Source organism: Frisingicoccus sp., assembly GCF_048388605.1.
In the GTDB taxonomy this organism is placed as follows: domain Bacteria; phylum Bacillota; class Clostridia; order Lachnospirales; family Lachnospiraceae; genus Frisingicoccus.
Map to the genome: position 1 here is coordinate 1 of NZ_DBGCTU010000019.1, position 57,671 is coordinate 57,671.

Annotated in this window: 54 protein-coding genes and 2 pseudogenes; 9 read left to right on the forward strand and 47 right to left on the reverse strand. The window is 44.8% G+C overall.

What is annotated here, in order from left to right; translation table 11 throughout:
* Window positions 1-39: 39 nt before the first annotated feature.
* On the forward strand, window positions 40-1,338 hold the full coding sequence (locus ACMN7X_RS03540) for a tyrosine-type recombinase/integrase (RefSeq protein ID WP_418746123.1): 1,299 nt from the start codon (window positions 40-42) through the stop codon (window positions 1,336-1,338).
* Between the two features lie 137 nt (window positions 1,339-1,475).
* Here ACMN7X_RS03540 and ACMN7X_RS03545 read toward each other — a convergent pair whose 3' ends face one another.
* The 30 genes and pseudogenes from ACMN7X_RS03545 to rho all read right to left on the reverse strand — a co-directional run bounded on the left by ACMN7X_RS03545 (window position 1,476) and on the right by rho (window position 32,811).
* Entirely contained in the window at window positions 1,476-1,793 is a 318-nt protein-coding gene (locus ACMN7X_RS03545) for a hypothetical protein (RefSeq protein ID WP_418746124.1), read from the reverse strand.
* A 23-nt stretch (window positions 1,794-1,816) separates the two neighbouring features.
* Window positions 1,817-2,050, reverse strand: coding sequence for a hypothetical protein (locus ACMN7X_RS03550; RefSeq protein ID WP_418746125.1), 234 nt, complete (start codon window positions 2,048-2,050; stop codon window positions 1,817-1,819).
* Window positions 2,051-2,731: 681 nt separating this feature from the next.
* Window positions 2,732-2,932: pseudogene (locus ACMN7X_RS03555) on the reverse strand (helix-turn-helix domain-containing protein); the annotation flags it as partial.
* Window positions 2,933-3,185: 253 nt separating this feature from the next.
* The gene (locus tag ACMN7X_RS03560) at window positions 3,186-4,259 is read right to left on the reverse strand and encodes an ABC transporter permease (protein WP_418746126.1); all 1,074 of its coding nucleotides are present in this window, start codon (window positions 4,257-4,259) and stop codon (window positions 3,186-3,188) included.
* Window positions 4,256-5,128 carry an ABC transporter ATP-binding protein gene (locus tag ACMN7X_RS03565; protein ID WP_418746127.1) on the reverse strand — a complete coding sequence of 291 codons (873 nt, stop codon included), beginning with the start codon at window positions 5,126-5,128 and terminating at the stop codon, window positions 4,256-4,258. The genes ACMN7X_RS03560 and ACMN7X_RS03565 overlap by 4 nt, the downstream gene beginning before the upstream one ends.
* Window positions 5,129-5,183: 55 nt before the next feature.
* Window positions 5,184-6,368, reverse strand: coding sequence for an ATP-binding protein (locus ACMN7X_RS03570; RefSeq protein WP_418746128.1), 1,185 nt, complete (start codon window positions 6,366-6,368; stop codon window positions 5,184-5,186).
* On the reverse strand, window positions 6,356-7,030 hold the full coding sequence (locus ACMN7X_RS03575; RefSeq protein ID WP_418746129.1) for a response regulator transcription factor: 675 nt from the start codon (window positions 7,028-7,030) through the stop codon (window positions 6,356-6,358). Before ACMN7X_RS03575 ends, ACMN7X_RS03570 begins: the two co-directional genes overlap by 13 nt.
* A gap of 84 nt (window positions 7,031-7,114) precedes the next feature.
* Window positions 7,115-7,483 (reverse strand): zinc ribbon domain-containing protein, encoded by a 369-nt coding sequence (locus ACMN7X_RS03580; protein ID WP_418746130.1) that lies wholly within the window; start codon window positions 7,481-7,483, stop codon window positions 7,115-7,117.
* A gap of 30 nt (window positions 7,484-7,513) precedes the next feature.
* Entirely contained in the window at window positions 7,514-8,050 is a 537-nt protein-coding gene (locus ACMN7X_RS03585; protein WP_418746131.1) for a DUF3877 family protein, read from the reverse strand.
* Between the two features lie 103 nt (window positions 8,051-8,153).
* A pseudogene (locus ACMN7X_RS03590) lies at window positions 8,154-8,507 on the reverse strand (AAA family ATPase); the annotation flags it as partial.
* An 87-nt stretch (window positions 8,508-8,594) separates the two neighbouring features.
* Window positions 8,595-10,019, reverse strand: a complete 1,425-nt coding sequence (locus ACMN7X_RS03595; protein ID WP_418746132.1) for an MATE family efflux transporter — start codon at window positions 10,017-10,019, stop codon at window positions 8,595-8,597.
* Between the two features lie 147 nt (window positions 10,020-10,166).
* Window positions 10,167-10,934 (reverse strand): helix-turn-helix domain-containing protein, encoded by a 768-nt coding sequence (locus ACMN7X_RS03600; protein WP_418746133.1) that lies wholly within the window; start codon window positions 10,932-10,934, stop codon window positions 10,167-10,169.
* Between the two features lie 72 nt (window positions 10,935-11,006).
* Window positions 11,007-13,331, reverse strand: a complete 2,325-nt coding sequence (locus ACMN7X_RS03605) for an HAD-IC family P-type ATPase (protein ID WP_418746134.1) — start codon at window positions 13,329-13,331, stop codon at window positions 11,007-11,009.
* A gap of 3 nt (window positions 13,332-13,334) precedes the next feature.
* The gene (gene metA / locus ACMN7X_RS03610) at window positions 13,335-14,273 is read right to left on the reverse strand and encodes a homoserine O-acetyltransferase MetA (protein ID WP_418746135.1); all 939 of its coding nucleotides are present in this window, start codon (window positions 14,271-14,273) and stop codon (window positions 13,335-13,337) included.
* 237 nt (window positions 14,274-14,510) lie between these two features.
* Window positions 14,511-16,022 (reverse strand): sortase B protein-sorting domain-containing protein, encoded by a 1,512-nt coding sequence (locus ACMN7X_RS03615; protein ID WP_418746136.1) that lies wholly within the window; start codon window positions 16,020-16,022, stop codon window positions 14,511-14,513.
* Window positions 16,023-16,264: 242 nt separating this feature from the next.
* On the reverse strand, window positions 16,265-16,807 hold the full coding sequence (locus ACMN7X_RS03620) for an NADH peroxidase (RefSeq protein WP_418746137.1): 543 nt from the start codon (window positions 16,805-16,807) through the stop codon (window positions 16,265-16,267).
* 112 nt (window positions 16,808-16,919) lie between these two features.
* Entirely contained in the window at window positions 16,920-17,315 is a 396-nt protein-coding gene (locus tag ACMN7X_RS03625) for a Fur family transcriptional regulator (RefSeq protein ID WP_418746138.1), read from the reverse strand.
* Window positions 17,316-17,427: 112 nt separating this feature from the next.
* Complete coding sequence (locus ACMN7X_RS03630) at window positions 17,428-18,885, reverse strand: 4Fe-4S dicluster domain-containing protein (RefSeq protein WP_418746139.1); 1,458 nt, start codon at window positions 18,883-18,885, stop codon at window positions 17,428-17,430.
* A gap of 26 nt (window positions 18,886-18,911) precedes the next feature.
* Window positions 18,912-20,084 carry a SpoIIE family protein phosphatase gene (locus ACMN7X_RS03635; RefSeq protein WP_418746140.1) on the reverse strand — a complete coding sequence of 391 codons (1,173 nt, stop codon included), beginning with the start codon at window positions 20,082-20,084 and terminating at the stop codon, window positions 18,912-18,914.
* On the reverse strand, window positions 20,081-21,808 hold the full coding sequence (locus tag ACMN7X_RS03640) for a [Fe-Fe] hydrogenase large subunit C-terminal domain-containing protein (RefSeq protein ID WP_418746141.1): 1,728 nt from the start codon (window positions 21,806-21,808) through the stop codon (window positions 20,081-20,083). Before ACMN7X_RS03640 ends, ACMN7X_RS03635 begins: the two co-directional genes overlap by 4 nt.
* Window positions 21,808-22,050 (reverse strand): (2Fe-2S) ferredoxin domain-containing protein, encoded by a 243-nt coding sequence (locus ACMN7X_RS03645; RefSeq protein ID WP_418746142.1) that lies wholly within the window; start codon window positions 22,048-22,050, stop codon window positions 21,808-21,810. The genes ACMN7X_RS03640 and ACMN7X_RS03645 overlap by 1 nt, the downstream gene beginning before the upstream one ends.
* 33 nt (window positions 22,051-22,083) lie before the next feature.
* On the reverse strand, window positions 22,084-24,474 hold the full coding sequence (locus ACMN7X_RS03650; RefSeq protein WP_418746143.1) for an ATP-dependent DNA helicase: 2,391 nt from the start codon (window positions 24,472-24,474) through the stop codon (window positions 22,084-22,086).
* A gap of 99 nt (window positions 24,475-24,573) precedes the next feature.
* On the reverse strand, window positions 24,574-25,629 hold the full coding sequence (gene hisC, locus ACMN7X_RS03655; protein WP_418746144.1) for a histidinol-phosphate transaminase: 1,056 nt from the start codon (window positions 25,627-25,629) through the stop codon (window positions 24,574-24,576).
* Window positions 25,630-25,645: 16 nt separating this feature from the next.
* A complete protein-coding gene (locus ACMN7X_RS03660) occupies window positions 25,646-26,851 on the reverse strand; it encodes a pyridoxal phosphate-dependent aminotransferase (RefSeq protein ID WP_418746145.1) in 1,206 nt (401 codons plus the stop codon).
* A gap of 5 nt (window positions 26,852-26,856) precedes the next feature.
* Window positions 26,857-27,933 carry a peptide chain release factor 1 gene (gene prfA, locus ACMN7X_RS03665; RefSeq protein ID WP_178042324.1) on the reverse strand — a complete coding sequence of 359 codons (1,077 nt, stop codon included), beginning with the start codon at window positions 27,931-27,933 and terminating at the stop codon, window positions 26,857-26,859.
* Window positions 27,934-27,970: 37 nt separating this feature from the next.
* Window positions 27,971-28,834, reverse strand: a complete 864-nt coding sequence (gene prmC, locus ACMN7X_RS03670) for a peptide chain release factor N(5)-glutamine methyltransferase (protein WP_418746146.1) — start codon at window positions 28,832-28,834, stop codon at window positions 27,971-27,973.
* Window positions 28,831-29,787, reverse strand: a complete 957-nt coding sequence (locus ACMN7X_RS03675) for a DUF1385 domain-containing protein (RefSeq protein WP_418746147.1) — start codon at window positions 29,785-29,787, stop codon at window positions 28,831-28,833. Before ACMN7X_RS03675 ends, prmC begins: the two co-directional genes overlap by 4 nt.
* A gap of 72 nt (window positions 29,788-29,859) precedes the next feature.
* Window positions 29,860-30,066 carry a 50S ribosomal protein L31 gene (rpmE, locus tag ACMN7X_RS03680; RefSeq protein WP_132092916.1) on the reverse strand — a complete coding sequence of 69 codons (207 nt, stop codon included), beginning with the start codon at window positions 30,064-30,066 and terminating at the stop codon, window positions 29,860-29,862.
* A gap of 143 nt (window positions 30,067-30,209) precedes the next feature.
* Window positions 30,210-31,289: a DUF2804 domain-containing protein gene (locus ACMN7X_RS03685; RefSeq protein ID WP_418746148.1), complete on the reverse strand. Its 1,080-nt coding sequence runs from the start codon at window positions 31,287-31,289 to the stop codon at window positions 30,210-30,212.
* A 16-nt stretch (window positions 31,290-31,305) separates the two neighbouring features.
* Window positions 31,306-32,811 carry a transcription termination factor Rho gene (gene rho, locus ACMN7X_RS03690; protein WP_418746149.1) on the reverse strand — a complete coding sequence of 502 codons (1,506 nt, stop codon included), beginning with the start codon at window positions 32,809-32,811 and terminating at the stop codon, window positions 31,306-31,308.
* Between the two features lie 283 nt (window positions 32,812-33,094).
* On the opposite strand from rho, the gene gdhA reads away from it, so the two are divergent.
* Window positions 33,095-34,426, forward strand: coding sequence for an NADP-specific glutamate dehydrogenase (gene gdhA / locus ACMN7X_RS03695; RefSeq protein ID WP_418746150.1), 1,332 nt, complete (start codon window positions 33,095-33,097; stop codon window positions 34,424-34,426).
* 81 nt (window positions 34,427-34,507) lie between these two features.
* Here the strand turns inward: gdhA and ACMN7X_RS03700 are convergent, their stop codons facing one another.
* The 3 genes from ACMN7X_RS03700 to ACMN7X_RS03710 form a co-directional block, all read right to left on the reverse strand.
* Window positions 34,508-34,852 (reverse strand): type II toxin-antitoxin system HicB family antitoxin, encoded by a 345-nt coding sequence (locus tag ACMN7X_RS03700; RefSeq protein WP_418746151.1) that lies wholly within the window; start codon window positions 34,850-34,852, stop codon window positions 34,508-34,510.
* Between the two features lie 40 nt (window positions 34,853-34,892).
* Entirely contained in the window at window positions 34,893-35,120 is a 228-nt protein-coding gene (locus ACMN7X_RS03705; RefSeq protein ID WP_418746152.1) for a type II toxin-antitoxin system HicA family toxin, read from the reverse strand.
* 233 nt (window positions 35,121-35,353) lie between these two features.
* A complete protein-coding gene (locus ACMN7X_RS03710) occupies window positions 35,354-35,869 on the reverse strand; it encodes a DJ-1/PfpI family protein (RefSeq protein ID WP_418746153.1) in 516 nt (171 codons plus the stop codon).
* 189 nt (window positions 35,870-36,058) lie between these two features.
* Here ACMN7X_RS03710 and ACMN7X_RS03715 point away from each other — a divergent pair, with 189 nt between their 5' ends.
* Entirely contained in the window at window positions 36,059-36,901 is an 843-nt protein-coding gene (locus ACMN7X_RS03715) for an aldo/keto reductase (RefSeq protein WP_418746154.1), read from the forward strand.
* A gap of 147 nt (window positions 36,902-37,048) precedes the next feature.
* On the opposite strand, the gene ACMN7X_RS03720 is transcribed toward ACMN7X_RS03715, so the two are convergent.
* Entirely contained in the window at window positions 37,049-37,903 is an 855-nt protein-coding gene (locus ACMN7X_RS03720) for an Rpn family recombination-promoting nuclease/putative transposase (protein ID WP_418746155.1), read from the reverse strand.
* Between the two features lie 166 nt (window positions 37,904-38,069).
* Here ACMN7X_RS03720 and ACMN7X_RS03725 point away from each other — a divergent pair, with 166 nt between their 5' ends.
* Window positions 38,070-38,951, forward strand: coding sequence for a helix-turn-helix domain-containing protein (locus ACMN7X_RS03725; protein ID WP_418746156.1), 882 nt, complete (start codon window positions 38,070-38,072; stop codon window positions 38,949-38,951).
* Between the two features lie 295 nt (window positions 38,952-39,246).
* A complete protein-coding gene (locus ACMN7X_RS03730; protein ID WP_418746157.1) occupies window positions 39,247-39,444 on the forward strand; it encodes a hypothetical protein in 198 nt (65 codons plus the stop codon).
* 98 nt (window positions 39,445-39,542) lie between these two features.
* Here ACMN7X_RS03730 and ACMN7X_RS03735 read toward each other — a convergent pair whose 3' ends face one another.
* From ACMN7X_RS03735 to ACMN7X_RS03745, 3 genes are read right to left on the reverse strand one after another with little or no spacing between them, the layout of a single operon-like run.
* Window positions 39,543-39,941, reverse strand: a complete 399-nt coding sequence (locus ACMN7X_RS03735; RefSeq protein WP_418746158.1) for a thioesterase family protein — start codon at window positions 39,939-39,941, stop codon at window positions 39,543-39,545.
* Between the two features lie 43 nt (window positions 39,942-39,984).
* Complete coding sequence (locus tag ACMN7X_RS03740) at window positions 39,985-40,212, reverse strand: HPr family phosphocarrier protein (protein ID WP_418746159.1); 228 nt, start codon at window positions 40,210-40,212, stop codon at window positions 39,985-39,987.
* A gap of 16 nt (window positions 40,213-40,228) precedes the next feature.
* Window positions 40,229-41,335 (reverse strand): DUF362 domain-containing protein, encoded by a 1,107-nt coding sequence (locus ACMN7X_RS03745; RefSeq protein ID WP_418746160.1) that lies wholly within the window; start codon window positions 41,333-41,335, stop codon window positions 40,229-40,231.
* 145 nt (window positions 41,336-41,480) lie between these two features.
* Between ACMN7X_RS03745 and ACMN7X_RS03750 the strand changes: the two genes are divergently transcribed.
* From ACMN7X_RS03750 to ACMN7X_RS03760, 3 genes are read left to right on the forward strand one after another with little or no spacing between them, the layout of a single operon-like run.
* A complete protein-coding gene (locus tag ACMN7X_RS03750; RefSeq protein ID WP_418746161.1) occupies window positions 41,481-42,635 on the forward strand; it encodes an NAD(P)-dependent malic enzyme in 1,155 nt (384 codons plus the stop codon).
* A 1-nt stretch (window position 42,636) separates the two neighbouring features.
* Entirely contained in the window at window positions 42,637-43,623 is a 987-nt protein-coding gene (locus ACMN7X_RS03755) for a TIGR01212 family radical SAM protein (RefSeq protein ID WP_418746162.1), read from the forward strand.
* 30 nt (window positions 43,624-43,653) lie between these two features.
* Entirely contained in the window at window positions 43,654-44,184 is a 531-nt protein-coding gene (locus ACMN7X_RS03760) for a DUF4364 family protein (protein WP_418746163.1), read from the forward strand.
* A gap of 74 nt (window positions 44,185-44,258) precedes the next feature.
* Here the strand turns inward: ACMN7X_RS03760 and ACMN7X_RS03765 are convergent, their stop codons facing one another.
* The 8 genes from ACMN7X_RS03765 to ACMN7X_RS03800 form a co-directional block, all read right to left on the reverse strand.
* The gene (locus ACMN7X_RS03765; RefSeq protein WP_418746164.1) at window positions 44,259-45,416 is read right to left on the reverse strand and encodes an MFS transporter; all 1,158 of its coding nucleotides are present in this window, start codon (window positions 45,414-45,416) and stop codon (window positions 44,259-44,261) included.
* An 18-nt stretch (window positions 45,417-45,434) separates the two neighbouring features.
* Window positions 45,435-47,036, reverse strand: a complete 1,602-nt coding sequence (locus tag ACMN7X_RS03770) for an MBL fold metallo-hydrolase RNA specificity domain-containing protein (RefSeq protein ID WP_418746165.1) — start codon at window positions 47,034-47,036, stop codon at window positions 45,435-45,437.
* Window positions 47,037-47,102: 66 nt separating this feature from the next.
* The gene (yihA, locus tag ACMN7X_RS03775; RefSeq protein WP_418746166.1) at window positions 47,103-47,702 is read right to left on the reverse strand and encodes a ribosome biogenesis GTP-binding protein YihA/YsxC; all 600 of its coding nucleotides are present in this window, start codon (window positions 47,700-47,702) and stop codon (window positions 47,103-47,105) included.
* Window positions 47,703-47,713: 11 nt separating this feature from the next.
* Window positions 47,714-50,122: an endopeptidase La gene (lon, locus tag ACMN7X_RS03780; RefSeq protein WP_418746167.1), complete on the reverse strand. Its 2,409-nt coding sequence runs from the start codon at window positions 50,120-50,122 to the stop codon at window positions 47,714-47,716.
* Window positions 50,123-50,200: 78 nt separating this feature from the next.
* Window positions 50,201-51,502, reverse strand: coding sequence for an ATP-dependent Clp protease ATP-binding subunit ClpX (gene clpX / locus ACMN7X_RS03785; RefSeq protein ID WP_418746168.1), 1,302 nt, complete (start codon window positions 51,500-51,502; stop codon window positions 50,201-50,203).
* Between the two features lie 53 nt (window positions 51,503-51,555).
* A complete protein-coding gene (gene clpP, locus ACMN7X_RS03790) occupies window positions 51,556-52,137 on the reverse strand; it encodes an ATP-dependent Clp endopeptidase proteolytic subunit ClpP (RefSeq protein WP_418746173.1) in 582 nt (193 codons plus the stop codon).
* 30 nt (window positions 52,138-52,167) lie between these two features.
* Window positions 52,168-53,442, reverse strand: coding sequence for a trigger factor (gene tig, locus ACMN7X_RS03795; protein ID WP_418746169.1), 1,275 nt, complete (start codon window positions 53,440-53,442; stop codon window positions 52,168-52,170).
* A gap of 203 nt (window positions 53,443-53,645) precedes the next feature.
* Entirely contained in the window at window positions 53,646-53,870 is a 225-nt protein-coding gene (locus tag ACMN7X_RS03800) for an alpha/beta-type small acid-soluble spore protein (RefSeq protein WP_132092868.1), read from the reverse strand.
* Between the two features lie 893 nt (window positions 53,871-54,763).
* On the opposite strand from ACMN7X_RS03800, the gene ACMN7X_RS03805 reads away from it, so the two are divergent.
* On the forward strand, window positions 54,764-55,219 hold the full coding sequence (locus ACMN7X_RS03805; protein WP_418746170.1) for a CYTH domain-containing protein: 456 nt from the start codon (window positions 54,764-54,766) through the stop codon (window positions 55,217-55,219).
* 61 nt (window positions 55,220-55,280) lie between these two features.
* Here the strand turns inward: ACMN7X_RS03805 and ACMN7X_RS03810 are convergent, their stop codons facing one another.
* Together ACMN7X_RS03810 and ACMN7X_RS03815 are read right to left on the reverse strand one after the other, a co-directional pair.
* On the reverse strand, window positions 55,281-56,627 hold the full coding sequence (locus ACMN7X_RS03810) for an MATE family efflux transporter (protein ID WP_418746171.1): 1,347 nt from the start codon (window positions 56,625-56,627) through the stop codon (window positions 55,281-55,283).
* A gap of 116 nt (window positions 56,628-56,743) precedes the next feature.
* Window positions 56,744-57,610: a DUF6612 family protein gene (locus tag ACMN7X_RS03815; protein WP_418746172.1), complete on the reverse strand. Its 867-nt coding sequence runs from the start codon at window positions 57,608-57,610 to the stop codon at window positions 56,744-56,746.
* Window positions 57,611-57,671 lie beyond the last annotated feature (61 nt).

A 57,671-nucleotide genomic window follows, 5' to 3' on the forward strand; every position in this document is an offset into this window, starting at 1 on the left:
ACAGTCCCGATTGCCACGGATAGAAAGGAGTTTTTATCTATGGCAAAAGGTTCTGTAAGAAAGAAAGGCAAAAAGTGGTACTACCGCTTCTATATCGAAGATGAAAGCGGCAATCTGGTGCAGCGTGAGTTCGTGGGAACAGAAAGCAAATCCGAAACGGAAGCCCTGCTCCGCAAGGCAATGGAGGACTACGAGGAAAAGAAGTTCGTTGCAAAGTCCGAAAACGCTACGGTGGGAATGCTGCTGGATATGTGGGTGGAAGAAGAACTGAAACCCGGCAGTCTCAGCAACGGTACGGTAATGGCGTATCAGGGTACGGTAAACCGTATCAAGCAACACCCTATCGGCAACCGAAAGCTGAAAACCGTCACCGCCGACCATTTGCAGGCGTATATAGATTTTCTCAGCTTCGGCGGGACAAATCCCGACGGTACAACGGCAAAGGCACTCAGCAAAGGGTATCTGCGATTGTTCTCAGCCGTCCTGCAAGGAGCATTCCGCTTTGCGGTATTCCCCAAACGGCTGATTACCTTCAACCCGATGCAGTATGTGGTATGGCGGGGCAAGAAAGAGGACTATGACCTGTTTTCGGACGAGGACGGCGATACTGCTTCCACACCCACGCTCAGCCATGAGCAGTATCTGAAGCTGGAGGAATTTCTGAAAAAGAAAGACAATCCTGCTTTACTGCCCATTCAGATTGCCTACTACACGGGGCTTCGCATTGGCGAGGTCTGCGGCTTGACTTGGCAGGACATCAACCTTGACAAGCAGTACCTTACGGTGCGCCGCAGTATGCGCTACAACGGGGCAAGGCACAAAACCGAGATAGGAGCGACCAAGCGGAAGAAAGTCCGCACCGTGGACTTCTGCGACACGCTGGCGGCAATCCTCAAAGCGGCGAAAACTGAACAGCACAAAAACCGCTTCCAGTATGGCGAACTTTACCACCTCAACTACTACACCGAGGTGAAAGAAAACGACCGTACTTACTACGAGGTTTACAGCCTGCCGAGAACAGAAGAAATCCCAGAGGGGTACAAGGAAATATCCTTTGTCTGCCTCAGACCTGACGGCGCATACGAATCACCGAGTACAGTGGGGATTATGTGCAGGACGGCAAGCAAGAAGGTCGAGGGCTTGGAAGGCTTTCATTTCCACCAGCTTCGCCACACATTCACGAGTAATCTGCTTTCAAACGGGGCAGCGCCGAAGGATGTGCAGGAGCTTCTCGGACACGCCGATGTCAGTACCACAATGAACATCTATGCTCACGCTACAAGGGAAGCGAAGCGTACTTCCGCAAGGCTGCTGGATAAAGTAGTCGGCGGGGACTAAAAAACTTTCCCTTGTTTCAGCTCGTAAGGGCAAAAACAAAGGAAAATACATAAGGCTGGAACACAAAACAGGCGAAACGCCTTGAAAATACAGCGTTTTCAGAGGGGTTAACAGATAAATTGGAATTGGGTTAATTATTATAAACCTCCGTTCCACGTGATATGCTTTATAAAATCTTTTTCATAAATATCAAGTTCATTTATACTATGAAATTCAATGCCTGCTCTTTGAAATATAATATCATAATCGTAATTTCCACCTTCAAAATCAACCCAATAATAGCCATTACTTTCATATAAAACAATATTTCCTAAACCATTATTAGAATGTAATTTTATCCAGTACTGATGACCAAATTCACTTAATCCGGCTTCATCAACAACTATGCCATTTCTTTTCCAAGTGTCCTTTTTGCTCAAAAACCAATTTTGAAATTGTTTGAATATTTCATCCATGCGAATGCCTCATCAACTTAAATTTAACTTTTTCGTAATTTGTTCCGAATAATCATTTTTATAAGAACAGCCGCAACTAAAACAACGACTGTAACAATACCCTGAACTAAAATACTCATGTACCAGGGAGCAGACTGCATAGCATATAAATCAGGGTGTGCCTTGTAATCCAAAAGTTTGTATATGCTAAATCCTATAAAAACTCCAACAAATGAACCAATTACAATATTCAAAAAGCCATTTATCTTCTTCAACATTATAATTACCTCCTCAACTACCGATTGAACAAAATCGCTGTGCGATGGCCTGCCAAGGCTGTGATATAGCGATTTTGTTCAACAGGAATTTTTCAAGAAACAAGATATAGACAATAACCTACCACTAAAAAGATGGAAACGAAACATATTATACTTAAAATCAGGCATATAAGGCCAAAACCATACCCGGTGCATTCTCCATATGTTGCCTTTCTTCCAAAATTGGGGATTATATAAATTAAAATTTTCTTACTTCTCCTTCAAATCCTTCTTCTCTATCAGCAGGGTTATAAGCGTCACTGTCATCAGATAAATTGCAAGTATCACACATTTTAATACTATCGAACTATATGGACGAGGGTAAAAATATGCCAATTTTTTCACTACAAACCTGATAGGGAAGTATGTTCCTAACCAAGCTGAAATCTTATAAAACCTTTTGCGAAATGACTTCGTTCTTTCGTTTGCCTCTTGTATTTTTTTCTGATGCGCATATTCAAATCCACCTATAACCGCAACAAATGGCAAAAAACTAAGTACACCAAAGAACTCATTTTGAAGAATAATGGTCGTCATGAACTGAATAATCAATACCATGACTTCAAGTGTAACCATAAAAATCATAATCTGATGAAAACCATCACTTTTTATTTCTTTAACTCTGGGCAAGTCGTTATCGCTTTCGAATTCGTCATTTAGAAGATAGTCTGTTGTAACTCCAAACAACTTGCTAAGTTGCAGAATATTTGTAGCGTCTGGCTGTGCAGTTGCTCCTTCCCAACGGGAAATAGCTTGTCTGGATACATTTAATTTTTCTGCTAATTCCTCCTGCGACCAACCATTCGTTTTCCTAAGTTTTACTATCTTATCTGATAACCTCATAATGAAATCCTCCTTTGATTTGGTGATTTCATTGTAGCCAAAAGCTTCTTTTGATGACACCACATCGACTTTACATTTCCGCAACATGACTTTACATCGCCGTAAAATTCCAATTTGCTTCCCATATTTGAAATAATTGTATCATAACTATTTAAAAAAAGATACCCTATCGGGCACCCCGCATGTCAGATGCTTCGCATGGCGCGCTCCGTCAGGCTGCGCGCGATAAGGTATACCCTATCGGGCACCTATACTACTCCCGCACCTGATGTCCGGCAAAGATTTTTCGCGAAAAAACGACGCTGATTGCTGCTGCCCCAAGGGCAACCGGCACAGCCCATACGGCATAAAGCAGACCGCCTTTCATTTGCTCCACGGACATCAGTGACACAAAAGTCGATTGGTACAGCGGGCAAAGTCCTATCACCCGGAACAGCGGACTGGTTTCAGGGACAGGAAGAAGGAGCGGAAATAAATAAGCAGCAGCGGAAACAACCAGCGCTGCCATCTGATTTTTAGCAAGGGATGAAAAAAGCAGCGTCAGCGCCGCCACACAAACTGCGCTGCTCATCATCAGGCAAAACTGATATTGGAGCAATGTGCCGCAGGTAATGTTAAAAGGAATATAGTATTCCGTGAAAACCCGCGGGGCAAAAAGGATACTGCAGTCCAGCCCCTCCGCACCGTACAGCATAAAAGCGGCCGCCATATAGACTGCAAAAAGGGTCAGGGCGGCCAGCGCTGCCGCCAGAAAACCGGCAATAACCTTTGCCGCAGCTCCTTTTGTCTTTCCATATTTGCTTGACAAAATAAGATGGTCCACACCGCTGTATTCTCCCGAAAAAACCGGGGCAAGTATAAGAATGATCACGAGGCAGAGGACGACAGTCAGCCGGATAAAATCCTGACTCACGCCCAGCCATCCATCCACGTAGCCGATTTTGATTTCCTCTGATCCGAATACATCGGAAACTGTCTGTCCATTCCAATCGCCTTTAATATCAGAAAACCGAGCGGCCACCGCCGACTGGACAGCGTTTTGATAAATATATTTAACATTTATCTCCGACTCCACCCTGAAATCCTGCAGCATTTGAATGACCTTTTCATCTGTCAACGGGCCTGCATATTTTTCGGCGATGGATTTGTCTATTTCCACAGCCTCCCGCCCACTGCCTTCTCTGTTATGACCGTCGTACGCGTGTTTATTTTGAAAGGTGGAAAATAACAGTAACACAGATAACAGAAACAGAATCGCCAGCGCCGCCTGAGTCAGCCGCTTTGAAAATATTTTCTTTAGTTCAAATTGAATGAGTCTTTTCATCATTTATTTCCCCCTTTAAAATAATAAAGATACAAATCCTCCAGATTGGGTTCCGCCGGAACCGAGCCGCTGAAAGGCTTTTCCTCAGAAACAATCCTCAGAATTGTCCGGCGTCCATCCGTATTACGCAGATTGCTCACATTAAATCGCTCCGCATATACTTCCGCCTCTCTCGCCGGAACCGCACATTCCCACACTTTTCCCTGTATTTCCGCCGTAATTTCCCGCGGATTACCGTAATGCAGTATTTTGCCTGATTTCATCATAATAATTTTTTCTGCGATAAACTCCACATCGGACACGATATGGGTGGATAATATAACGATACAATCCTTAGAAAGTGCGCTGATCAAATTTCGAAACCGCACCCGCTCCTTCGGATCCAGCCCCGCCGTCGGCTCATCCAAAACAAGGATACGTGGATTATTAAGCATGGCCTGAGCTATGCCCAGACGCTGTTTCATGCCTCCGGAAAATGTCCGGATCTTCTTTCTGCTCTGTCTCGTCAATCCCACCGCCTCGAGAAGTTCCCTGGATCTTCTCTCCGATTCCTTTGCTTCCATCCCCTTTAAAGCAGCAATATACAACATATAGTCCCAGGCGCTGAAATTCGGATAATAGGGAAAACGCTGCGGCAGATATCCGATCTGTTCCCGATATTTTTCTCCGAGAGTCTCTATGCTCCGGCCGTTAAACAGTATTTTTCCCGATGTGGGTTTCTGAACACCGCAAATTAACCGTATCCACGTCGTCTTGCCCGCACCGTTGGCGCCGAGCAGGCCGTACACACCTTTCGTCAGGGACACATTTAACCGGTCCACCGCCGTCTTATCCCCATACCTTTTTGTCAGATTTTTCATTTTTAATTCCATAAAAATACTCTCCTTACTTTTGATAAGAAGAGTATAAAACGCACTTTTCAACTTTTTATCTACCGGGAGGAATTTCTTTAAATACAGCGGTGACACAGCCGCCCTCATCCCCATTCTCAATTTTCAAACGGCCGCCGTGATGTTCGCAGAAAATCCGGCATATATATAAGCCAAGGCCATAATTTTCCCCTCGACAGCCGCTTTCCGTATAATAGGGCTCCGAAGCCCTTTTTAAACTTTCTGAAGTAAAACCGGGGCCGTCATCCTCAACAGACAGGCAGAAACTGTCCTCCTCCTTAAAAATGCAGAGCCAAATTTTTGATCTGGCATATCTGAAGGCATTTGAAATCAGATTTTCATAAACCTGCTGGGCAAATTCCACATCGATAAAGATAAATCCATCTTCGATTTTATTTTTAAAAAGAATATCTTTTTTCCCCTTTCTGCTCATGAGAACCGCTGTTTTCCTTAAAGTCTCCGCCAACACTTTCACGGATACGGGACGGCTGTCCGGCTTACATTCCTCCAAGCGCTGCAGTCGGCTCATACTATCCACATATTGCTCCAGCCGGGAAACCTGATTCGATATCGTCAAAGCCGTATTTGCAACCTGTGGATCTTCATTGGCCTCCAACATCTCCCCATAGCCTTTAATGATCGTCAGCGGCGTCCTCAGATCATGAGCAAAGGCTGTATTCAAACGTTTTCGCTCATCCATCTGCCGCCACATTTCAAGAAAATTTGTTTCCAGCGCCGACCGCATAACTTCAAAAGCCCGGCAAAGCTGTCCGAGTTCATCATTCTTTTCGCACTGAACAGTAAAATTCAAATCATTGTTTGAAATTTTTTCCGCCGCTGCGTAGAGCTCACCGATCGGTTTTTTTAGCCTGTTTCTATAAAATAAAAAGGCGGCGGCAATAATGCAGACCGCCGAATAAACCGGCGTCATGATTAACGGAAAAATGTCCAGGAAATCCAACAGCCTCCGGTCTCCCTCACTGTAAGGAATCTCCTGCTTACTGATATAAGTTCCTTCTCCAAGGCGCTCCCCTTCGATATTCGTCAAATAATACTTTTCTCCTGTTTCGGGATAAGAAGCCTGGATCCGATTCGTTAATTCATTGCACACCGAGGTCGTCACCCCAGTAAGCAGCATTGCCACCAGCGCAAATACCGTAATATAGAAAATAATACTCCGCCTGAGGGACTCCTTTTTAAAAAAGCTTTTTATCTCATCCATTTATATCCGCACCCCCAGACAGTTTCTATATAAGTCTGATCCGTCAGAACTGCCAGTTTTGCCCGGAGTCTGCGAATATGTTCTGCTACCACACTGCTGTCACCCTCGCTGTCATAGCCCCAGATCCGCTCATAAATTCTTTCTTTATCAAAAACCTGTCCAACATTCTGGGACAACAGTTCCACAATGTCAAACTCCTTTTTGGCAAGGCCCACATTCTGCCCATTCAGATAAACGGCTCTCTCCGAATAATCGATCAATAGTTCTCCTGAAAACTTCACCCTGGCCTGATTCTGACGCCGCCCTTCCCTTCGCAGGTGGGCCTGCACCCTGGCTTCGAGCTCCATAAGAGAAAAGGGCTTCACTACATAATCATCTCCGCCGACAGAAAATCCCTTCACTTTATCTCTGTCCTCAATCCGGGCTGTCAAAAAAAGAATCGGGCAGAAAACATGTTCCCGTATCCGCCGGCAGACTTCAAAACCATCCATTCCCGGCATATTCACATCCAACAAAATCATATCCGGCCGGCTCTCAATCTTCCTTAAAGTTTCCTCGCCGTCATAAGCCGTTAAAACGGCATATCCCTTCCCTGTAAAAAAGGCAGAAAGCATTTCAACAATGTCCTTCTCATCATCGGCAATCAAAATTTTATAATTCATGTCCGATACCTCCTCTTTTACAAGTTTACACGCCAAATATCAACTTTTTATCTACAGAAGATATCTTCCTGATGCAAATCATTTTTATAAGCGGCTGCCGCATTTCGGACAATATTCAAAATCCTCTTCCGTTGTAAAACCACACTGACTGCACCGCTTAATTCTTGCGCCGGCCCGTGCCATTCCCCGCAGGTGCTCCGGCCTGATTTCCACATTTTCCCCTCTTTCAATCCTTCTTCCGATTTCAGAGTCCAGACTGTAAATCGTATGACAACAGCTTGTCTCCACAAAATACTGCCGACGCCATTTAAAACAAGGAATAAAAAACAGAGTTAAGACCATATAAGTCATAAAAACATGATATTGTCCATAAGCCCCGCAATGGCTGCAGACAATCATCTGATGAAAATTAAGTTCCTTTCTTCTTTCATTTATTCCCATCATAAAGAACATCGTTTCAACCTCCAAACCTTCAGAAAATTATCACCAGAGATTTGCCATATCCTCTTTTGTAAACCGATGATAAATTGTGTGCCCCATCTCTTCTTTGACACAATAATAGTAGGGATCGATCAAGGCATCCTTAAAATAAAAAACTTCATCGAAATCTGACCCCTCCGGCATTTTCTCGCAAACATAATCTTTGCTGAAATTCTCAAACAAATTTCTTATATCCGAAATCCGGCAATGATGATCCTGCCTGAACAGTTCAATCATTGCTTTCAAAAAGGCCGGTTCTCCCACCTGCTCATGCACATAGACTGCGCCCTCCGGCGGCACACTGATTTCAATACGCCCCTTATGAGCCGAAAACCGAAGGGACCCCAGTTCTCCATTTTCAAGTCCGGCGCTTTCGAGAATCGCAAGCATTTGAATATCGTCCTCCGCCCTGCATCCAAGCATCCCGTTTAAAGATTCCACCGGATAATATAAACGTGTCGTTTCCTTGGCGAAGCCCAGTTTGATCTGCGCCTCCTTGATTTGGTCTATAATATTTTTTATTAACTTTTCTGTATTCATTCCTATATCACCTATGATTTTGACAGTAATCCTATTTCGTATTATACTATCCAGGCGGTCAAAACACAAGAAAAGCAACGACAGTCCCGAAGGGATTTTCTCTTTAAAATAGATCAGCCAAAATATCAACACATTTTTCAATTCCCAGGACGCCGCTGTTCAGGGCGATATGATAGCTGCGCACATCGCCCCACTTCATACCTGTATAAAACTGATAGTAAGCCGCACGGCGCTTATCCTTATCTTTGAGCCTCTTTTCCGGAGATTCCGAACGTTCACCATATTGCTTCACTATTCGTTTCGCCCGCTTATCCATATCTGCATGGATAAACACGGACAGGCAATCCGCCCTGTCCCTCAATATATATTCCGCACAGCGCCCGACAATAACACAGGGCTCCTTTTCGGCCAGATTCTGAATGACCTTTCGCTGAATCATCCAAAGATAATCCTGATTAGAATGTCCATTGAAATCTCTGTCTGAGAAAGCGCTGGCAAACCATCCGCCATGGGAAGAATATTCTCCCGGCTGATCGTTATAATTCTATGACTCATACTTTACCTCCCGTTTCGCCGATGCAACTCTCAATGTTTTGTAGGTGTATGCGATGACTATTGCGGATATGATAAATGTAAGGACGTCCGACACCGGCATCGAATACAGTACCCCGTCTAAGCCAAAAAATATTGGAAGGATCAGCGCAAAGCCAACACCAAAAACCACTTCCCGCACCATGGAAAGCATCGTGGATAAAAGAGCTTTGCCTAAAGACTGTAAATAAATGAAAGTTGCCTTGTTTACAGTTGCCAAAATCATCATACATAAATAAATGCGGAAACACTTTACTGCAAAATCCGTATAATAGCTGCTTTCATTGGCCGCGCCAAAAATTCCGATCAGCTGCCGCGGGAATAATTCTACAATAAACAGCGCCGCCGCTCCTACGGCCGCTTCACAGATAAGAAGCCGTGTAAACAGATCTGACGCCCTGTCTTTTCGTCCGGCGCCGATATTATAACCAACGATCGGAATACATCCGGCAGCCATACCTACGGCAACGGAAATAACAATCTGGAAGAATTTCATGACAATACCCAATACCGCCATTGGAATCTGGGCATACTGACTTTGTCCGAAAATCGGATCAAGAGCGCCATATTTCAAAGTCATATTCTGAATGGCAGCCATCGCGGCAACCAGAGAGATCTGAGACAGGAAACTGCATATGCCCAGGGACAAATATTTGCCGGCAAGTCCTGGATGGATTCCAAAACTGCTTCTCTCCAATTTGACTGCCTTCATATGGCACAGATACCAGACAGCTAAAACCGCGGTAAGTACCTGGCCGAGCACTGTCGCCACTGCGGCTCCCATCATCCCCCACTTAAAAATAAAAATGAAAACCGGATCCAGGATAATATTGACCACTGCACCGGCCAATGTGGAAGCCATGGCGAACTTCGGACTTCCATCGGAACGGATGACCGGATTCATGGCCTGCCCAAACATATAAAAAGGTACGCCGAGAGTGATCCAGAAGAAATACTCCTTCGCATGGTAAAAAGTTTCCTCATTGACTCTGCCGCCAAACACAGTCAGAATCTGTTCCTGAAATATCAGATAAACGGCAGTAAGAATCAGGCTGCCGATGATGCAGAGCACAATGGCGCTTCCGATTCCCTTGTGGGCATCCTCCTTTTTGTTTGCTCCAAGACTGATGCTGACAAAAGCGCAGCAGCCGTCCCCGATCATTACGGCGATTGCAAGCGCCACCACTGTCAGCGGAAAAACAACCGTATTTGCCGCATTGCCATAGGAACCCAGATAGCTTGCATTGGCAATAAAAATCTGGTCAACAATATTGTATAATGCGGCCACCAACAGGGAAATGATACATGGCACCGCATATTTCCTCATCAGAGCGCCGATCGGCTCTGTTTCTAAAAATGTATTCGATTTCTCATTCATTCTTTTTCTCCTCCATCAAAATTTTCTTCGTTACATAAAAAAAACAGCGAATAGCAATCAACCGGATTTACGCAGTTTTGCTACTCGCTGTATTTCATATCATATCAAATTTTTCATATCACCGTCAAAGGCATTTTTTCACAAAATTTACTCATATTTTTTTCCGAAAATGTACATCGGTATAAACATACCCAAAGTTACCAAAAGCGGAACAAGCATACGGGTAAGAATCCACATCTCATTTCCGAAACAACGCCAGAGAATATAGCCGATAATTGGAAACAAAACCGCTCCGACGCAGTTCCAAACCCTTCCCACTTTCAAAATATAGGGCCAGTTGCTGTTATTAAAATGCAGCCCCGGCATATTCATTCGAAAAACACCGTCGGAGACAAAATTAATTTTATTCTTATCATAGAAAGATGGAAGGGTTTCCTTCGCAAAAATGCAGAACCAGCCGCCAAACAGCAGCAACATTCCCACATACGGCAGCACACTGTCCGCCATTTCTTCCCATGTAAACCCCAGTCCTCTGAACATGATCAACTCCGCCGCCGCCGCACAGAGAGTAAATACATAAATCCCGCTCCATTGTTTGCGAAGCCGCCGCTGAGTTCCCTGCTCCTTCATCGACATATCCACCGAGCAGGTCACCAGCTTTTCAACCTCATCCCGATTCAGAGTTCCTGCCGCCTCAAGCCGCTCTCCCCGAAGCAGCTCCGTTACCGTCACTCCCAGAATCTCTGCCAGGGGAATGAGCATAGATACATTAGGAATACTCAGTCCCCGTTCCCATTTGCTGACAGCTTTATCTGAAATAAACAGCTTTTCGGCCAACTCCTTTTGGGTTAAATGCTTTTCTCGCCGAAGTTCGCCTATAAACGCGCCAAATTTCTCGTTATCCATCTGATACATAGCGCCACCTCCTGAAACAAGCTTACATTTCAGACTCTCCAAATGCAACCGACCGACAGTAGAATCTGGCATCTACCGCTGTTTTGTCAGAATTCGAACTGCCCGTGTCAGCCACTGCATCAGATATCCGGTGAGAAGCATCAGCGGAATAATGAAGATCAGCCGCCAGTTCAATATATGGGTAATACTGAAAAATCCCGGGAAGAGGAAGATGGCTGCCACGAAGATAAATCCAACGGCAATGCATAAAATTTTACGCCGCGTATTCATCGGGCGACAGACTTCCCAGACAACCATCTGGCTGATACATCCTGCCAAAATCAGATTATAGGTTGAAAGCATCAATGCGTCAAAGCCAAAGAATCCGGCAATCACCTGATTGATTAGCATCATAATAACCATCGTCAACGCACTCGGCAGCGATATACGCAGGACATTCCGCATAAAGCCGTTGCTTGTCACCGCCTCCGTCTGCTCCAGTGTCAGAATAAAACTCGGAATACCGATAGCCGTCGTACTGATAATGCTCAGATGAATCGGCACAAACGGATAGGTACGTCCAAGAATAATAAAAATGATACTCAACAATACTGAATAAATTGTTTTTGTCAGATACAGGGCGCTGACACGTTCGATATTCGATATGATCATACGACCCTCACGGACAATGGATTTCATGCTGGCAAAGTTTGAATCCATCAGCACGATATGGGCCACCTGTTTTGCCGCATCGCTTCCTGCCGCCATGGCAATACCGCAGTTGGCGTCCTTCAATGCCAAAACATCGTTGACACCGTCGCCAACCATGCCGACCACTTTGCCATTGGCCTGATAAGCCTTGACGATCCGCTGTTTCTGCTCCGGCCGCACCCTGCCATAGACGGTATAATTCGGTACAACCTCACGCAGCTCTTCAAAATCCTCCGGCAGCGTATTGGCATCGATATACCTCTCGCCGCCCTCAAGTCCGGCCTTCACCGCAATATTGGAAACCGTCACCGGATTATCGCCGGAGATAACCTTAATCGCCACATTCTGGCTGGCGAAATATTCAAAGGTTCCCCTGGCCTCCGGCCGGATACAATCGGAAATAACGATCAAGCCGGACGGTACCACACCGCTGACCGACATATCTGCCATATTGATACCTGAGCATTTTCCGAGAAGAAGCACGCGCATGCCTTCTCTGGAGCAGGCATCAACTCTTTCACTTAGTTCTTTATTATCTTTCACAAGAAATTCCGGTGCGCCGAGGACATAATTTCCTTCGCCCTCAAAGGCAATTGCCCGGTACTTTCTGTCCGATGAAAATGGAATCTTCGATTTGATCCGCCATTTTTCTGTTTTCTCAAAATAAGACATTAAAGCATCCTGGGTGGCATTTACATCGTCAAATGCAAAGGCGATCTCATTCATAACATCCCGCATCCGCCCGACATCTTCTCCAAAAGGAATCAATTCGACAACTTCCAGCGCCCCCGTTGTGATCGTACCTGTTTTATCCAGGCAAAGCACATTGACTCTGGCCAGGGCCTCGATGGCTTCCATCTCCTGAACAAGGGCCTGCTTACCCGCCAGACGGCCGACACCGAGAATAAAGGAAATACTGGTTAAAAGTACAAGGCCCTCCGGAATCATACCGATAACTCCGGCAACCGTATTGACCAAAGCATCCGAGAACGTGATTCCCTCCGCCCCGCGCTGAGTGATGAACAATAAAATTCCAACCGGGACAAGAATTGTCCCCGTAACCTTAATGATTTTCTTAATGGAATCCTGCATTTCGGAGGAAGCCCGCTTTTTCTGCTTCGCCTGACTGGCCAGCTGAGTCGCATAGTTGTCCTTTCCGACATGTATAACCTTCGCCCGTCCGCTTCCGGCCACCATAAAACTGCCCGACCACAGCGTATCCCCCGGTTTTTTACGCACCGGCCTGGATTCGCCCGTAATCATGGATTCATTGACTTCGATGCCCTCCGATTCCAGGACAACGCAGTCCGCCCCGATCTGATTGCCGTTCTCGACAGAAAGCAGATCATCTATGACTAATTCTTCAATCGGAATATTCCGGAATTTTCCATCCCGGCAGACTTTTGCCTTGCTGGCGGTGATCACCGCCAGATCATCAATCAGTTTTTTTACCTTCAATTCCTGAAAAATACCGATAATTGAATTGCAAAAAATAACGCCGAGAAATGTCAGATTCTTGAACTGTCCGGAAATAATAACCAGTATACCAAGAAACACATTTAAAAAGTTAAAATAAGTCAGTGTATGACAACGGACGATCTCCGCCGTTGTTTTTGAAATATGACTATCTGATGTATTGACCTGCCCCTTGTCGACCCGCTTTTTGACCTCGGCACCGGTCAGGCCACCATAGCCCCTGTCTTCCATAATTTAGTCCTCATCTGTAAACGTAACTACATCTTCATTTAAAATATAAGGCGTTGTCTGATATACAAAGTAATTCAGCCAGTTGGAATAAATCCACGTGCCATGGGCGCGCCAACGCATCGTCGGCTGCTTTGTCGGATCATCATCCTCAAAATAATTGACCGGTACTTCCGGGTTTAAACCCTTGTCCACATCCCGGAAATACTCTTTCGCCAGTGTATCAATATCATATTCGGAATGACCCATAACAAAAAACTGGGAACCGCTCTGATTGCCGACCACATAAACGCCGGCCTCATCGGAGGCTGCCATGATCTTCAAATCCGGAACCTTCTCAATATCCTCCGCGCGAACGGTTGTATTTCTGGAATGGGGCGCGTAAAACTCCGAATCAAAGCCCCGGAACAACCGGGATTTCTTATTGATCAGATAATGCTTATAAACACCGGATAATTTTTTATCCAGAATATATTTGGGAATACCATAATGATAATAAAGCCCGGCCTGGGCGCCCCAACAAATATGAAATGTGGAATGTACATGAGTCTTTGACCATTCCATCACCTCGCACAGCTCATCCCAATATTCCACTTCCTCAAAATCCATCAATTCGACCGGCGCCCCTGTGATGATCAGGCCGTCATACCATTTATGTTTTACCTGGGAAAATGTCTGATAGAAAGTGATCATATGTTCCTCAGAAATATTTTTTGCTCTATGAGATTCCATCTGCAGAAGCTCGATCTCAATCTGAAGCGGTGTATTTGACAGACACCGCAGAATCTGTGTCTCCGTTTCAATTTTTGTCGGCATCAGATTAAGGATCAAAATCTGAAGCGGACGAATATTCTGGGTTAAAGCCCGCCGTTCCGTCATCACAAAGATATGTTCATCCTCCAGTACCTTCCTGGCCGGCAGATCATTTTGTATTTTAATTGGCATATTTAAGTCTCCTGTTCTGTCATTGAAATTACCTTTTATTCTAAGTCATTTTCATGGATACGTCAAGAAAAGCCATCTTACGAATTTCTTACCCCTTCGGGCGAACGCGCTCAGTCCGCCAGTCGCTGAATTTAAAACCCAGATTCTTCTCTCCTTTTAATCTCAAATATTATTAACGCATTTGTATTTCAAAAAAAGACAGTTAATTCCTTAAAATTAACTGTCTAATAGTATGCTCTATCGGTTTTCTGACCCCTTCTTTTTCCTGAGCAGAGTGAGTATTACAATACCGCTTATTGTAAAAATAGAGGCATATAAGCCTACATTAGAGCTATCGCCTGTTCTTGGCGTGTCTATAGCCTTTGTAGTTTCTTTTTGGGTTGTATCATCCCTGGTCACATCTTTTTGAACGAGTATATATTTGCTGAAATGATTTGTGGCAAATATGACCATTCTATTTTCCCTGTCAACACTAAATAAAACAGGCGTTACTTCTTTTGTATCTTCATTGAAATAATATAATGCGAGTTCGTTTAAATTCCAGTCGGCAGGAACCGGAAGAGATACTGTAGAAGTAAACTGTCCGTTATATTCATAAGGCTCTCCGTTGCGCAACAAATACAAATCAAATGTTTTTATTTTATCGCCGGCAATCTGAATTACTTTTTGAACGACCAATTTTTCATCTGCTCCGGTGCTGACATCAACCTTTAATTCCAAATGATCAGGTGCGCCTTCAGGGAGTTCCATAATTATACCCGATTCGTTTGTTATAGTTACCTTTTCTGTTGGCTCAGGCTCTATTTCTGACCCCGTTTCTGTCTCTGGCTCAGAAACTACAAAATCAACCGGTACAAATACAGTCCTGACTTTGTATTGCCCGTCAAGCTCGAATTCAATAAGGATTTCTATTTTGTTAATTTGACTCCAGTCGACTGCTTCATCGTCATACGGCCCAATCATCGTTGCGTTTTTTAAATCGCTGTTTTTAAAAACGATTGTACCATTTCCTTCCGCATCCAAATTCACTTCAGGTGTTATCCTAATACCACCTATGGATACATTGTCAACATAAATGTAGTTTTCCTGACCGCCAACATTTCCGCCTTTAGCCTGCGTATCAAGGACAATGTCACTCTGCCCTGTCCATGTTGATGAAGCTAAAGTAAGTGATGGTGTGTATTCTGGAGTATCCGGCTCTGTATTGATTGTAAAATCAACCGGTACATATACGAATTTCGATTTGTATTGCCCATCAAGTTCAAATCCAATGCTAATTTCTATCTGGTCAATTTTGCTCCAGTCAACTTCTGCTTCGCCATTTGGACCAAACATTGTTGCGTTCTGCAAATCGCTGTTTTTAAAAACAATCGTCCCATTTCCATCCGAATCCAAATTCATTTCAGGAGTTACATCAATACCGCCCAGGGATACACTTTCAACATAAATATAGATTTCCTGAGGTTTAACATTTCCTCCTTTACCCTGCGTATCAAGGACAATGTCACTCTGCCCTGTCCATGTTGATGAAGCCAAAGTAAGTGATGGTGCATATTCTGGAATATCCGGCTCTATTGATTCACTTTCTGCAGCAACAGTTTCATATGTACTTTGTTCAGATTCATCGGCCAGGCTTTCAGTATTTGTGCTTTGTGTTTCTTCTTGTGCATAAACAACTGTCGTTGAAACTATTGACAATGTCAATGTAATTGCCAGCAGGGTTGCCATGACTAACTTTTTTTTATTCATAATCTTCTCCTCCCGTTCTCGATCTAAAAAAATATTTCACTTTTGTTTGCTTTCAAAATACTTTTCTTTTTCCTCAATAGTTTTATTTTACACCGCTCTGTAATATCTGTCTAGGGGCAGGCTCTTTATCTTTATCTTTCTTTTGACATAAAAAAAGAGGACAGACACTATTTTGCCTATCCTCTTGAAATTCAAACAGCCTTTAGAAAGCCTTGATTTTCCGCTATTGTTGATATTATATTTTAGCCAAAGTATCTTTCCAATAAACCTTTGAATGCTTTTCCGTGACGAGCCTCGTCTCTTGCCATTTCATGAACTGTATCATGGATAGCGTCAAGGTTAAGAGCTTTAGCGCGTTTTGCAAGGTCAAATTTACCTGCTGTTGCGCCGTTTTCAGCTTCTACACGCATTTCAAGGTTTTTCTTTGTGCTGTCTGTTACAACTTCGCCTAATAATTCAGCGAATTTTGCAGCATGTTCTGCTTCTTCATAAGCAGCTTTTTCCCAGTATAAACCGATTTCCGGATATCCTTCTCTGTGAGCAACACGTGCCATAGCAAGATACATACCAACTTCTGTACATTCACCTTCGAAGTTTGCTCTTAAATCAGCCATAATGTCTTCCGGGGAACCCTGAGCAACACCTACAACGTGTTCAGCAGCCCAAGTCATCTCGCCAGCCTGTTCCTGGAATTTGCTTGCAGGTGCCTTACATACCGGACATGCCTCCGGAGCAGCTTCGCCTTCATAAACATAACCACATACTGTACATACAAATTTTTTCATGTTAATCTCTCCTTATAAATAGTTTTGATAAATAGTTTTCATTGTTTAAAATTAATAATCATTACTGATATCATTATCATATACTACGGAAACAGTTTTGTCAATAGATATTTTATTTTTTTTCTTTTTCCTTACATTCTCTGCATTTACCATAAAAATACAATTGATGTCCGAGAATCTCCCCGTCGTAATGCTCCCCGGCCCAGGTATTCACCACATGCATATCCATGTCCGGAAGATCCTCCACCCGGCCGCATGTCTCACAGATAAAATGATAATGCGGATCTGTCCGAATATCAAAACGGTCGCTGTTCTCTCCGCAGGATATTTTTGAAATTTCCCCCTGCTTTGCAAGGAGGGTTAAATTCCGATATACGGTTCCAAGACTGATATTCGGATAAACTTCCCGAATCGCCGTATACACCATGTCTGCTGTCGGATGGTCTTTTCGACCTGCAAGATAATTTTTTATTGCTTCTCTCTGTCTGCTGTATTTGAGGGCAGCCATAGTTTCCTCCTTTCTAATCAATAGTGATAATCATTCTTGTTACTTTTATTATAATATCAAAAAAGGCAGAAAGGGTCAATAACCTTCTGCCTTTTTGTGCAAAAAATTTTATTTATTTGCGATGCATATGTACCTGATATTCCTCATAACTGTCCACATTGGCGATGATTGGACGCTCATCTGCCCGAGCGATCTGAGCATTTCTGTCCTTCATAAAAGTACGCTCTCTATTCAGCATGGCCGGACCGCTGACGCAGCCGCCGACACAGGCCATCCCCTCGATAAAATCCTCCGGAAGGCGGCCAACCTTCAAAAGAGTCAATGCCTTTTTACATTCAATCGCACCGTTTGCCTTACAAACCTTCACAGGCACATCTTCATTTCTCTCTTTATATGTCTGGAGCACTGCCGCTGTTACGCCGCCGGATACAGAGTAGTTTTTGCCGTACTTACTGCCCTGCTGAAGCTCTCCGGTATAATCGGCCGGATCCACTCCTTTGGCCTCCATCATGGCATAGAGCTCTTCATAAGTTAAAGCATAGTCTGCCCCGCCCATTGTAATAGAATCGATAACCTCGCTCTTCTTCGCGATACACGGGCCGATAAATACGCAAAGGGCATCCGGGTACATGGCCTTGATCAGGCGGGCTGTCGCCTGCATCGGTGATACAGTAGTCGACATTTTATCTGCAAGCTGCGGAAAATGCTTTTTGATCATATTGACAAAGGCCGGACAGCAGGATGTCGTCATTTTTTCTCCCGCTTTGACCTTTTCCTCCAGCTCAAGGGCTTCATTCTTGGAAACAAAATCGGCGCCGAGGGAAACCTCAAACATATCCGTAAAGCCCAGATCCTTCACTGCCTCCCGGATCATTCCGACGGAAACATCCGCCCCGAACTGGCCTTCAATCGCCGGAGCCACCATCGCATACACCTTCACGCCGCTGTTCATCAGACGGATAACATCCACCATGAATGTGCGGTCTGAAATAGCGCCAAAAGGACAACCCACAACACACTGGCCGCAGCTGATACATTTTTTATCGTCAATCTCTACGATCATATCTTCATCATAGGAAATGGCATCCACCGGGCAGGCCCGTTTGCATGGACGCATCAGATCGGCGATCGCATTGTACGGGCAGGCTTCCACACACCGTCCACATTCTTTACACTTCTTCGGATCAATATGGGCCCGTCCGCTCTCAAAAGTGATTGCCCCGAAATTACATGCGGACATACATTTTTTCGCCATACACATCTGGCAGTTATTCGTCACGCTGAACCGGTTGATCGGACAGCCCTCGCAGGCCGCCGGAAGTACCTGAACAATATTTTTAATATTGCCTCCCGGCAATGGCGTATGCCCTTCGGCCAACCGCACCCTCTGACGGATAATCTCCCGCTCTTTATATACACAGCAGCGATAATGCGGCGTATTTCCCGGAATAATATTATATGGGATCTCATCCGCACATTCTTTCAGCTTACCCTCAAAAGCCATTCGGGCCACTTCCCGGTACACTTCAAACTTAATTTTATTAATATCGGTCATAAATTCTCTTTTCATCTTGCCCTCCTTACAGGTCTGCGCCGTTAATAATATTTGACAGTTACGGTTTTTCCCATTTTTTTACATTCATTGACAAGCTGCTCCACCAGCCGCTGGCGGATGCTCAGATCAAAGGGCAGGGCTGCTGCCTGATAAGTTTCGTTTATTGCCTTTCCGACAAATATATTTAAATGGTTACATTCTTCAATCAGGATCTTTCCGAGTTTTGCCGCCCCGTCCCTGCCATAAAGCCGTTTAAAGAAATCTTCATCAACTTTTCCCGCATTGTAGGCAGCGAGCATCTGGACGGTACGGTTTAACGTCAGCACGCCCTCCGTCACCAAATCCATGCCTTCAATTTCAGCCGTCGGCGGTATATCCGGGTCAAAATAATCTAAAGAAGCCTTAATCGGCTTATTCAAATATCGTGAAACAATATTGGATGATGTGCCGCCGCAGACGATCTTCCGCCCCGGCTTCGACATAAAGTCCTGCATCGCCCGGACATCATCCGCCTTATTCACCGGAGGACCGGTAAAAATGTTGACCGTCTTAGGCCGGGTCACCTTAATGGTAATGACTGTCGTATCATCGCCCGGCTCGCCATCATAGAGCATGTTGCACCGGTTGCTGATCATGGACATCAGCCGGGAGCTGGAAACATTGGACGCACAGATATCTTCCACATAACGGACAACCTCTGTTCTCGGCCATCCAAAACCGGATTTTTTGCCGACACCGGCGTGGATCACGCCGTCGCTCATCATCACATAATAATCTCCATAGCAGACATTAAACTGGTATTCCCGAATGATCTTCCCCTCGATTTCCCGGACAGAAAAGGGCACATCTCTGTGATGGCCGCCCCGGATCAGGATTCCGCCCGGATTATCATATTCCAGAAGCACCGCCCGTCCATCCCTGTAAATCTGCAGGGCGCTAAACGTTGAATAGGCTACATGCCGGGTCTGACACACCGGAAGAGTCCGGGCAATCGTCGTCACACATTCTTCAATGGAAGCGCCATTTTTCAGCATAGTACCCATAATCTTTGTTGTGAGGGTGGACAGGATATTCGCCTTCACGCCGCTCCCCATGCCATCGGAAAGCAGCAATATATCTGAATCTTCAGTTTTAATAATATCCACCGTATCTCCGCACAGTTCTTCCTTTTTTTTATTCAGGCTCTTCCATGCGATATCGAGACTCATATTCATAAACTATCTTCTCCGTCATAAAAGATGCTGTCACGCATTTTTGTCAATGTTACTTTTGTCTCCGCTGTTGTCTCTCCAAGCAGTCCGGCAATCTCCTGGGCCACCATCATCTGCTTGTCAATTACCTTCTGAGCAATATCCACAGCTTCCCGCCGCATACGGTCATGCTGTTGACGGATTCTTTCCTCTTCGGTTATATTTCTCAAAATGCCCAGAGCACAATTTAATTCACGAATATAGATGATATTCTGCATTGTGACCAGGTTGTATTTTTCATAAGTTACTTTTTTATTCATAATACTGCGTTTTTCGCGGAAAACCTGCTCAAAGTCCACCGGGTCTAAAATCTTCTCCAGCGGCATGCGGTAAGCTTCTTCCGCCGAAATATTAAATATGACCTCCGCAGCATTATTAAACTGCCGGATCCTCAGTTTCTCATCCACCGTAATAATAAGATTCGGCGTTACGGATAAAATGACCTCGGACATAGAACGGGCCTGTTGATACATATAAGGAATACACAGATTCAGCTGTCCTTTGTTCTGACAACGGGCAATAGCCTTATCCCGACATGTCTTAAAACCGCAGGCACCGCAGTTCAGCTGCTTCTCCGGGGATGTTTTTCCATCCCGCCGAAGAGCTTCCTGAATCTCCTCCTCCGTCGGCATCACTGCCCTGCGCGCTGATTCCTTAAATTCTTTTTTAAGAAGAATATTTTCCTCCATCGCCGGGATATCCTTCGGAAATTCCCGAATGATTTTCTGATTTGTGTAAATCCGTGCCTTAAAACGGTCACTCTCCCGGCCTCCGGCCAACGGGCCGTTAATACATCCTCCGACACAGGAGGACGCTTCAATAAAACAGTTATTGATCTCACCCTTTCGGATACATTCAAATAATTCCCGAACCGAGTCGATTCCATCTACATAAAGCTGTTCATATTTTCCAAATCCCTCATCGGCTTCCACCGCCGCCAGAATACCGCCGCTGACACCATAGAGACCGTTGACCATCGCGTTTCTGCCTTCCCGCGGGTAAAATTCACACGTATTCAGATCAATATCCGCCTCTGCAAACCAGCTGCGCAATTCCTGAAAATCCAGAACCGCGTCCACATAAGTGCCCCGGCACCGTTCGCGCACAGCTTCACGCCCTCTGGCTGTACAGCTTCCTATGTATACAACTTTGACATCCGGGCCAAATTCCTTTTTCAACATCATCGCATGCGCTGTCATCGGTGAGACGATCGGCGCCATATAAGGAATCATATCTGTATAATATTTTTCAACCAGTTCATTGATCGCCGTGCAGGATGTGGTAATAATATTGTTCATCCTTCCATCCCGAATCAAGCGCTCATAGGCTTTCGTTATATAGGCTGCGCCCTCTGCCGTCTCCCGTATATGAGTAAATCCAAGCTTATGCAGAGCGCTTCTGAGCTGGCCCGTGCCATTTTCCGTATCCCCGAAAACGCCCAGATAGGCAGGGTCCAGCGATGCGATCGTTACACAGCCTTCCTGAATATATTTTTTTGCCTTCTTCAGGTCACTGACATAAATAATGGCATCCTGGGGACAGGCCTCCAGACAGCGTCCGCACAAAACACATTCATCAGCCACATAAAGCGCATGTTCGTTTTTTATATGAATCGCCTTCACCGGACAGATACGCACACATTTGTAACAGTCTTTGCATTTTGCCGTCTTAAATCCAATCGCCGCCACTAATTCACCCTCCTGAGTACCTCATCTGCAAAAAATGTATCTACAGTTTCAGGCGAAACAGAAAACAGTTCATCATCAATTTTTACACACACGCCCTTTTCGCACTCGCCTGTGCAAAAGGAACCGTTCAACTCAATTTTAGAAGCCAGATTATTTTCCTGAATTTTTTTCTGAAGTCCCTGAATAACATTTCTGGAACCCTTCAGATGACAGGAGCTGCCAATACAAATTGTGATTACCATGAAATAACCTCCCTATTTCTTTTCTTAACTTTATTATAGAGTATTTACCTGTTCTGTCCAGAATTTTTCTATATTTTTCTCAACCGAATCCCTGTTTAATTTCTGGAAGGGTATCCATTCTCTCGGAAAAAGCCTCTGATAACTGCCATAATTAAAACGTTCGTCCATCAGGGCGATCACGCCCTTATCATCCTCTGAGCGGATTACCCGCCCTCCCGCCTGGAGTACTTTGTTCATTCCCGGGAAAAGATAGGCGTAATCAAACCCCCGCCCCTTTTTTTCGTCAAAATAGGACTTTAAAATTTCTCTTTCACTGCCGATACCCGGAAGTCCCGTGCCGACAATAATTGCGCCGATCAGCCGGTCCGCTTTCAGATCAATACCCTCGGAAAATATACCTCCGAGGACACAAAAGCCTAAAATCGTTTCATGGGGCTTCTCCTTAAAATTCTCCAGGAAGGCCCGGCGCTCGTCCTCATTCATGCCGCTCTCCTGGCGGAATACCTGCAGTCCGTGTCCGGCCTTTGCCAATTCCCTCTCGGTAAATACATCAAACACCTGATCCATAAAAGCATAGGACGGGCAGAATACCAGATAATTGCCGTTTTTTCCCCGGATAATTTTCCGTATATATTCGGCGATCCGCTCATATTGCTCCTGATTTCTCGCCGTATAGCGACTGCTCACATCATTTACCGTAAAGATCAACCGGTTTTCCGTACTGAAGGGCGAGTCCACATACATTTCATAATCCGCTTCCGGCTTTCCGCTGAGCAAATCTTTATAATATTGCACCGGGAGCAAGGTGGCCGAAAAGAAAATGCAGCTCCGGCTCATTCCGATCCTCTCGCTTAAATTTCCCGATGGATCCACGCAGAACATTTTAATCATGGCGTCTCCGCCTTCACCCTCGGTATAAATAATGTATTTCTCATCCAGCAGATCATAGGTATTGATAAAACGCCGCGCTTCAAAATACAGATCTGTCACCGTCTCCCGAAGATCCGGCTCCATATCCTCTCTCAGATAGTCTTCCATATCCGAAACCATACGCATCAGGCTCAGAACAAACTTTCCAACTTCTCTGACAACCGCATACCGGCCGCCGTTCATTTCCCGTTCTTCCTGATAATCCTTTAAATATTGTCCGCACTTATGAACTTTGCGGGCAATCTTCGGGCGCACCGGCTTTAACTTCCGATACACCTTATCAAAATCCCTGCGATAAAGGGCCGCGCTGTACATTTCCCTGGCCCGGTCCACCAGGTTATGTGCCTCATCCACAAGAAATACCATGTTCGACGCCGCATCCGTAAAAAAACGCTTCAGATAAATCACCGGGTCAAACACATAATTATAGTCGCATATGATCACATCGCACCAGAGAGACACGTCCAGCTGAAATTCGAAGGGACAGACCTGATGTTTTTCTGCATAATCAAGAACACATTCCCTGTCGATGCCGTCTTCATGATTAATTATGTCGAAAACAGCCTCATTGACTCTGTCAAAATGGCCCTTAGCCCGCTCGCAAAACTCAGGCTGGCACTGACATTCCTCCAGAGGACATATCTTTTCTTTGGCTGTCAGAGTAATAAATTTCATTCTCAGATTTTTCTCACGCAGCAGTTTTCCCGTGTCCTCCGCCACCGTGCGGGTGATCGTTTTTGCCGTCAGATAAAATATGCGGCCGCACTTTCCGCTCCCCATGGCTTTAATAGACGGGAAAAGGGTGCCCAGAGTTTTTCCGGTGCCCGTCGGCGCCTGGATAAATATATTCTTGCCTTCATCAATGGAACGATAAACCCCATTCATCATCCGCTTCTGACTGAGACGGTATTCAAACGGAAACAGCAGTGTGCTTATGGTTTGATCCCGAAGCTCCTGCCACTGGATCTGCCATTTCGCCCATCGGGCATACTGATGCACCAAATTCTGAAACCAGCTTTCCAGTTCCTCCCTTGACCGCTCAAACTCAAAGGTTTTAACAGTCTCCGTCTCCAAATGAATATAGGTAATCCGCACTTTTATCTTTTCCAGTTCATGGAGATTGGCATAAATACAGGCATAACAGTCCGCCTGGGCCACATGAAGAATGTCCGCCTGTTCGATTGCTTCCAGCTTCGTGAAAGTTCCCTTGATCTCATCCACCATAATATCCTTTGCATCCGCCGGATTGGTAATAATTCCATCGGCCCGGCCCTCCACCTGGATATCCAGTGTCTCGTCAACTTCCACCTTTCGTTTCAGGCTGACCTCCGCCTGATAATGGCTGCCGCCCTGTTTCTGAAGTTTCCGGTGGGCCCGGCTTCCGGCCTGCATGGCATCCACATCCTGCATGGCGCCCATCTTCCGGCTGATATCGCCGTTTCTCAAAATAAATTCGACAAGATTTCTTACCGATACACGTACTTCCCGCTTCACACATCTCACCTCCATTCATCCACGCCCTATAGAGATTCAGGCATCCGGCTCTCCACGAAGAAATCCTCCCAACAGTTCCGCTGTTGAGAGGATTTTTCTTTATTTCATATAATCTTTAAGAAAATGAATCAGCGTTTCCATCTCCGCATCGGTTCCCACTGTAATTCTCAAATAATTGTCAATCCGGGGCAGACTGAAATACCGTACATAAATGTTTGCTTTCCGCAGTGCCTCAAACAGCTCCTTCGCCGGATACTTCGGATGAGCTGCAAAGATAAAATTCGCCCATGGTTCATTAAATTCAAACCCGAGCGCCTTTAATTCCTTTGCCGTCCAGGCCCGGGTACGCATAATTTTTTCAAGACATTCATTAAAATACTCTCTGTCCTTCACAGCCTCCGCCCCGAGAACCAAAGAGGTCTGATCCATCGTATAGGAATTAAATGAGTATTTAAAATCATTCAGCGCCTTGATCAATTCCTCATTGCCAATGGCATAGCCGATCCTCATTCCCGCCATGGAACGGGATTTTGAAAATGTCTGTACCACAAGCAGATTGTCATATTTTTCAATCAAGGCCAGCGCGGATCTTCCGCCGAAATCAATATAGGCTTCATCCACGATCACAAGAACATCCCTGTTATGTTTTAAAATATCCTCAACAAAATCTAAATCTTCATACACAGATGTCGGAGCATTCGGATTCGGGAATACAACGCCGCCGTTCTCACCATAGTAGTCTTCCTTTCGAATCCGGAAATTCTCGTCCAATGCCTTTGTCTCATAAGGGATCTTAAAGGCATCCGCCCAAACCGGATAAAACGAATAGGTAATATCCGGGAAAAATATCGGCTTTTCACTGTTAAAAAAGGTTTGGAAAGCCATCGCCAGAACATCGTCCGACCCCACGCCGACAAATATCTGTTCCTGCGCCACATGATAAAACTCAGCCAATGCTTTTGTCAGCACACCGGCTGTGGGATCCGGGTAAAGGCGGAATTTGTCGGTTTCCAGATGTGCAGCCATCTTAACAACTCCCGGCGCCGGAGGATAGGGATTCTCATTGGTATTTAATTTAATCATTCCCGGCCGGTTTGGCTGTTCACCCGGTGTATAAGGCACAACCCGGCGCACATAATCTCTCCATGTCTTCATCCGTATCACAACCTCTCTATTTCAAGTCATTTTTTCCGTCAAAATAGGTCTCCGCCAACGCCCTGAAGGCCGGCAGGGAACGCTCAATCATCTCATAGGACACACAATAGGCAATGCGCACATAGCCCGGACATCCAAAGCTGGAGGCCGGAACAAGCAGTAAATGATGTTTCTTTGCCTCTGCAACAAATTCTTTTTCATCCGCCGCCGGAGATTTTACAAACAGATAAAAAGCACCTTCCGGCTTCACACAGTCAAAGCCCAACTCCTTCAAAGATTTATATAAAAACTTCCGGTTTCTGTCATAGGCTTCCACATCGGTCCGCTCATTTAAACATTCTTTTATCATCAACTGCTGCAATGACGGGGCGTTGACAAAACCGAGAACCCGGTTGGCGATCGCCAGCCCTTCAACCAGCCCCTGATAGTCATCCACTTCCTTAGGCACGGCCAGATATCCGATCCGCTCTCCCGGCAGGGACAGAGATTTGCTGAAGGAATAGCCAATGATACAATTCCGGATATGTTTCGTCATAAAAGGCACTTTCACACCGTCATAAACCAGTTCACGATAAGGTTCATCGGAAATCACATAAATGGAATGGCCGATGCGCTTCTCTGCCTCCTCCAAGATAGCCTGCAGTCTGTCCAGTGTTTCTTCCGAGTAGACAACCCCTGTCGGATTGTTCGGATTATTGAGGATCAGCGCTTTTGTCTTTTGCGTGATCTTCTCCGCCAGCATTTCCACATTCGGCTGGAATGTCGGCGGATTTGGCGGAATGACAACCAGATTCCCCTGATAATTATGAACATAATTTGTATATTCACCAAAGAATGGGGCAAAACAGACAACTTCATCTCCCGGATCAACGATTGTCCTCAAAACCACATTTAAACCGCCGGCAGCACCCACTGTCATAAGAATTCCTGTCTGATCAAAGCCAGTCCCGAACCGTTCATTTAAAGAAGCCGCCACAGCCTCCCGAACCTCCTCATAACCCGCATTACTCATATAGCCGTGAACATACAGTGAATTTCCGTTATCCAGAATCCGTTTCATCGATGTACGCACTGCCTCCGGCGCCGGAACACTCGGGTTCCCCAAGCTGAAATCATACACATTTTCCGCGCCGACTTCTCTGGCCATCTCCCTGCCCTCTTCAAATAAAGCACGAATGACCGAATTTCCCTGAACCAACTGTGTCATGCTCTTAGATATCATCTGATTTAACCTTCTTCCTCCATGTTGCTCAACTTGGCAGCCTGATCTGCTGCAGTCAGGCTGTCAATGATCTCATCCAGATCACCATTTAAAACATCGTCCAGCCGATGTAATGTCAATTTAATGCGATGATCCGTACACCGTCCCTGCGGGAAATTGTACGTACGGATTTTTTCTGAGCGGTCGCCCGTTCCAACCTGATTTTTACGGTTGGCCGCCTCTTCCTTTTTCTTTTTCTCCAATTCCAGATCATAAAGTCTGGAGCGCAGAACCTTCAAACCTTTATCCTTATTCTTTAACTGAGATTTTTCATCCTGACAGGAAATAACGATTCCCGTTGGAATGTGGGTAATACGAACCGCTGAATCCGTTGTATTAACGCACTGTCCGCCGTTTCCGGAGGCGCGGAACACATCGATACGCACATCATTCATATCCAGCTGGACATCCACCTCTTCGGCCTCCGGCATAATTGCCACAGTAACCGTTGACGTATGAATACGGCCGCCCGACTCGGTCTCCGGCACACGCTGTACGCGATGGACACCGCTCTCAAATTTCAACCGGGAATAAACGCCGTTGCCGCTGATCATAAACACAACCTCTTTGAAACCGCCGATACCACTCTCATTAACACTCATCATATCGATTTTCCAGCGCTGTTTTTCCGCATATTTAGAATACATGCGAAACAATTCCGCCGCAAATAAAGCCGCCTCATCCCCGCCGGCTCCGGCACGGATCTCAACGATAACGTTCTTCTCATCCATCGGGTCCTTAGGAATAAGAAGAATTTTTAATTCCTGCTCGATCTCCCCAATCCGTTTTTTGGATTCAGCCATCTCTTCCTTGGCAAGCTCCCGCATTTCCTCATCGCTTTCCATCTCCAGAAGCTCCAGACTGTCCTCCACATTCTGTTTTTCCTGCTTATATTCCGTATATTTTTCTACGATTGGAGCCAGGTCATTCTGTTCTTTCATCAGCTTACGAAACCGCGGCTGGTCATTCACCACCTCCGGGTCGTTCAACTCCTCCATTACCTGCTGATAACGGATTAAAATATCATCTAATCTGTCAAACATAATTTTTCCTCCAATTGATCTCTATCTTCTTTGATTTCTATCTTTTTCCGTAGACCACCCGGTCAAGCCCGGCCAGGTCCCTGACCGTATGTATATCCCGGAAGCCATTTTCCATCAAAATTTTTGAAACCGCTTCTGCCTGTTCACAACCGATTTCAAAGAACAGCCAGCCTTCCGATTTTAAGTATTCTTCCGCCGCTCCGGCAATCTTTTTATAAAATTCCAGGCCCTCATCGGCGCCCTCCAGGGCCATCCGGGGTTCATACACCCGCACTTCCGGCATCAATGTCTCAATGACCGCCGCCGGAATATAAGGCGGGTTCGACACGATGACATCAAACCGTCCGCTTACTTTTTCAAATAAATTGCTCTGCAGCCATAAAATATCGTTGGTGCCCCGGCCATTCTTTTCCCAGCTCTGCCGGTTAAATATGCCGTTCATCCGCGCCACCCTCAGCGCATCCTCTGAGATATCGGCGCCGACGCCCCGGCCATAGCTTCCCAGAGCCATCAGGCTGATGAGGATACAGCCCGAACCGGTACACATGTCAAGAATCTTTCCGCCCGGAATATTCGCCTTTTCAAGCACAGTTTCCACAAGCACTTCCGTATCCTGCCGCGGAATAAGTACAGACTCATTGACCATAAAATCCAACCCCATAAATCCGGCCGTCCCCAAAATATACTGCAGCGGATAATGACCGCAGCGGCGTTCCACCGCTTCCCGATACCGCCTTTCTTCCTGAGGATCCGCCTCCGTATCTGCCTGCAGCAAATACTGGGCCCAATTCAGATCGCAAATATATTCCAGCAGATACCTTGCCTCCATGGCACTGTTTTCAATCTGATTTTCCGCAAGACGCTGTTCGCCTTCTTTCAATAATTGCCTTAACGTTTTCACTTTGCCAATTCCTTTTGAAACTCACGCCAGTCATAAATAGCCTCGATCGATGCGATAGCCACCTCGAGCATTTCCATATCCGGCTCCTTTGTTGTAAATTTCTGCATCCAGAACCCCGGCTTGCTCACCAGGCATACCAGCCCGGAATCATGGCGTCCTGCCCATTGAATGATCTCATAAGACACTCCGGCAATCAGCGGAACCATCAAAATCCGGCAAATAACCTTCAAAGCCATATTCTCCATCGGGAATATCTGAAAGAAAAGCAGAAAAAACACAATGCTCACAAACATAACGATAAACAGAAAACTTGTGCCGCACCGTTTATGGAACCGTGAATATTTTGCCGCATTTTCAGGCGTCAGCTCCTCGCCATGCTCTATACAGTTGATCGTCTTATGCTCCGCGCCATGATACATGAACAATCTCTGGATATCTTTCATCCTTGAAATCAACACGATATAGGCAATGAAGATCATCAGCCGGACAAGCCCCTCGATAATGCCGAGAATCAATCCGGAGTCCGTTGCCCGCCGGAATATATTTGAAATAAAAAAGGGCAAAACCATAAACAATCCGATGGATAAGGCCAGAGAAAGTATCACTGTCAAAATCATAAATCCTTTATCGGAATCTTCTTCCTTCTTTTTGTCAGAAACTTCCGTCGCTTCTTCTTTCTTTCGGCCGGAAGTATCTGCCGGTTCTTCCTCTTCAAAAAAGGAGGCCGACCAAGTCAGCGTCTGCATGCCGAGAACAAGGGAATCGACAAAAGCAAAGGCCCCCCGGACAATCGGGATCCCGGAAACATGAAACCGTTTTCCATAACCGATATGGGTGTCCGACTTCACTTCGATTTCATGATTTTCCTTGCGCACAGCTACCGCATACCGGTCCTTATGACGCATCATAACTCCCTCCATGACCGCCTGACCGCCAATATTTGCATACTTCATAATATCATACCTCTATAGAAAAATAGGTTGAGATTTTTAGAAAAAACCTCAACCTTACCTGTAACATTCCTCTTATTCCTGAGTAATACCATACTTACGATTGAATTTATCAATACGGCCACGAGCTGCAACAGCTTTCTGCTGACCTGTATAGAAAGAATGGCATTTAGAACAAATTTCTACGTGAATCTCCGGTTTCGTTGAACCCGTTACAAATTCATTACCGCAGTTGCAAGTTACTTTTGCCTGATAATATTTTGGATGAATTCCTTCTCTCATGTTTTTCACCTCGCTCAAACTTTCTCATTATAAATTATAAAACTGACGAATCAATTTTGTTCATTATAAAAACAGCTTTTTCATTATAGCATGGTTGCTCCCTGCTTTCAAGCTTTTTTTCAAAATTCTTTCGCCAAAAACAGCTAAAACAAAAGTGTTTTATCCTCTCCCATTCCCATCATACCATCAAGAATATATTTATTGCCATCCTCATCTCTGACATAGCCTTCCAGCTCGCCAAAAGCGACATAATAATCAATATTGACCACGACAGCATGGACGATCATCGGACTGATGCCGTATACTTTAAATTTAATATTGACCATATCATGTTCATCCCTGATCAGCCATTCTGCATAACCGTCAAAATTCTTTGTTTCCGGTGTCCGTGTAAAGGTCACCGGCGGCAAAAGGCTTGTCTCCTTTTCAAACCAAATCAGATTTTCATTATACCTGTCCTGATTCAAGGATTGATTTCTTGTCAGATTGAAAGCAAAAAACTTCTTTTCGCCGCTGATCTCCTGCCGTCCCATCGTTGTCACCCAATCATAGTGAGATTTTCTCGGATAATAACCCCTGTGATCGTCAACAATCGCAACACTGTCTCCATCCGTGCACATCTTCTCACCATTGATAGTCAGGCTGCCTTCCGCTTTGAAAAAGTCTTTCTGACTGTACAGCGGGCGGTTTTTTCCAAACGGAATGCTGACAACGCTTGGTTTGCTCAGACGCTTCAGCTTAAAATCATATTCAATGCTGTCCGTATCATTTTTGTGTCTTCCTCGGAGATGACACATACCCTTTTCAAAATGATTTACATATTTCACATGGCTCAACGGCGTCTTCCCATCGGCAACACTGCCTCGCAGCAGGTTTGGGGCAATAATGGTATCTTTGCTTCTCAGATTCGTGTCCCATGTATACACCTTTTTAGTCCGCTTATCATAAAAGATATTCAGCGTCTTTCCAAAAAGACCCATATCACAGACAACAGCCAGAAGTACGCCGTTTTTCAGGTGAACTTCCGTGGCCTCCCACAAGGTCAGCTTAAGCCGGTTCAGGCACTGGGGTGCATGGGTCGGCTTCTTCAGACGAAGCAAATCCATTTCCTCAAACTCTTTATCAAATGTACCGAAAATGGATTGACCATCCTCTGTTGTCATCGACTTTGGCACAGGCACACTGCGGCGCTTTTGACTGATAAACTTACTGTATTCACCCATAAACATACCTCCTTTACTAGAATATCTTTGTCCGCTTCATCATGGAAACAAAGGCTTTATTATCTTCTGTGTGCATGAACATATCCAGAATTCTCTCTAAGGCCTCATCGGATTTCATACCGTTCAGCGCTTTGCGCATCGCATAAGACGCGTCTAATTCCTCCCGGGAAAGGAGCAATTCTTCCCGCCGTGTCCCTGAGCGGGCAATATCCACCGCCGGGAAAATTCGTTTCTCCGAAAGCTTTCTGTCAAGCACCAGTTCCATATTACCTGTTCCCTTAAATTCTTCAAAAACAACGTCATCCATCTTACTTCCGGTTTCCACCAGCGCTGTCGCAAGCACTGTCAGGCTTCCGCCTTCCCGCATATTCCGGGCTGCGCCAAAGAATTTCTTCGGCATATAAAGGGCCGCCGGGTCAAGACCGCCGGACAAAGTACGTCCGCTTGGCGGCACTGTCAGATTATAAGCCCGGGCGAGACGCGTAATGCTGTCCAGAAGAATAACTACATCTTTTTTATGCTCTACAAGCCGTTTTGCCCGCTCAAGCACCATCTCGGATACCCGCTTGTGATGCTCCGGCAATTCATCAAATGTCGAATAGATAACTTCAACATTTTTACCGACAATAGACTCCCGGATATCTGTCACTTCCTCCGGTCGTTCATCAATGAGCAGAATGATCAGATTCATATCCGGGTGATTTGTCGTCACCGCCTTGGCTATCTGCTTCAACAGGGTCGTCTTTCCCGTTTTCGGCGGAGCCACGATCATACCGCGCTGTCCCTTGCCGATCGGCGATACCAAATCCATAATCCGCATCGGAACGCTGGAGCGGACCGTCTCAAGCCGAATCCTGTCATCCGGGAAAATCGGCGTCATATCCTCAAAATTCATGCGCCGGGTCGCCTCTCCCGGATGGAAACCATTGACCGATTTCACATAAAGCAATGCGCTGAACTTCTCATTCTGAGTTTTCACCCGGATATTTCCTGCGATAATATCCCCGGTCTTCATATTAAAGCGCCGGATCTGGGCCGGCGAAACATAAACGTCATTCGGCCCCGGCAGATAATTTTCACACCGGATAAAACCATAACCGTCCGCTAAAACCTCCAGTATGCCATGAGCCATCTGGCCGCTGTCCAACGCCTCCAGAGAACTGTCCATCCGCATCTCACCATCTTCGGTGCCCTGCTCTTCCGCTTTATCGCCGCGCTTTTCTTCCACCTTATCATTACGTTTTTCTTCCCGCGCATCATTTTTCTCACGACGGCTCTTTTCTTCCCGAACTTCACTTCTGTTATGACGTTCTTTTGTTTCCCGGGCCGCACGGTTTACATTCTTTTCCCGTTCTTCCTGTTCCCCGCGAGCCTCATTTTTTTCTTTATTATATTTTTCTTCCAGTTCACCCATCAATTGAACCAGTTGTGCTTTCCTCATTGTGGATACATTTTTTACACCCTGTGATTTTGCCAGTTCCTTCAATTGAACTAACGACAAAGTTGCGTACTTCTCGTTCATAAGTATCCTCCTTAAATTTATGTACATATTTTTTCTATTCTCTGGGAAAAAATAACATTAGAAGCGCCCGTAGATACCTTCATTATACACTAAAATATCAATAAATAAAGAAAAATTTTTCGCAATTTTCGACTTTTCAATACGAATCGATACACGATGTATTATTTAATACTTTATTTTACATTTTTTTCAATTTTATTCCAGTAAAGTATTGAATTTCCAAAAAATCTATACTATAATTGCACTAAAATTTAACATAAACTATTCAAGGAGGAAGAATCTTATGTCTTATACTGACAGCATCATTGAAAGCGTCATCAAAAAAAATCCAAATGAACCGGAATTTATCCAGGCTGTTACAGAAGTTATGAACTCTCTGAAACTTGTGGTAGATAATGAACCAAAGTATCAGGATGCATCTCTTCTGGAGCGCATCGTAGAGCCAGAGCGTGTGATCATGTTCCGTGTCCCATGGGTAGATGATAATGGCAAAGTTCAGGTAAACCGCGGCTATCGTGTACAGTTTAACAGTGCTATCGGACCATACAAGGGCGGACTTCGTTTTCATCCGTCTGTAAACCTGAGTATTATCAAATTCCTTGGTTTTGAACAGATTTTCAAAAACTCTCTGACAGGTCTTCCGATCGGCGGCGGCAAAGGCGGTTCTGATTTTGACCCGAAGGGTAAATCCGACCGCGAAGTTATGGCTTTCTGCCAGAGTTTTATGACAGAGTTGTGCCGTCATATCGGTGCTGATACAGATGTTCCAGCCGGTGATATCGGTGTCGGCGGACGTGAGATTGGCTTCCTTTATGGACAATACAAACGCATCCGCAACCTCTCTGAAGGTGTTCTCACAGGTAAAGGACTTACCTACGGCGGTTCCCTGGCCCGTACAGAAGCTACTGGTTACGGTCTCGTTTACCTTGTAGATGAATTATTAAAATGCAAGGGCGATACGTTAGAAGGCAAAACCGTTGCTGTATCCGGCGCCGGCAATGTAGCTATTTACGCTACTGAAAAGGCAACTCAGCTTGGCGCTAAAGTTGTTACTCTCAGCGATTCCAACGGATGGATCTATGATGAAAACGGTATCGATCTTGCTCTTGTTAAAGATATCAAAGAAGTACGTCGCGGACGTATTAAAGAGTATGTTGAAAAACATCCGGAAGCTGTTTACCATGAAGGTACAGGCGTATGGACGATTCCTTGCGATGTGGCTCTTCCATGTGCAACCCAGAATGAACTGCATCTGGATGACGCCAAAGCCCTTGTTGCCAACGGCTGCAAAGTTGTCGCTGAGGGCGCTAACATGCCTACAACACTTGAAGCTACCGAATACCTGCAGACAAACAAAGTTTACTTTGTTCCGGGCAAAGCTTCCAACGCCGGCGGTGTTGCTACCTCCGCACTGGAGATGTCCCAGAACAGCATGCGTTTGAGCTGGAGCTTCGAAGAAGTTGATGAAAAACTTCGCGGCATTATGGTAAATATCTTCCATAATATTGATGACGCAGCAAAAGCTTATGGCGTAGAAGACGACTTCGTTGCCGGCGCTAACATCGCCGGATTCAAGAAAGTTGCCGACGCTATGCTCGCACAGGGTGTTTGCTAATTCATTACCCCTTATATAATAAGAGCCATGATACGGATAAATCAGGGGCTTTCCTGAAGCTGTATCATGGCTTTTTTATTTTTAAAGAGTCAATTTATATAATGCTAATTGATTAAGACTTACTCCTTCTCTATCTGCCTCAATGACTAATCTCTGATGCAGAGATTTTGGAAGTCTTACGACAAACTTTCCACTATAATTACCTACCGATTCCGGAGCGGGTACAGGCAATCCATTTCCCAGCTTAGCTTCTATATAACCTTCCATAGCTTCATTGAGATTCGAATAAAGTTCATCCAAAGAATCTCCCGTACTCTGACAGCCATCCAATTCCAGAACCCTGCCATAAAAATAATGCCCGCTTTCATCATCCATCTCCTGCACCAGTCTCGTATAGGGCAGCTTCATATAGTCTTTTGCTTCCATTATATCAACTCCTATCCTCTATTATGTATATAGTAGAATCTCACTTCCCTATTCTATTTAAAATACTCACTACATAAGCCTTTTTTAAAGGATTTTCCTGTTTAATGGTTATAAGTTCTCCTGTTTCACTGTTTAGATAATGTTTATGACTCCCTTTTTGCCTTACCAACTCATATCCATACGCTTTTAATACTTTATCGGCTTCTTCCTGGCGTATGCCATTTGGCTGCCTTTTCATCTTATTTATTATTTTCTCTATGCCGGGCAACTTCCTTCGTCCCTCCTTTTGAATAGTACTATATTCAGTATTAAATGTCAAATTCTTTTTTGTACAAAATAGTGGATTTTAGCTCCTGACCAGGATTTAGAAATTTCTATACGAGCTTCTGAAATAAACTCCCCGATAATCTTATTTTATAACAAAGCCCGATGAAATATCAATAACAATCCATCGGGCTTTTTCGACTAAAAATAACATTCATATTTTGATGATTGGAAAAGTCATTCCATTCTTTGATGATTTCTCCAAAATTCAATTGTTTCCTGCAGATCGGCTTCATCCTCAAACAAGTCCATCTTTTTGGCAACTTCAATTGCAAAATCAACATATCCATTTGCTCTGGCGGTTATCACTCTGCCGTCAGCGACAACATCCAAATCATTGGAATACGTCGAATTAATCTTCTCAAGAATTCCAGCATGTTCTAAGACATCAACACCTGCGCATATTCCTGCAATTAACCCCTGATTTGCCTGAACTTTGGTAAGATAATCCCATACCTTTCTGTTATCTATTTCAGTAATATCTCCGCCTGGAATAATCATAAGTTCCACATCCTCAGGGTTAATATCCCATAATTGACCGGATACATTTATTGAATACCCTTCCGTGGCAATAATGGAATTTCCGTCACATGATACAAACACAACCTCCTTGCCTGTATACTTAAGAAAATAGTTCAATATCACAATCTCGTAAATACAACTTGTATTATATAAAAGCACTGCTGTTTTCATCTTTTCCTCCATAGATATCAATTATGAAATGGTCTTTTTCACATTTTATCATACCATATTGCTTATCACAATCTAAAAAGGAACACCTTTTATGAAAATGACTTCATCAATTCTTGCTTTATGCTTTTGTTTCAAGTATGATAATAATGAGGGTTAATAATCAAAATTACTAATTGGAGGTATATGTACATGGAGGTTAAAAAGATTTACACTTTAAACAATGGTGTTGAAATCCCGGGTATTGGCTTTGGAACATGGCAGGCAAAGGACGATGCCGCTGTCAATAGCGTAAAAGCAGCGCTTGAGGCCGGATATCGCCATATCGACACCGCAGCCTTATATAAAAATGAAGGCAGCGTCGGACAGGCCATCGCCGAATGTGGGCTAAAACGTGAAAATGTATTTATTACAAGCAAATTATGGAACTCCAAACGGGGCTATGATAAAACAATGGCAGCTTTCGAGACAACTTTGAAAACCATGAGGCTGGATTACCTGGATTTATACCTGATTCATTGGCCGGCCACGGCCCACCGCTTTGATAACTGGAAAGAAATCAATCTGGATACATGGAAAGCGATCACGGAACTTTATAAGGCCGGACGCATCCGCGCAATCGGTGTATCCAACTTTCTGCCCCATCATCTGGAACCGTTGATGCAGACAGAAGTTCCGCCGATGATTGATCAGATTGAATATCATCCGGGATATCTTCAGCAGGAAACGGTAGACTACTGTCAGGCCAACGGTATTGTTGTCGAAGCCTGGAGCCCGCTTGGTAACGGGCAGGTTCTTGGCAATGAATTTCTTGCGGCAATTGCCAAAAAATATGGTAAGAGCGTTGCTCAGATTTGTATTCGTTTTGCTGCTCAGAACGGTATCATTCCACTTCCAAAATCTGTAACGCCATCCCGTATCGCATCCAATCTTGATGTCTATAACTTTGAGATTTCCGATGAGGATATGAAAGCCATCGCCGCCATGGAACAGACCGGATTCTCCGGATGGAACCCGGATGAAGTGGATTTCTAAAGCAAGTAAATTTCTAAAATAATACAATAAAAGCCATGACTCCGATAAATCAGCTATTCTTCCTGAACCGGTATCATGGCTTTTTTATCTTTCGTATATTCATTTTTCCCTTTCCGACATCGTCCTAAACGTATGCCTTCCAATCTCCTACATTTTCTCCATAAAATCCTCAACAGATTCTGCTCTTGCAGCCAGCAGCAGCCATTTTTTCAGGATTTCTTCATCCTCCTGCTCCAGAATCTGTTTCCTTAAGTCTTCTGATAACTCACCAAAATTTGACAACAATTCCAAGACGTCATCTCGGTGCCCCTCTGCCCTTCCTTCTGCTCTGGCTGTATTTCGCTCTTCCAGTTCCCGCAAAAATCTCATTCCTATCGCCTCACCCTTCTTCGCCTTACACACCCGTTTATGAATCCGCCAAATACGGTCACTGCCAGCCTGGGCAGCCGCCTTATCCGTTGTATTTTCCATATAATGCAGAAACTCTACCAATTCCGGAGAAACTTCATCTTCATTTTTCCCACGGGTATTTAAAAATATCCGTATGGCGCCGTCCTCAAGGGATAGTTGCGGAGCTTCATGGCATATCGGGCTGAAAGTATAACAGTACTTTCCAAGACCGAAAATATCATAATCGGTAATAACAATAATATAGGAATCCTTCAACATATTGTAATCATCCGTTCCCGGCTCCAATAAGGAACTGTCCATCAATGACTGATAATACCGACTCCGTTTTCTCAAATCTCCCTTATATGTATTCTGAGCTTCTATATCATAGACAATACCCTCCTCGGACATGGAAAAAACATCCATACGTATGGATTTTGACAAAGGCGACACCCGATGTTCTTTTTCCGTCTGGGACGGTGGAATAAGCCGAATATCCTGCCCCAGAATAATACTGAGTGCATCCTGAACAGCCTCCGGGGCGTCCATAACCTCGGCAAATAAAAAACGGTCTATAAGGTTTAAATCTTTCAATGCTTTCTTTTCTTCCATGCACATTGCTCCTTTATTTTATCATATTTTTTTCCGTTTAAACAGAACATCAATAACAATCCATCGGGCTTTTTCGCGCAAAAATGACCATGTTAATTTCTGTTGCTTGTTTTTATGGCACAAATACAGCTATAATAACAAGAAAAGCAAAAGGATGAGACAAAATATGATCAATGAAAATATTCGAAATGCCAGAAAGAAAAAAGGCATCAGCCAGGAGGAATTGGCCATAGAATTAAATGTAGTCAGACAGACTGTTTCAAAATGGGAAAAAGGCTTATCTGTTCCCGATGCAGATATCCTGATTCAAATAGCCGACTTATTGGAAGTATCTGTGAATGACCTGCTGGATATCAAACCGCAAAATGATGATGTTGAAAATATTGCTGCCGAACTTGCTCATCTGAATGAACAACTGGCCCATAAAAATCGAGAAAAAGCCTTATATCTGCAGGCTGAAAAAAAGAGGGGACTCATTTTACTTTTATCTTTTATGGCGATGCTTATTACAATAAATATAAAAAATGAGATTCTATCTATTGCATTGACCGGCGGGTGCATGTTAGCCGCCTTAATTATTTTATATAGAAATCTCTCATTGCTCACGAAAATAACTACTGAAAATATGAAAATCGGCACATTAAAAGTTACAACACTTTTTAATATGGCCGTTTTAATATTTGCCGTGATGATTGCCATATTCAATGAAGCCTCATTCATCAGACTCTCCGAGTCCGGCGAACAAGGGCTTGCCTTAGCAGTCACCTGCATTATTATGCTGTTTGGCGGTTACATTTCTCCAAAGCTTCCATTCACCCGGCATACCGGATTAAGGCTTCCCTGGACCGTGCAGGATGAAGAAACATGGAATATTGCCCACAAAGTCATTGGCTTTATTTCACTGCCATTGGTATTGCTTTACTTAGCCGCATCTTGTACGATCAACAATTTTGAAGCAATTACCCTTGCTGTAATATTCCTTTGGATTGGTATTCCTGGACTGATTTCTTTTGTTTTCTGGTGGAAAAAACTTTATGGCAAACATTAAATGTACCTCATCGTATGTAACTTGACGGGCATACCCATGCGAAGCATCTGCAATATTAAAAGCAGACACCGGCATCGAAATAGATATGCCTCAAAAATTTGTCTACATAACCCTTGACATCTTCCGTGAAAAACAGCAAAATGAAGGTGACAGTATACATAATAAACTTGAGGCATGGCTTACATTTTTCTGCAGAGATGAACCGGAAATGATTCTAAAGCTTATCCGGAAATATCCGGAATTTAAACCATTATATGCAGATATATATGAATTATGCCGGAATATGGAGGAAATTATGCAGATATTTTCAAAAGAACTTCTGGAAATGGATCGTAATACAGTGAAACTGATGATTGATGAAATGCAGGAAGAAATAAAAAATAAAGAGAAAACCATCTTAGCTCAGGCCCGGATTATCGAATCACAAAACAATAACGTTGAAAGTCTTATGAATCGTATTGCTGAACTTGAAAGAGAATTATCTCAAAAATAAAAGATTAATATAGAAGGCTGCTCAATGAATCTACAAAGCAAAACCCGATGGAATATCAATAACAATCCATCGGGCTTTTTCGATAAAAAATATTCTTTTTATTTCTTCAATTTTGCTGCTGCCTTCGCTTCAATCTTATCTTTCTGAACATAAGCCCTGACATGAGTACCCGTGCCGATCACACCGGCCTCGTCCACAGCTTCATAAGAAAATGTGACCATCTTCTTATCGACCTTTTCAACCTTGGCTGTACATGATACTTTCATGCCCACAGGTGTCGGTGAAGAATGGGTGATATCCAGTGTAACCCCAACGCTGGCTTCTCCTTCTCCACTGGCCTGGGCCATACACATAAAGCATGTTTTCTCAACTAAGGCAACCAGAATCGGTGTGCCGAAAACATCCGGCGTCCCCGGAACAGCACTGGCTGCTGTCATATCCGGTGTCACCACCTGTTCGCATGTAAATGTTGTTCCTAATAACTGTTCTTTTTCCATAATTTCTCCTTTTCTGCCGCACCCCTGAAATAATTATATTGCCTTACTGAACAAATGCTTTTAAAGAATCAATCAACGCATCCGGGTTATCGCCATGAACCTGGATATTGATTGGTTTGCTTAAATCAAGGCTGAAAATACCCATGATTGATTTTGCATCGATGACATAGCGTCCTGATACCAAATCCACATCACCGTCATATACCGCCACAATACGGTTAAACTCTTTAACATCTTCAATACTCTGTAATAAAATTGTTGCTTCTTTCATTTCTTATTCCTCCTGATCAAATCTGAATCAACTCATAGTCATCTGTTCCAATTCCCAGCTTCTTGGCATGTTCAAGACAGCTGGACCAGTTTGTGTCCGGGAATATATCGGTAAAATGATCATGATGAACATGCTCCACCTCATCCAGAACACTACCCCTGCATATCGGCTGTCTGTTGACAGCATCCGCACAGGCCTTATCCAAAGCCACCGGGTCGAAGGAAGCGAACATTCCCACATCCGGAACGATTGGTGCATCATTCTCTCCATGGCAGTCGCAATACGGCGACACATCCATAACAAGGCTAATATGGAAGTTCGGACGTCCTTCAATAACTGCCTTTGTATATTCTGCCATCTTGCAATTCAAAATATCGTTGGACTCATCCTCCGCTGCTTTCACCGCATCCATCGGACAGACTCCGATACAGCGCCCGCAGCCGACACATTTATTATGGTCAATGGACGCCTTCTTATCCGTAATTGTAATCGCATCATGGGCGCAAACCTTTGTACACTGTCCGCAGCCGATACATTTCCGCAAAGATACCCGCGGTTTTCCCGCGCTGTGCATCTCCATCTTGCCGGCCCTGGAGCCGCAGCCCATACCGATATTCTTAATGGCGCCGCCAAAGCCGGCCGCTTCATGGCCTTTAAAATGATTCAGCGAGATCACCACATCCGCATCCATCACGGCCCGGCCAATTTTTGCTTCCTTCACATAGGTGCCGCCTTCCACCGGCACAAGCACTTCATCCGTTCCCTTCAAACCGTCTGCAATAATCACATGACATCCGGTTGAAAATGGCGAAAAACCATTCACATAGGCACTGTCCAAATGATCGAGGGCGTTTTTCCTTCCGCCGACATAAAGTGTATTACAATCCGTCAAAAATGGCTTTCCGCCCAGACTCTTCACAAAGTCAACAACGGTCTTTGCATAGTTCGGCCGAAGATACGCCAGATTTCCCGGTTCTCCAAAATGAATCTTAATCGCTACATACTTCTTATCAAAATCAATCGTATCCATTCCCGCCGTCTTCATCAGACGCACCAGCTTCTGCTGTATATTTTCCTGCACGGTTGCGCGGAAATTTGCAAAATAAACTTTTGACTTTTCCATGATCTTTCTCCTTTTGTTATCCTGCTCCTTCAATTCTAATACGCCGGGAAAAGGCTGTCAATCCATTTCTTCTTGATTTCACCCATGGTAAATGCTATTATTATTCATGTATGTAACGAAACTTATGATGAAAGGAACATAGAAAATGGCAGATAATGAGAAAGCATTAAAGCTTCATGAAGAATGGCAGGGTAAAATTGAAACCGTTTCCAAATGCCCTATTAAAACCCGGGAAGACCTGGCTCTCGCCTATACTCCGGGCGTTGCTGAACCCTGTAAAGTGATTGCAGAAAATAAAGATGCCGTATACACCTACACAAGCAAAGCGAATACGGTGGCTGTTGTATCCGATGGTTCTGCTGTCCTCGGACTCGGAAATATCGGCGCTTACGCGGCAATACCGGTGATGGAAGGGAAAGCTGCCCTGTTCAAAGAATTTGGAAATGTCAACGCGGTTCCAATCTGTCTGGATACCCAGGACACTGAAGAAATTATTGAGACAGTCATCCGCATTGCCCCGGCCTTCGGCGGCATCAATCTGGAAGATATCTCCGCACCTCGTTGTTTTGAGATTGAAACTCGTTTAAAAGAGATACTGGACATCCCAGTCTTCCATGATGACCAGCACGGTACAGCCATCGTCGTTTTAGCCGGTATTATGAACGGACTTCGTCTGACAGGAAAGAAAAAAGAGGACTGCCGGGTAGTCGTTAACGGCGCCGGTTCCGCCGGTATTGCCATCACCCGTCTTCTCCTCACCTATGGGTTTAAACATGTGACCATGTGTGACCGTTTTGGCATCATTTCCAAAAACTATCCGAATCTGAACTGGATGCAGGAAAAAATGACAAAATATACAAACCTTGAAAACAAAGAAGGAACTCTGGCAGATGCCTTAAAGGGAGCCGATGTCTTTGTCGGCGTTTCCGCACCTGGCATCGTTACCGCGGAAATGGTTGCTTCTATGAATAAGGATGCGATCATGTTCGCTATGGCGAATCCGGTGCCTGAAATCATGCCGGATATCGCAAGAGCTGCCGGAGCACGAGTTGTCGGCACAGGCCGTTCGGATTTTCCAAATCAGATCAACAATGTCACTGCTTTCCCGGGTATCTTCAAAGGTGCGCTGGAAGGCCGTGCGCGCCAGATTACGGAAGAAATGAAACTGGCTGCTGCCGCGGCCCTGGCCGGACTTGTTTCCGATGAAGAATTATCCGAAGACTTTATTATGCCGGACCCGTTTGACCCTCGAATCGTGGACGTCGTTTCCAAAGCGGTTAAAGACCACATTACAGCATAAAATGATTTCAAGTTACTCAGAAGCTTTGCAGCGCTGGAATGGAAAGCCTTATTATTCTTTAAATCAGTATTTGCAGGAACATTTTGGTGAAAAAATATATAAAATTGCCCTGGACGGCGGGTTTACCTGTCCAAACAGGGATGGCACTCTCGGAAACCGGGGCTGTATCTTTTGCAGCTCCGGAGGCTCCGGAGAATTTTCCGGGGCCAGACTTTCCAATGATGTTTCCCTGTCTCCGGATATTTCGGCGAATATCCGTTCCCAACTGGAAGCCGGAAAACAGCTCATATCCAAAAAGTATACCGGGCATCGTTTTATTGCCTATTTCCAGGCATTTACAAACACTTATGCGTCGGCGGACTATCTGGAAAAACTGTATATGCCGGTCATTGCCCATCCGGAAACAGCGGTTCTCTCCATTGCCACCCGTCCCGACTGCCTTTCAACGGAGATCATCGACCTTTTAAAACGTTTAAATCAGATAAAACCTGTCTGGATTGAACTCGGGCTGCAAACAATTCATGAAGATACGTCCCGCTTTATCCGCCGCGGTTATACGCTGGAGGTTTTCATCGATGCACTTCATCGTCTTCAGGAAGCCGGCATTGAAACAATTGTTCACACTATTCTCGGACTTCCGGGAGAATCGAAGGATGATATTTTAGAAACGCATCGTTTTCTTGCGCAGCAGCCGATTCAGGGAATCAAGCTGCAATTACTTCATGTTCTGCGAGGAACTGATTTAGATACTCTTTACCGCGTTCGTCCTTTTCACATACTGACTTTAGAAGAATATTCGGATTTAATTATCCGCTGCATTGAAGTACTTCCGCCGGAAATGGTCATTCACCGTATCACCGGCGACGGTCCGAAACAGCTCCTGACAGCTCCGCTGTGGAGCGGCCATAAAAAACAGGTTCTCAACACCATCCATCACTCTTTTAAAACCTGCGGCACCTGGCAGGGACGAATGTATACGCCTCTTTAACCCAGGCAGACAGGTAGGAAAGGAATATTTATGATTGCCGAACCAGCCACTTTGTATAAATTAATGATTCTATATATATTAAACGCCTCGGAATTCCCTCTGACAAATTCTCAGGTATGCGAATTCCTTTTGGACAAAGGATATACCACCTACTTTACAACTCAGGCGGCGATATCCGATTTGATCGAAGCCCAGTTTATTTCTGTGGAGCAGAAAAACAACAGTTCTTATTATCAGTTGACAGCCTCCGGCAAAGAAACTCTGGATGCCTTTTCCTCATCTATTTCCGACGGCATAAAAAAGGATATCTGTGCCTATCTGGAAGATAAGCGCTACGCTCTACGCCGGACAAATGAAGTGACCGCCGGCTATCTTCCGAAAAAAAATCAGGAATTCGAAGTAGAACTTTTGCTCAGGGACGGAAAGGAATCACTGCTCAGACTGGAGCTTACCGTGCCGACGGAGCTTCAGGCCGAACTTATCTGCGATCACTGGCATAAACAGAGCAGTGAAATCTATGATTATCTTATGACAACATTACTGGCAAAAAAAGATAGGTAGAATATCAAGGAATTATCGGATATAAGAATAACCGTTTTCCTTAAATTCTACCTATGGCTGTCCGATGCCGGGATTTATGATATTTTCTTTTTGGCTGCTGTATAGCAGAATAATCCCAGTGCCGCAATACAAAATACCGCTGCAATAATAAATGCCAGAGAAAGACTTTTATCTGCCGATCTCCCGAAAACCAGATTTGTCCCGATCGCAACCCCATCCATGAGTACCGCATTGATACTCAATGCGGTGGCCCGGTTCGAATAGGTTATAAACTGATTCTCCATCACCTTACTCAACGGCATAAACAAACTGCAGGAAATACGCAGAGACACTATTGCCAATACGGAAAAAAATGGATTTTCTGTAACCGCAAGTATCAAACATGAAGCTATGCCTGACATAAGCAGGATCACCCCGCTTTTTCTTCTGCCATATCTGCTGCAGAAGGAGGCCGACCTGCTGCCGAGCAATCCTGCTCCGGTCATGAGGATATATACCCAGCCGATACTGCTGTCTGTCATCCCACACTTTACATATTGAAGCTGGCTTAAAAACACTGTAATCGTCTGATGGCACTCACTAAACAGAGCAATTCCCACAACAAAAAGGAGCAGCTCCTTTCTATGCATCATATCCTTCACTATCGCCCCAAATTCCTGCACCGGCGAATCTCGCTGTGACGGCATTTCTTCTTTGACTTCCTTCAGAAAAAGAGAAATTCCCGCGGCAAAAGCATAAGTTACTAGCGTAAAAAACGCAGCCTTTCTATAATTGCCGTACAGAAATAAACTGTAAATTCCCGCGGCGCTCATCAACCCAGCCGTTCCCAGACTGTCATAGATTCCAAATACCTTTTGTGCATCCGCCTTCCCGGCGGAAAGATACAAAATGCTCGAATCAACGCCGGAAAGCCCCGCAATGGTGATTCCAAGAAGTATCCGCTCGATCAAAAACATGTCAAAGCCATCCGCCCGCCAAAAAACAATTTTCGAAAACAGATACAGGATATTACAGACAATCATTGTATTCCGATAGCCGATTTTGTCCGCCAGAATCCCCCACGGAAGTTCCATCGCGACAGAAATTGCAAGGGAAATGCTTTCAATCAGGGTAATCTGAAACATATTCAGTCCCGCCGCCTGACGGTACAATGTCGCCACAGCGCCGTAAAACACCATTCCCTGTAAAAAGGCAATGATATACATAAGCACAATATTCTTTTTTATTTTCATCACGTTTCATTTACTATATTATCTGTCCCATTTATCACAGAGAGTATTAATCTGATCCGCAAATTTAGCCAGATCCTTATTGGCACCGCCTTCATTATGCTGAATAACGATAAGCAGTCGTCTTCCGGCGGCAACAAGCCGTTCAAATACGGAGCTGGCCTTTCTCGCCGCTGCTTTCTTCGACTTGCGAACCGGTACAGCCTCAACCACACAACTGTTATCTGCCAGATCATAACTTGTTCCGCTGTACGGCGCCACTGCATCATAGCCATATTCATTTTTGAGACACTCGGTGAAGGCGTCACATACTGAATCTTCGCCATGAACAACAAATACCCGCTCCGGCTTCTGCTTAAAGCCCTGCAGCCATTGAATCAGGCCCTGCTTATCCGCATGTCCGCTGATTCCGGCCAGCTGCTCAATGTGCGCACAGACTTCTATCGTCTCTCCAAAGAGCTTCACTTCCTGGGTTCCTTCCACCAGCGCCCGGCCCAGAGTACCGTTGGCCTGATAGCCGACAAATAATATGGTACATTCCGGCCGCCACAGATTATGTTTTAAATGATGGCGGATCCGGCCGGCTTCGCACATGCCGGAAGCCGAAAGAATAACCTTTGGACGATCATCAAAATTAATCGCCTTAGATTCTTCGCTGGAAACAGAAGTTTTCAGGCCGGGGAAAGTAATCGGATTAATCCCCTGTTTTACCAACTCCATTGCTTCCTCATCAAAACATTCATAGATATTCTGATTAAATATTGTCGTGGCCTCGATCGCCAGCGGACTGTCCACATAAACCTCGAAATTATCATGCCCTTTAATCCGATTTTCAGCCTTGATCTGACGGATAAAGTAAAGCATCTCCTGGGTACGCCCTACCGCAAAGGACGGAATGACCACGTTGCCGCCCCGATCGAAGGTCGACTGAATGATCCGGCTCAATTCCTCCACATAGTCCGGACGTGTCTGCCCATGAGAGCGATCCCCATAGGTCGACTCAATGACCACATAATCCGCCTCATCCACCGTCGACGGATCTTTGATCAACGGCTGATTTGTATTTCCCACATCGCCGGAAAAGACGATCTTCTTCTGCAGGCCGTTTTCGCTGATCCATATTTCTATACAGGAAGAGCCGAGCAAATGACCCACATCCGTAAAGCGGATGCGTATCCCCGGACATATATCAATCATTTTATTATAATCACAGCCGGCGAAATGCTCCAGCACGCCTTCCGCATCCTCCATGGTGTAAGTCGGCACAACCTCCGCTCTTCCGGCACGGCGCCCTTTACGGTTTTTCCATTCTGCTTCGAACTCCTGAATATGAGCACTGTCACGAAGCATAATTCCGCAAAGCTGCTTTGTCGCATTGGTTGCAAAAACCGTTCCCCGGAATCCCTCGGCATATAACAGAGGCAGTAAACCCGAATGGTCAATATGGGCATGGGTGAGAAATACATAGTCTATTTCCGCCGCAGCGGCAGCCACCGGCTGGTTTTCAAAAAAATCTTCCCCCTGTTCCATCCCATAATCAATAAATATTTTGTGTCCGCATGCTTCCAGATAATGACAGCTTCCTGTCACCTCATGGGCGGCTCCAGAAAATGTTAAACGCATAAAAATCCCTCATTTCATATATTATTATCATATACGAAATGAGGGATAATTACTATAAATTTTTTATTAAATTTCAAAATTTAGTGCATATTGTTCAATCAAATCCCAGATTTCATCCCGTCCCTGCTTGCTCACGGCCGAAAATGGAACGATCGGTGTTCCCTCCGTCACATCAAGTCCCTCACGGATCTGTTTTATATGCTTTGGAACCTGGCTGCGCTTCAGCTTATCCAGCTTTGTCGCAATGATGACCGGATTAAACCCCTGGCTGACGATCCAATGATACATATGTTTATCATTGGCCGACGGCTCATGGCGAATATCAATCAGCAAAAACACCAGCCGAAGCTGCTTCGAAGTGTGAAGGTAACGCTCAATCATCGTTCCCCATTTTGCCTTGACCGCTTCAGAAACTTTGGCATAACCGTAGCCCGGCAGATCGACAAAATAAATCTCCTCATTGATATTATAGAAATTAATTGTCTGCGTTTTTCCGGGCTGCTGCGATGTCCGGGCATAGGACTTCCGATTCATCAGACCGTTAATCAAAGAGGATTTCCCCACATTGGATTTGCCCGCAAAGGCCACCTCCGGCAATGTATTTTCCGGCAGTTTACTCGTAATGCCGCAAACCGTCTCCAAATTGACATTTTTAATTACGTGCATAAAATCTCCTTTTACTTTCTGCTTCTTTCTTCTGCTCCGGCTTCCGGTTCTTCACTCGCTGCGGCTTCCGATGGGGCCTCTGTTCCGGCCTTCGGCTTTTCCGGCATATGAACAAGGGCGGTTTTCAGCACTTCATCCATGCCCTCCGCATAGACAATCTCCATACCCTCATAGATTTCACTTTCCATCTCTTCCACGTCCTTCCGGTTCTTCACCGGCACGACAACAGTTTTTATTTTAGCGACCTTGGCTGCCAAAAGTTTTTCTTTCAGACCGCCGATCGGGAGCACCCGTCCGCGAAGGGTTATTTCCCCGGTCATCGCAACGCTGGCCTTTACCGGAATTTCCGTGATGGCCGAGATCATGGCTGTTGCCATGGTCACACCGGCGGACGGACCATCCTTCGGCACAGCGCCTTCCGGTATATGAATGTGGATGTCATTTTTCTCAAAGAAATCCTTTGGAATAAAAAAGGCATCACTCATCGAACGGATAAAACTGATTCCGGCCCGGGCCGATTCCTTCATGACATCGCCCAATTGCCCTGTCAATTCAAATTTACCGCTTCCGGGCAGAACATTGACCTCCACAGAAAGGGTATCCCCGCCGACACTGGTCCATGCCAGTCCCCGGACAATGCCGATCTCATCTCTGCTGTTTGCCTCATCAAAGCTGAATCGTTCTTTTCCAAGATATTTACTCAGAGTCTTTACGCCGACTTTCACATTCTTTTTATTTTCCTCGACAATCTCTCTCGCCGATTTCCGACAAATATCTCCAATCCGCCGTTCCAGATTACGAACGCCGGCCTCACGGGTATAATGGACAATAATTTTTTCCAGCGCCTTATCCGTGATTGAAACCTGACTCTTCTTCAGGCCGTGAATCTTGATCTGCTTTGGAATAAGATGCTCTTTGGCAATATGCATTTTCTCATTTTCTGTATAGCTGTTGACTTCGATAACCTCCATACGGTCCAGCAGCGGCCGCGGAATGGTCGACAAGGTGTTGGCCGTGGCGATAAAAAGCACTTCCGACAAATCAACAGGAAGTTCAATATAGTTATCCCGGAATTTGGAATTCTGCTCCGAATCAAGAACTTCCAGCAAGGCGGAAAATACATCGCCCTTATAATCATTGCTGGCCTTATCGACCTCATCCAGAAGCATCACCGGATTTTTTACGCCCGCATTTTTCAATGCGGATGCAATACGGCCCGGCATGGCTCCCACATAGGTTTTACGATGCCCGCGGATTTCCGCTTCATCCCGGACGCCGCCCAGGCTGATCCGAACATATTTCTTATCCAATGCCCGGGCCACCGATTTGGCAATAGAACTTTTTCCGGTTCCCGGAGGACCCACAAGGCATAAAATCGGACTTTCGCCTTTGCCGGTCAACAACCGCACCGATAAATATTCAAGAATACGTTCTTTCACCTTTTCCAACCCATAATGGTCTTCCTGCAAAATCTTTTCCGCCTGTTTCAGGCTCACCTTTTCTTCATTCCGCTTATCCCACGGCATGGATAAAAGTGTCTCCACATAGCCCCGGATAACGCCGTTTTCAGAAGCCATATTGGCTGAGGAACGGAACCGGTCAATCTCTTTCTGAATTTTTTCTTTTACTTCATCGCTGGCTTCAAGCTCTTTAAGCTGGGCTTCAAACTGCTCCGCGTCACTCTGGGTATTATCCTCCCCGAGTTCCTCCCGAATGACCTTCATCTGCTCCCGGAGAATATATTCCCGCTGATTTTTATCCACCCGCTCCTTCACCTTTGCCTGAATCTCCCGGGTAATCTGTATCATTTCTATTTCTTTGGTCATAAATTGAGCCAACACCTCAAACCGCATCTGCAGATCTACGGTTTCCAGACATTTCTGGCGCTGCTTATATTCCATTGGAAGATTCGTGCACAACTGGTCCACCAGCTTCAACAGATTTTCTTCTTCCAAAAGCTGCCGCACCAATTCACCGCTGAAATTCGGATTCTGCATCGAATAATTTTCCAAAAGCTCATGGAGATAGCGCACACAGCCTGCCATCTGCACATCATCCATCTCACAGATCGTTTTATCAAAAACCGTAACCTCCGCTTTGAGCATCGGCTCAGTCATCATCAAATTATCAAGATGACCTCTGTAGGTTCCCTCAACCATCACCCGGAGTGAATCGTTGGACAGTTTTACGATCTGCTTGATCTTGGCTATCGTTCCAAATTCATAGAGGTCCTCCTTTCCGGGATCCTCCACTTCCACATCCCTCTGAGTCAGAAGAAATATATTCTGGTCGCCCAGCATGGCCGCTTCAATGGCCATTCTTGATTTGTTTCGGCTGACTTCAAAATGGACAATCATATTCGGCAAAATCGTCATGCCCCGCAAAGCAATCACCGGCAATTCTAAACATATATCATTCATCTTTTGTATCACACTCCCGTAATGAACTAATAGGGCTGTACCTTTTTTGGTACAGCCCCCAATCTACAGTCGTCTCATTCAGGCAATCTCTCCGCTTGTTTTCTGCGGAACTTTTTTACTGCCTGTCACCCGCTTTACAGGTGTTTTCTCACCATAAGTGAGTATCGGTTCTCCCTTGCCATCCACAACATCCTTTGTGATGGTACAGGAATCCACCAATTCCTCCGATGGAATCCGATACATGATATCCATCATCGTCTCTTCAATAATCGCCCGCAATCCTCTGGCGCCGGTCTTCTGTTCAAAAGAACGGTGAGCAACTTCCCGCACAGCCTCCGGCTCAAATTCCAGGCGTACACCATCCATCTCAAATAACCGCTGATACTGGCGCACCAGGGCACTCTTCGGCTCAGTCAAAATCCGGACAAGGGCATCTTCATCCAGCAGATCCAGCGCAACACACACCGGGACACGCCCGACAAATTCCGGAATCAATCCGAATTTAATCAGATCCTCCGGCAGTGTCTGACGGAACAGATCTCCGATATTCGTTTCTTCCTTACTCTGGCGGATAACCGAATTAAATCCGATACCCTTCTGGCCGATTCGCGACTGAATGATCTTCTCCAGTCCATCAAAAGCGCCGCCGCAGATAAAGAGAATATTCGTTGTATCAATCTGAATAAATTCCTGATGCGGATGTTTCCGTCCGCCCTGAGGCGGTACAGAAGCCACCGTACCTTCAAGAATTTTCAATAATGCCTGCTGAACGCCTTCGCCGGATACATCTCTTGTAATAGAAACATTTTCCGACTTCCGCGTAATCTTATCAATTTCATCTACATAAATGATGCCGTACTCGGCCCGCTCCACATCAAAGTCTGCTGCCTGAAGAAGCTTGAGAAGAATATTCTCCACATCTTCGCCGACATAACCGGCTTCCGTCAAAGCCGTCGCATCTGCAATGGCAAAAGGAACATTCAGCATTTTCGCCAATGTCTGAGCCAGCAATGTCTTTCCTGAACCTGTCGGCCCGATCAAAAGGACATTGCTTTTCTGAAGCTCCACATCCGAATCGCTGTCTGCGATAATTCGTTTATAATGATTATAAACCGCCACTGCGAGAGCCTTCTTTGCATCATCCTGTCCAATGATATACTCATCGAGGAAGGCCTTGATCTCCATCGGCTTCATCAGGCGAATACCTGCGGAAATATCCTCTTCCTCTTCAAACTCTTCGGTAATAATCTCTGCACATATCCCAATACATTCATCGCAGATAAACGCATTTGGGCCTGCAATCAATTTTCTGACCTGCTCCTGGGTCTTATTGCAAAAAGAACATCTTGGAATCTTCTTGTCTTCCATACGTCCTGCCATATGATACCTCCGGCCTTTCTATATATAATAGGGATTTCGTATGTTCTAAAATGTTATCTGCTGATAATGACTTTGTCAACTAATCCATATTCTCTGGCTTCCTCGGCCGTCATATAATTATCCCGTTCCGTATCCTGTGCAATAATCTCCAAAGGCTTTCCGGTGTTTGCTGCCAGAATTTCATTCAAACGCTGACGCGTCTTTAAAATCTGTTCCGCAACAATATTAATCTCCGTGGCCTGTCCCTGAGCGCCGCCGGACGGCTGATGAATCATAATTGTGGAATTTGGCAGAGCCATACGTTTACCCTTTGTTCCTCCCGCAAGAAGAAAAGCTCCCATACTGGCGGCCATACCCATACAAATCGTGGATACATCACATTTAATATAATTCATCGTATCATAAATCGCCATTCCTGCAGTAACTGAACCGCCCGGACTGTTAATATAAAGACTGATGTCCTTTCCAGGGTCTTCAGATTCCAAAAACAGTAACTGGGATACGATCAGATTGGCAGAAACATCGGTAACTTCCTCCCCGAGGAAAATAATGCGTTCTTTCAAAAGCCTTGAAAAAATATCGTAAGACCGTTCTCCTCTGCTTGTCTGTTCAATGACATAAGGTACTAAACTCAATTTCATTCCTCCTGTTAAAAATCAGGCCGATTATTTTTCTACTGCTGCGTCCGTTATCATTTCGAGCGCTTTCTGTGCGGACATATCATTTCTCATTAAATCTGTGTCCATGTATTCTCTGACTTTATCTGCTTCCATACTCCAGGATTCAGCAAGTCTCTGAATTTCAGCCTCAATTTCCTCATCTGTGATCTCAATATTTTCAGCAGCAACAATAGCGTCAAGGACAAGGCGATTCTTGATATTCGCCAGTGCCTGAGGTTTTAACTGTTCGGCAAGCTGCTGTGGTGTCATGCCTGTATATTTGAAGTAAACATCCATGCTGAGACCCTGAGCGCTCAATTCCTGAGCATACTGATTCATCATATCATCTGTGCTCTTGCGAACCATAGCTTCCGGAATATCCATCTTCGCATTGCCGACAACAACATCCATAACTTTCTGCTGCTTCTCAGCTTTCGCTTCCTGCGCCTTTTTCTCTGCCAGATTTTTCTTTAAATCTTCTTTATATTCTTCTAAAGTATCAAAGTCAGAAACATCCTGAGCAAATTCATCATCGACAACAGGATAATCTTTTGCTTTAACTTCATGTACTTTTACTTTGAACAAAGCTTCCTTTCCGGCCAATTCCGCTGCATGATAAGCTTCCGGGAATGTCACATGAACATCCACATCCGCACCGGCGGAAACGCCAACCAACTGGTCTTCAAAGCCCGGAATAAAGGAGCCTGAACCGAGAACAAGGCCATAACCCTCCGCGGAGCCGCCTTCGAATAATTCCCCGTCCACAGAACCTTCATAATCGATCATCACTGTATCACCGTTTTCAGCCGGACGATCAACAGTTAATTCTCTTGCATTCTGCTCCTGAACTTTTTTGATCTCAGCTTCAATATCTTCCTCTGTAACTTCTGCGCTTACTTTTTCAATTTCAACACCTTTATATTCACCGAGTTCCACATCCGGTCTCAAAGCAACTTCTGCAGTAAAGATAAACGGTTTTCCCTTTTCCACCTGCACAACATCGATGTTCGGATAAGATGTGATATCTAATCCGGATTCTTTTGCTGCTGCTTCATAAGCCCCCGGGATAATATCATTGGCCGCATCTTCATAAAAAATGCTTGCTCCGTAAAGCTTTTCAATAAGAGCCTGAGGTGCTTTACCTTTTCTGAAGCCCTGTACGGAAATCTGATTTTTATTTTTATTATAAGCCTTTTTCGTTGCAGCAACAAATTCCTCGGCAGCGACTTCAATGGTCAATTTCGCCATATTGTTTTCTAACTTTTCTACCTGTACACTCATTATATTTCTATTCCTCCTTAATTGGCCAAAATGCGTGAGAGCATTTTTACGCACTCTAATCTATAGTATATAATATGGAAAGTCATATGTAAATAGGCGAATTTGAAAAAATTTAACGAAAAAACAGTCCCTGAAAACCGGCATTTTCACGTCATGCTCTCAGAGACTGTTTCATTACCTAACCCCAGATTTTACCCGGAAAATTATTTCTGACCGGACATCTGTTCTTCCTGTCTGCGGATCATCTGGCGAACCATTTCGCCGCCGATGGAACCTGCTTCTGCAGATGTTAAATCACCGTTGTAACCGCTTTTCAGATTTACACCGAGTTCGCCGGCCACTTCCATTTTGAATTTATCCATAGCATCCTTTGCCTGTGGCACTTCCATACGACTTCCGTTAGAACCTGTTCCTGTTGAATTAGACATATCTTTCACCTCCAAATGATTTTGAATAAGTATCTCTGACTTATTCTGATACTATTATCTGCCGACTCCAAAATTTTATGATGGAAATTTATAGATAATCCGGATATACTAAAATGGAAAATGTATTTTGCAATATTTTCCGCAGTCATACATCGGTGCAAATCTCAATCATGCAAAATGGGTTTTCAGCTTTTGAAGATTTGCCTGAAGCCGTTTTTCATAATAATATGCCGACACGATGCAAGTGTCTGAAACCGAAGTGCCAGTCAGCGACAACAAACCTGTAAAATATTCAGCAAAAATCAAGCCTGTTCATTTTAGAAATCTGATTTGCGGACACTTTCTGGAACTCATTTCATTCAAACACCAGCAAAGTGCCCGCGGATAATCAAAAATGAACAGGCAGATTTTTTTCGAACATTTTAAACGGTTTTTAATCATCTGACTGGCGTTTCGGTTGAGTTCTTGCAGCGTTTGGCTTATAGGATTTTATAAAAAGCGCCTCGGCAATTCCAAAAGCTGTAAATGTTTTGTGCGATTGAGATTTACACGGATGTATAACCAGGGAAAATATTATAAAGGAATTTCCCATTTTAGAATAGCGTTCATAGTGGGTACTCCTTTGAAATGAATTAGCAATGGTCAATACCAGTTTTACTCATTGCCTATTCAATCTACTGGGTATATCACACGAACGGAAGGTTCAACCTGCGTAAAACGAATGCTGCGAATGAGGGCTGGTTGGCTGACTATTCTACGGACGTAAAGTCCTAGGAGTGGAAGGCCAGACCTATTGCCTTATTCATTCTAACAGCTTAAGCAACAAGATGGATAATTCCTTACTGGCTGTAAGGGGTATCAACCATAAATATATTGTAGTAGGAGAGAATTGTATGGAAATTGAAAGAAAGTATTTAATTGACCGTCTGCCCTTTGATGTCGCCGCATATCCGAGCCATGAGATTGAACAGGCTTATTTGAATACGGCGCCTGTGATCCGCATCCGCAAAGAAGACGAGGAATATTATCTGACCTATAAATCAAAAGGTCTTATGGCCCGGGAGGAATATAATCTGCCGTTAAATGCCGAGTCCTACGCCCATCTGCTTCAAAAAGCCGATGGAAATGTGCTGACAAAAACACGGTATAAAATTCCTCTCGGGGACCATTTGACAATAGAGATCGATATGTTTCACGGAAAATTCGAGGGACTTATTCTGGCCGAGGTGGAATTTCCAACCATCGAGGAAGCCGAAAATTTCCGGCCGCCGGAATATTTCGGCCGGGATGTCACTTTTTCAACCGAATATCACAACAGCACTCTGAGTCAAACGCAGCTGAAAGGTTGAGACGGCTGCCGGATAATTGGGACGGCTGTCGAGGGGCCGGGCTATATGCCGGAAACATTTTTTACAGCTTTCGCAGCACAGTGCACTGCATGGTAATATAGCAGGCCAGGCCGCCGATAAAATTCGAGATCGGCTCAGCCATAAAGACACCGGCCACACCAAGGCCGCCAATCCGCGGCAATATTATCGTCAACGGCGCCACAATAACAGCTTTTCGCAATATGGAAAAAAACACCGCCTGGGGCGCCTTATTCAGCGCTTTAAAAACACACTGCCCGGTAAATTGAAAAGCCATCATAAAAAATCCAAAGAAATAGATATGCAGGGATGGAACCGCCGCCGTGATCAATTCGGCATCCTGATTGAAGATTCGAATGAACAGTTCCGGGAAGGCGCAGATCAAAACCCATATAATAAAGGAATAGGCAAAACAAATCTGTGTCATAAACCGAATAGCTTTCTTCATTAAATCATATTTCTGAGCGCCGTAATTATAACTGATGATCGGAGAGGACCCGTCAGCCACCGCCATCACCGGTGTCTGGGCAATCTCCCGGATCGAATTGATGACCGTCATAACACTGATATACAGATCGCCGCCGTAGACGGAGAGCATCGCGTTGCAGACAACCTGGACAAGGCCGTTGGTAAAGGACATAACAAAAGTCGATGTTCCCAGCTTGGCAATCTCAAAAATGCAGGCCCAGTCCGGGCGAAAGCCTTTAAGATTCAGCGTCAGTTCCGCCTTTTTGCCTGTCAAGAATCTTAAAACCCACACAGCGGAAAAAAACTGGGAAATGATCGTTGCAATGGCTGCCCCCTGAACGCCGAGATGAAATACAAAAATAAATACCGGGTCGAGAATCAGATTGCTCACAGCGCCCAAAGTGACTGTCTGCATACCGATTTTCGCAAAACCCTGGCTGTTGATATAAGGATTCATCCCCAGGGAAATCATAACAAAAACGGTTCCCAAAAGATAGATGATCATATAACCGGCCGCATAAGGATAAGTTGCATCACTGGCGCCAAACAAATACAAAATCGGCTTATGGAAAACAATTCCAAAAACAGTGATGCAGATTCCGGTCAAAATCAACATAAAAAAAGCATTGTTCATGACTTTCCGGGCGCCTTCCGTATCCTTCTTTCCCCGTGCAATGGAGCATAACGGCGCACCGCCCAAGCCAAACAGATTTGCAAAGGCTGTGACCATCGTGATCACCGGAAAACAAAGCCCCAGTCCGGCCAACGCGATCATGCCCTCCCCGGGAATCTTTCCTATATAAATTCTGTCTACGATATTATAAAGTAAATTGACGATCTGGGCCACCAGCATCGGCGCCGCGACAGCCAACACATTGCGGCGCACATTTTCGCCGCTGAAATCCACCTGTCCGGATGACATATGTACTGCACTCCCTACTTTTTTACATTTCCCCATTATTTTATCACAACATGCAAAAAAATAAAACAGGGACAGCTTTCACTGTCCCCATTTCAGATCATTTTTAATTCAATATTTTACTGAGCTGCTTCTGTTTCGGCAATTTCAGATTCAAGAAGAGATTCTTCTTCACCTAAAATACTTCCCTCGTCGCCGGACGGAGCAGACAATGCTTCTTCAGGAATTGTAATGCTGTCAATGCTGTCAAATTCATTATAATTCAGAACTACGGAGATGTTATTAAACTTAACAAGAACACCCTCAGACTCAATGCCTTCGCCGCTGTCACTCATTACGATGCTCACAGATGCCGGAAGAACGATATCTTTATAAATCTTCAATGTAACTTCTGCCTCCATTGTCGAGAAATCTACCTCTCCCAAGCTTTCCGTCATCTCTTCCATGGAACCCATGATCTCCTGGAACTCTTCTCCGGAAATGGTGGATGTAAGTACATAAACTTCTTTGTCGCCGATCTTTTCGGTTTCTTCAGCCAATGTCATATCTTTTCCGTCACCGGCTACCGTATACATGTCTTCCATGCCGCCTTCTTCGACAGTCTCTTCCGATTTCATCCATTCATCCATCATATTAATGTACGTAATGCTCTTATCCCCGTCAACCTGAGTATACATATCCATGTCCATAGACATATTTAAAAGATCCATACTCAAGGTGCCATCCATATGGAAGATGTCCGGGTCGGATGTACATTCGATCGTGCCTGTCATCCCCATATTCATATCCATGGCAACGCCCTCGGATGATATATTCATGGACATCTGCATATCCAAATCTCCGGCAAAGGATTTTACCTTTTCCATGTTTTCGTTTGCCTGCTTCACAAGGCTTTCTGCTGTTACTTCTTTTTTGCCGCAACCGCCCAGTACCACAGCGGACAAAATCATCACGCTGACTAACAGCCATGCAAGTTTCTTTCTCATATCTTTGTTCCTCCTTAATGATATGATGCTATCTTATCATATTTTTGCATATAAATAAAGT

What these genes read in the sequence shown, in the direction of transcription:
- ACMN7X_RS03715 (WP_418746154.1), top strand. Translation starts at nt 36,059, where the DNA reads ATGGAGGTTAAAAAGATTTACACTTTAAACAATGGTGTTGAAATCCCG.
- ACMN7X_RS03685 (WP_418746148.1), bottom strand. Translation starts at nt 31,289, where the DNA reads ATGGGTGAATACAGTAAGTTTATCAGTCAAAAGCGCCGCAGTGTGCCT.
- ACMN7X_RS03745 (WP_418746160.1), bottom strand. Translation starts at nt 41,335, where the DNA reads ATGGAAAAGTCAAAAGTTTATTTTGCAAATTTCCGCGCAACCGTGCAG.
- ACMN7X_RS03550 (WP_418746125.1), bottom strand. Translation starts at nt 2,050, where the DNA reads ATGTTGAAGAAGATAAATGGCTTTTTGAATATTGTAATTGGTTCATTT.
- ACMN7X_RS03725 (WP_418746156.1), top strand. Translation starts at nt 38,070, where the DNA reads ATGATCAATGAAAATATTCGAAATGCCAGAAAGAAAAAAGGCATCAGC.
- tig (WP_418746169.1), bottom strand. Translation starts at nt 53,442, where the DNA reads ATGAGTGTACAGGTAGAAAAGTTAGAAAACAATATGGCGAAATTGACC.
- ACMN7X_RS03615 (WP_418746136.1), bottom strand. Translation starts at nt 16,022, where the DNA reads ATGAATAAAAAAAAGTTAGTCATGGCAACCCTGCTGGCAATTACATTG.
- ACMN7X_RS03540 (WP_418746123.1), top strand. Translation starts at nt 40, where the DNA reads ATGGCAAAAGGTTCTGTAAGAAAGAAAGGCAAAAAGTGGTACTACCGC.
- ACMN7X_RS03645 (WP_418746142.1), bottom strand. Translation starts at nt 22,050, where the DNA reads ATGGTAATCACAATTTGTATTGGCAGCTCCTGTCATCTGAAGGGTTCC.
- ACMN7X_RS03765 (WP_418746164.1), bottom strand. Translation starts at nt 45,416, where the DNA reads ATGAAAATAAAAAAGAATATTGTGCTTATGTATATCATTGCCTTTTTA.
- ACMN7X_RS03805 (WP_418746170.1), top strand. Translation starts at nt 54,764, where the DNA reads ATGGAAATTGAAAGAAAGTATTTAATTGACCGTCTGCCCTTTGATGTC.
- gdhA (WP_418746150.1), top strand. Translation starts at nt 33,095, where the DNA reads ATGTCTTATACTGACAGCATCATTGAAAGCGTCATCAAAAAAAATCCA.
- ACMN7X_RS03760 (WP_418746163.1), top strand. Translation starts at nt 43,654, where the DNA reads ATGATTGCCGAACCAGCCACTTTGTATAAATTAATGATTCTATATATA.
- ACMN7X_RS03570 (WP_418746128.1), bottom strand. Translation starts at nt 6,368, where the DNA reads ATGGATGAGATAAAAAGCTTTTTTAAAAAGGAGTCCCTCAGGCGGAGT.
- ACMN7X_RS03770 (WP_418746165.1), bottom strand. Translation starts at nt 47,036, where the DNA reads ATGCGTTTAACATTTTCTGGAGCCGCCCATGAGGTGACAGGAAGCTGT.
- rpmE (WP_132092916.1), bottom strand. Translation starts at nt 30,066, where the DNA reads ATGAGAGAAGGAATTCATCCAAAATATTATCAGGCAAAAGTAACTTGC.
- hisC (WP_418746144.1), bottom strand. Translation starts at nt 25,629, where the DNA reads ATGAAGACATGGAGAGATTATGTGCGCCGGGTTGTGCCTTATACACCG.
- ACMN7X_RS03635 (WP_418746140.1), bottom strand. Translation starts at nt 20,084, where the DNA reads ATGAATATGAGTCTCGATATCGCATGGAAGAGCCTGAATAAAAAAAAG.
- metA (WP_418746135.1), bottom strand. Translation starts at nt 14,273, where the DNA reads ATGCCAATTAAAATACAAAATGATCTGCCGGCCAGGAAGGTACTGGAG.
- ACMN7X_RS03620 (WP_418746137.1), bottom strand. Translation starts at nt 16,807, where the DNA reads ATGAAAAAATTTGTATGTACAGTATGTGGTTATGTTTATGAAGGCGAA.
- ACMN7X_RS03730 (WP_418746157.1), top strand. Translation starts at nt 39,247, where the DNA reads ATGCAGATATTTTCAAAAGAACTTCTGGAAATGGATCGTAATACAGTG.
- ACMN7X_RS03720 (WP_418746155.1), bottom strand. Translation starts at nt 37,903, where the DNA reads ATGGAAGAAAAGAAAGCATTGAAAGATTTAAACCTTATAGACCGTTTT.
- ACMN7X_RS03710 (WP_418746153.1), bottom strand. Translation starts at nt 35,869, where the DNA reads ATGAAAACAGCAGTGCTTTTATATAATACAAGTTGTATTTACGAGATT.
- ACMN7X_RS03700 (WP_418746151.1), bottom strand. Translation starts at nt 34,852, where the DNA reads ATGGAAGCAAAAGACTATATGAAGCTGCCCTATACGAGACTGGTGCAG.
- ACMN7X_RS03575 (WP_418746129.1), bottom strand. Translation starts at nt 7,030, where the DNA reads ATGAATTATAAAATTTTGATTGCCGATGATGAGAAGGACATTGTTGAA.
- ACMN7X_RS03810 (WP_418746171.1), bottom strand. Translation starts at nt 56,627, where the DNA reads ATGTCATCCGGACAGGTGGATTTCAGCGGCGAAAATGTGCGCCGCAAT.
- prfA (WP_178042324.1), bottom strand. Translation starts at nt 27,933, where the DNA reads ATGTTTGACAGATTAGATGATATTTTAATCCGTTATCAGCAGGTAATG.
- ACMN7X_RS03675 (WP_418746147.1), bottom strand. Translation starts at nt 29,787, where the DNA reads ATGAAGTATGCAAATATTGGCGGTCAGGCGGTCATGGAGGGAGTTATG.
- ACMN7X_RS03595 (WP_418746132.1), bottom strand. Translation starts at nt 10,019, where the DNA reads ATGAATGAGAAATCGAATACATTTTTAGAAACAGAGCCGATCGGCGCT.
- clpX (WP_418746168.1), bottom strand. Translation starts at nt 51,502, where the DNA reads ATGGCAGGACGTATGGAAGACAAGAAGATTCCAAGATGTTCTTTTTGC.
- ACMN7X_RS03800 (WP_132092868.1), bottom strand. Translation starts at nt 53,870, where the DNA reads ATGTCTAATTCAACAGGAACAGGTTCTAACGGAAGTCGTATGGAAGTG.
- ACMN7X_RS03600 (WP_418746133.1), bottom strand. Translation starts at nt 10,934, where the DNA reads ATGTATCAGATGGATAACGAGAAATTTGGCGCGTTTATAGGCGAACTT.
- ACMN7X_RS03605 (WP_418746134.1), bottom strand. Translation starts at nt 13,331, where the DNA reads ATGGAAGACAGGGGCTATGGTGGCCTGACCGGTGCCGAGGTCAAAAAG.
- ACMN7X_RS03735 (WP_418746158.1), bottom strand. Translation starts at nt 39,941, where the DNA reads ATGGAAAAAGAACAGTTATTAGGAACAACATTTACATGCGAACAGGTG.
- ACMN7X_RS03740 (WP_418746159.1), bottom strand. Translation starts at nt 40,212, where the DNA reads ATGAAAGAAGCAACAATTTTATTACAGAGTATTGAAGATGTTAAAGAG.
- ACMN7X_RS03560 (WP_418746126.1), bottom strand. Translation starts at nt 4,259, where the DNA reads ATGATGAAAAGACTCATTCAATTTGAACTAAAGAAAATATTTTCAAAG.
- ACMN7X_RS03565 (WP_418746127.1), bottom strand. Translation starts at nt 5,128, where the DNA reads ATGGAATTAAAAATGAAAAATCTGACAAAAAGGTATGGGGATAAGACG.
- ACMN7X_RS03660 (WP_418746145.1), bottom strand. Translation starts at nt 26,851, where the DNA reads ATGATATCTAAGAGCATGACACAGTTGGTTCAGGGAAATTCGGTCATT.
- ACMN7X_RS03625 (WP_418746138.1), bottom strand. Translation starts at nt 17,315, where the DNA reads ATGGCTGCCCTCAAATACAGCAGACAGAGAGAAGCAATAAAAAATTAT.
- rho (WP_418746149.1), bottom strand. Translation starts at nt 32,811, where the DNA reads ATGAACGAGAAGTACGCAACTTTGTCGTTAGTTCAATTGAAGGAACTG.
- yihA (WP_418746166.1), bottom strand. Translation starts at nt 47,702, where the DNA reads ATGCACGTAATTAAAAATGTCAATTTGGAGACGGTTTGCGGCATTACG.
- ACMN7X_RS03815 (WP_418746172.1), bottom strand. Translation starts at nt 57,610, where the DNA reads ATGAGAAAGAAACTTGCATGGCTGTTAGTCAGCGTGATGATTTTGTCC.
- ACMN7X_RS03545 (WP_418746124.1), bottom strand. Translation starts at nt 1,793, where the DNA reads ATGGATGAAATATTCAAACAATTTCAAAATTGGTTTTTGAGCAAAAAG.
- ACMN7X_RS03580 (WP_418746130.1), bottom strand. Translation starts at nt 7,483, where the DNA reads ATGTTCTTTATGATGGGAATAAATGAAAGAAGAAAGGAACTTAATTTT.
- ACMN7X_RS03755 (WP_418746162.1), top strand. Translation starts at nt 42,637, where the DNA reads ATGATTTCAAGTTACTCAGAAGCTTTGCAGCGCTGGAATGGAAAGCCT.
- ACMN7X_RS03585 (WP_418746131.1), bottom strand. Translation starts at nt 8,050, where the DNA reads ATGAATACAGAAAAGTTAATAAAAAATATTATAGACCAAATCAAGGAG.
- ACMN7X_RS03750 (WP_418746161.1), top strand. Translation starts at nt 41,481, where the DNA reads ATGGCAGATAATGAGAAAGCATTAAAGCTTCATGAAGAATGGCAGGGT.
- lon (WP_418746167.1), bottom strand. Translation starts at nt 50,122, where the DNA reads ATGAATGATATATGTTTAGAATTGCCGGTGATTGCTTTGCGGGGCATG.
- ACMN7X_RS03630 (WP_418746139.1), bottom strand. Translation starts at nt 18,885, where the DNA reads ATGAAAAGAGAATTTATGACCGATATTAATAAAATTAAGTTTGAAGTG.